Annotated in this window: 39 protein-coding genes; 21 read left to right on the forward strand and 18 right to left on the reverse strand. The window is 63.1% G+C overall.

Features of this window, described 5'->3' with window-relative positions; all coding sequences use genetic code 11:
- Nucleotides 1-200: 200 nt before the first annotated feature.
- From lnt to miaB, 5 genes are all read right to left on the reverse strand, one after another.
- Nucleotides 201-1,685: an apolipoprotein N-acyltransferase gene (gene lnt / locus KZO25_RS00785; protein WP_223135518.1), complete on the reverse strand. Its 1,485-nt coding sequence runs from the start codon at nt 1,683-1,685 to the stop codon at nt 201-203.
- 25 nt (nt 1,686-1,710) lie between these two features.
- On the reverse strand, nt 1,711-2,583 hold the full coding sequence (locus tag KZO25_RS00790) for an HlyC/CorC family transporter (RefSeq protein ID WP_223135519.1): 873 nt from the start codon (nt 2,581-2,583) through the stop codon (nt 1,711-1,713).
- A complete protein-coding gene (gene ybeY, locus KZO25_RS00795; protein ID WP_223135520.1) occupies nt 2,580-3,110 on the reverse strand; it encodes an rRNA maturation RNase YbeY in 531 nt (176 codons plus the stop codon). The genes KZO25_RS00790 and ybeY overlap by 4 nt, the downstream gene beginning before the upstream one ends.
- The gene (locus KZO25_RS00800) at nt 3,107-4,192 is read right to left on the reverse strand and encodes a PhoH family protein (RefSeq protein WP_223135521.1); all 1,086 of its coding nucleotides are present in this window, start codon (nt 4,190-4,192) and stop codon (nt 3,107-3,109) included. The genes ybeY and KZO25_RS00800 overlap by 4 nt, the downstream gene beginning before the upstream one ends.
- Before the next feature lie 75 nt (nt 4,193-4,267).
- Nucleotides 4,268-5,611, reverse strand: coding sequence for a tRNA (N6-isopentenyl adenosine(37)-C2)-methylthiotransferase MiaB (miaB, locus tag KZO25_RS00805; protein WP_066445535.1), 1,344 nt, complete (start codon nt 5,609-5,611; stop codon nt 4,268-4,270).
- 245 nt (nt 5,612-5,856) lie between these two features.
- On the opposite strand from miaB, the gene KZO25_RS00810 reads away from it, so the two are divergent.
- From KZO25_RS00810 to KZO25_RS00820, 3 genes are all read left to right on the forward strand, one after another.
- Nucleotides 5,857-6,186, forward strand: a complete 330-nt coding sequence (locus tag KZO25_RS00810) for a DUF1820 family protein (RefSeq protein WP_066445539.1) — start codon at nt 5,857-5,859, stop codon at nt 6,184-6,186.
- 291 nt (nt 6,187-6,477) lie between these two features.
- Nucleotides 6,478-7,056, forward strand: coding sequence for a TIGR04211 family SH3 domain-containing protein (locus tag KZO25_RS00815; protein WP_262488779.1), 579 nt, complete (start codon nt 6,478-6,480; stop codon nt 7,054-7,056).
- A 25-nt stretch (nt 7,057-7,081) separates the two neighbouring features.
- Nucleotides 7,082-7,723, forward strand: coding sequence for a thiopurine S-methyltransferase (locus tag KZO25_RS00820; RefSeq protein WP_223135523.1), 642 nt, complete (start codon nt 7,082-7,084; stop codon nt 7,721-7,723).
- Between the two features lie 105 nt (nt 7,724-7,828).
- On the opposite strand, the gene KZO25_RS00825 is transcribed toward KZO25_RS00820, so the two are convergent.
- Nucleotides 7,829-8,431, reverse strand: a complete 603-nt coding sequence (locus tag KZO25_RS00825; RefSeq protein ID WP_066445546.1) for a YajG family lipoprotein — start codon at nt 8,429-8,431, stop codon at nt 7,829-7,831.
- A gap of 191 nt (nt 8,432-8,622) precedes the next feature.
- On the opposite strand from KZO25_RS00825, the gene KZO25_RS00830 reads away from it, so the two are divergent.
- A complete protein-coding gene (locus tag KZO25_RS00830) occupies nt 8,623-9,063 on the forward strand; it encodes a GNAT family N-acetyltransferase (RefSeq protein ID WP_223135524.1) in 441 nt (146 codons plus the stop codon).
- Nucleotides 9,064-9,085: 22 nt separating this feature from the next.
- On the opposite strand, the gene KZO25_RS00835 is transcribed toward KZO25_RS00830, so the two are convergent.
- From KZO25_RS00835 to cysP, 4 genes are read right to left on the reverse strand one after another with little or no spacing between them, the layout of a single operon-like run.
- The gene (locus KZO25_RS00835; protein WP_223135525.1) at nt 9,086-10,180 is read right to left on the reverse strand and encodes a sulfate/molybdate ABC transporter ATP-binding protein; all 1,095 of its coding nucleotides are present in this window, start codon (nt 10,178-10,180) and stop codon (nt 9,086-9,088) included.
- On the reverse strand, nt 10,177-11,004 hold the full coding sequence (gene cysW, locus KZO25_RS00840; RefSeq protein ID WP_223135526.1) for a sulfate ABC transporter permease subunit CysW: 828 nt from the start codon (nt 11,002-11,004) through the stop codon (nt 10,177-10,179). The genes KZO25_RS00835 and cysW overlap by 4 nt, the downstream gene beginning before the upstream one ends.
- Nucleotides 11,004-11,861 (reverse strand): sulfate ABC transporter permease subunit CysT, encoded by an 858-nt coding sequence (gene cysT / locus KZO25_RS00845; protein WP_223135527.1) that lies wholly within the window; start codon nt 11,859-11,861, stop codon nt 11,004-11,006. The genes cysW and cysT overlap by 1 nt, the downstream gene beginning before the upstream one ends.
- Complete coding sequence (gene cysP / locus KZO25_RS00850) at nt 11,858-12,871, reverse strand: thiosulfate ABC transporter substrate-binding protein CysP (RefSeq protein ID WP_223135528.1); 1,014 nt, start codon at nt 12,869-12,871, stop codon at nt 11,858-11,860. Before cysP ends, cysT begins: the two co-directional genes overlap by 4 nt.
- Nucleotides 12,872-13,062: 191 nt before the next feature.
- Here cysP and rpe point away from each other — a divergent pair, with 191 nt between their 5' ends.
- The 4 genes from rpe to trpE are packed head-to-tail and all read left to right on the forward strand — an operon-like array spanning nt 13,063 to nt 16,250.
- Nucleotides 13,063-13,770 carry a ribulose-phosphate 3-epimerase gene (gene rpe, locus KZO25_RS00855; protein ID WP_223135529.1) on the forward strand — a complete coding sequence of 236 codons (708 nt, stop codon included), beginning with the start codon at nt 13,063-13,065 and terminating at the stop codon, nt 13,768-13,770.
- Nucleotides 13,767-14,066, forward strand: coding sequence for a GIY-YIG nuclease family protein (locus KZO25_RS00860; protein ID WP_316935326.1), 300 nt, complete (start codon nt 13,767-13,769; stop codon nt 14,064-14,066). The genes rpe and KZO25_RS00860 overlap by 4 nt, the downstream gene beginning before the upstream one ends.
- Nucleotides 14,051-14,716, forward strand: coding sequence for a phosphoglycolate phosphatase (locus KZO25_RS00865; RefSeq protein WP_223135530.1), 666 nt, complete (start codon nt 14,051-14,053; stop codon nt 14,714-14,716). The genes KZO25_RS00860 and KZO25_RS00865 overlap by 16 nt, the downstream gene beginning before the upstream one ends.
- A gap of 40 nt (nt 14,717-14,756) precedes the next feature.
- Nucleotides 14,757-16,250 carry an anthranilate synthase component I gene (trpE, locus tag KZO25_RS00870; RefSeq protein ID WP_066452218.1) on the forward strand — a complete coding sequence of 498 codons (1,494 nt, stop codon included), beginning with the start codon at nt 14,757-14,759 and terminating at the stop codon, nt 16,248-16,250.
- Between the two features lie 100 nt (nt 16,251-16,350).
- Here the strand turns inward: trpE and KZO25_RS00875 are convergent, their stop codons facing one another.
- Complete coding sequence (locus KZO25_RS00875; RefSeq protein WP_223135531.1) at nt 16,351-17,346, reverse strand: metal ABC transporter solute-binding protein, Zn/Mn family; 996 nt, start codon at nt 17,344-17,346, stop codon at nt 16,351-16,353.
- A gap of 366 nt (nt 17,347-17,712) precedes the next feature.
- On the opposite strand from KZO25_RS00875, the gene KZO25_RS00880 reads away from it, so the two are divergent.
- Together KZO25_RS00880 and trpD are read left to right on the forward strand one after the other, a co-directional pair.
- Entirely contained in the window at nt 17,713-18,297 is a 585-nt protein-coding gene (locus tag KZO25_RS00880) for an anthranilate synthase component II (RefSeq protein WP_066445587.1), read from the forward strand.
- Between the two features lie 33 nt (nt 18,298-18,330).
- Nucleotides 18,331-19,350: an anthranilate phosphoribosyltransferase gene (gene trpD, locus KZO25_RS00885; protein ID WP_066445590.1), complete on the forward strand. Its 1,020-nt coding sequence runs from the start codon at nt 18,331-18,333 to the stop codon at nt 19,348-19,350.
- Nucleotides 19,351-19,400: 50 nt separating this feature from the next.
- Here trpD and KZO25_RS00890 read toward each other — a convergent pair whose 3' ends face one another.
- Nucleotides 19,401-20,168, reverse strand: coding sequence for a 4'-phosphopantetheinyl transferase (locus KZO25_RS00890; RefSeq protein WP_223135532.1), 768 nt, complete (start codon nt 20,166-20,168; stop codon nt 19,401-19,403).
- A gap of 210 nt (nt 20,169-20,378) precedes the next feature.
- On the opposite strand from KZO25_RS00890, the gene trpC reads away from it, so the two are divergent.
- Together trpC and KZO25_RS00900 are read left to right on the forward strand one after the other, a co-directional pair.
- Nucleotides 20,379-21,188: an indole-3-glycerol phosphate synthase TrpC gene (gene trpC, locus KZO25_RS00895; RefSeq protein WP_223135533.1), complete on the forward strand. Its 810-nt coding sequence runs from the start codon at nt 20,379-20,381 to the stop codon at nt 21,186-21,188.
- 181 nt (nt 21,189-21,369) lie between these two features.
- Complete coding sequence (locus KZO25_RS00900) at nt 21,370-21,876, forward strand: hypothetical protein (protein WP_223135534.1); 507 nt, start codon at nt 21,370-21,372, stop codon at nt 21,874-21,876.
- Between the two features lie 56 nt (nt 21,877-21,932).
- Here the strand turns inward: KZO25_RS00900 and KZO25_RS00905 are convergent, their stop codons facing one another.
- Together KZO25_RS00905 and KZO25_RS00910 are read right to left on the reverse strand one after the other, a co-directional pair.
- Nucleotides 21,933-22,133 (reverse strand): DUF2905 domain-containing protein, encoded by a 201-nt coding sequence (locus KZO25_RS00905; RefSeq protein WP_223135535.1) that lies wholly within the window; start codon nt 22,131-22,133, stop codon nt 21,933-21,935.
- A gap of 88 nt (nt 22,134-22,221) precedes the next feature.
- On the reverse strand, nt 22,222-25,479 hold the full coding sequence (locus KZO25_RS00910) for an FAD-binding and (Fe-S)-binding domain-containing protein (RefSeq protein ID WP_223135536.1): 3,258 nt from the start codon (nt 25,477-25,479) through the stop codon (nt 22,222-22,224).
- Between the two features lie 179 nt (nt 25,480-25,658).
- Here KZO25_RS00910 and serS point away from each other — a divergent pair, with 179 nt between their 5' ends.
- Nucleotides 25,659-26,936 carry a serine--tRNA ligase gene (serS, locus tag KZO25_RS00915; RefSeq protein WP_223135537.1) on the forward strand — a complete coding sequence of 426 codons (1,278 nt, stop codon included), beginning with the start codon at nt 25,659-25,661 and terminating at the stop codon, nt 26,934-26,936.
- 163 nt (nt 26,937-27,099) lie between these two features.
- On the opposite strand, the gene KZO25_RS00920 is transcribed toward serS, so the two are convergent.
- The gene (locus tag KZO25_RS00920; RefSeq protein ID WP_223135538.1) at nt 27,100-27,873 is read right to left on the reverse strand and encodes an SIMPL domain-containing protein; all 774 of its coding nucleotides are present in this window, start codon (nt 27,871-27,873) and stop codon (nt 27,100-27,102) included.
- A 215-nt stretch (nt 27,874-28,088) separates the two neighbouring features.
- On the opposite strand from KZO25_RS00920, the gene KZO25_RS00925 reads away from it, so the two are divergent.
- The gene (locus KZO25_RS00925) at nt 28,089-29,198 is read left to right on the forward strand and encodes an AI-2E family transporter (RefSeq protein WP_066445624.1); all 1,110 of its coding nucleotides are present in this window, start codon (nt 28,089-28,091) and stop codon (nt 29,196-29,198) included.
- 115 nt (nt 29,199-29,313) lie between these two features.
- Here the strand turns inward: KZO25_RS00925 and trxA are convergent, their stop codons facing one another.
- The gene (gene trxA, locus KZO25_RS00930) at nt 29,314-29,637 is read right to left on the reverse strand and encodes a thioredoxin (protein ID WP_043515801.1); all 324 of its coding nucleotides are present in this window, start codon (nt 29,635-29,637) and stop codon (nt 29,314-29,316) included.
- A 205-nt stretch (nt 29,638-29,842) separates the two neighbouring features.
- Between trxA and cysB the strand changes: the two genes are divergently transcribed.
- Nucleotides 29,843-30,814, forward strand: a complete 972-nt coding sequence (cysB, locus tag KZO25_RS00935; protein ID WP_066446143.1) for an HTH-type transcriptional regulator CysB — start codon at nt 29,843-29,845, stop codon at nt 30,812-30,814.
- Between the two features lie 42 nt (nt 30,815-30,856).
- Here cysB and KZO25_RS00940 read toward each other — a convergent pair whose 3' ends face one another.
- Together KZO25_RS00940 and pabB are read right to left on the reverse strand one after the other, a co-directional pair.
- Complete coding sequence (locus tag KZO25_RS00940; protein ID WP_223135539.1) at nt 30,857-31,477, reverse strand: phosphoadenosine phosphosulfate reductase family protein; 621 nt, start codon at nt 31,475-31,477, stop codon at nt 30,857-30,859.
- 115 nt (nt 31,478-31,592) lie between these two features.
- Complete coding sequence (gene pabB, locus KZO25_RS00945; RefSeq protein ID WP_223135540.1) at nt 31,593-32,963, reverse strand: aminodeoxychorismate synthase component I; 1,371 nt, start codon at nt 32,961-32,963, stop codon at nt 31,593-31,595.
- A gap of 237 nt (nt 32,964-33,200) precedes the next feature.
- Between pabB and KZO25_RS00950 the strand changes: the two genes are divergently transcribed.
- The 6 genes from KZO25_RS00950 (at nt 33,201) to prpD (ending at nt 41,726) form a co-directional block, all read left to right on the forward strand.
- Nucleotides 33,201-33,911, forward strand: coding sequence for a GntR family transcriptional regulator (locus KZO25_RS00950; RefSeq protein WP_066450693.1), 711 nt, complete (start codon nt 33,201-33,203; stop codon nt 33,909-33,911).
- A 55-nt stretch (nt 33,912-33,966) separates the two neighbouring features.
- The gene (gene prpB / locus KZO25_RS00955; protein WP_066450697.1) at nt 33,967-34,851 is read left to right on the forward strand and encodes a methylisocitrate lyase; all 885 of its coding nucleotides are present in this window, start codon (nt 33,967-33,969) and stop codon (nt 34,849-34,851) included.
- 125 nt (nt 34,852-34,976) lie between these two features.
- Nucleotides 34,977-36,104 (forward strand): 2-methylcitrate synthase, encoded by a 1,128-nt coding sequence (gene prpC / locus KZO25_RS00960; protein ID WP_066450703.1) that lies wholly within the window; start codon nt 34,977-34,979, stop codon nt 36,102-36,104.
- A gap of 111 nt (nt 36,105-36,215) precedes the next feature.
- The gene (acnD, locus tag KZO25_RS00965) at nt 36,216-38,831 is read left to right on the forward strand and encodes a Fe/S-dependent 2-methylisocitrate dehydratase AcnD (RefSeq protein ID WP_223135541.1); all 2,616 of its coding nucleotides are present in this window, start codon (nt 36,216-36,218) and stop codon (nt 38,829-38,831) included.
- A 93-nt stretch (nt 38,832-38,924) separates the two neighbouring features.
- Nucleotides 38,925-40,130, forward strand: coding sequence for a 2-methylaconitate cis-trans isomerase PrpF (prpF, locus tag KZO25_RS00970; protein WP_223135542.1), 1,206 nt, complete (start codon nt 38,925-38,927; stop codon nt 40,128-40,130).
- 111 nt (nt 40,131-40,241) lie between these two features.
- Entirely contained in the window at nt 40,242-41,726 is a 1,485-nt protein-coding gene (gene prpD, locus KZO25_RS00975) for a 2-methylcitrate dehydratase (RefSeq protein ID WP_223135543.1), read from the forward strand.
- Nucleotides 41,727-42,001: the final 275 nt, after the last annotated feature.

Here is a 42,001-nt window from a genome sequence, read left to right on the forward strand (position 1 = left end):
CCACAGCGGAGTAGCGCCGTTGGCGGAGAGGAGCGCTGTTGGAGCGCTGCTCCGCATCGCGACCGGCGCCGACAGGCGCCTCGGCGGAGGCTGCAAGGGCAGTGGCTATCGCCAGCGTTGGCAACACCGCGGTCGCGAGCTAAAGCTACCTCCGACAGGGTGGTGATTGCCTGCTATGGCAGGACTTGACGTCACCACCCTCAGGCTTTGGCAGTCACATAGGCACGACGTTTCAGCCAAAGCCCCGGCAATACCAGCAAGATGGCGAGCAGCCAGACTGGCCAACTGCCGGTGCGGGTGAATGGCGTGAGGCCCTGCATCGGCGTGGCTTCCCCGGTGAGGTAGGTGGTCTCGAACTGGGGGGCTCGGGCGGTGATGCGGCCCTGGGGGTCGACGATCACGGTGACGCCATTGCTGGTGGCGCGCACCACATAGCGGCCATTCTCGAGGGCGCGCAGGCGGGCCATCTGCAGATGCTGCAGCGGACCGATCGACTCGCCGAACCAGGTGTCATTGGATACCGTCAGCAGCAGCTCGGAATCACGGGCCCGATCGGCCACAAGGTCGGCGTAGATGATCTCGTAGCAGATCGCATTGCCGATGGTGGTGCCCACGGCCTTGATTGGAGGCTGTCTATCGGGACCTTGGGTCATGGCCGGCATCGGCAGGTCGAAGAAGGCGATGGTTCCACGCAGCCAGCGCTCCAGCGGCAGATACTCGCCGAAGGGCACCAGATGCGCCTTGCGGTACTCGCCTTCCGTATTGCCGACGCCGATCACGCTGTTGTAGTAGAGCCCACGCTGTTCGCGTTGCAGGATGCCTGTCAGCAGGGCGCTGCCTGGCGGCATGGTGGACTGCGCGCGCGCCAGAATCTGCATTGCTTCGTCTTCGAACATCGGCAAGGCCGCTTCCGGCCAGATGATCAGGTCGATATCGTCGGCCTGTTCCCGAGTCATCTCCAGATAGGTACTGGCTGCGATGCGCTGACCTTCTGGCGTCCATTTGATCAGCTGGTCCAGGTTACCCTGCAACAGGGCGATGCGCAGGGGTTCGCCGGCGGGTGATGTCCATTGAGTCGGCAGGATCAACGGGGCCAACCAGAACACAGCCACGGGTGCTGCGGCCCACCAGCGGCGACGCAGGAATTCGACCCCGAGGGTGCCGGTGAGCACCGTCAGCAGCGAGAGCAGGTAGACGCCGCCTATCGGTGCCCAGGGGGCCAGCGGGGAGTCCACATGGGCGCTGCCGAGAAGCAGCCAGGGGAAGCCGGTGAACAGCCAGGTGCGCAGCCACTCACCGAGCACCCAGGCGCCGGCAAAGGTGAGGAAAGCGAGGCGAGGGCCTGTCAGCCGGCGATAGAGCCAGAGGGTGGCGGCAAAGAACAACGCCATGGAGCAGACGAACAGGGTGGTCAGGAACAGCGCCAACGGCATCCCGGTGTAGCCGTAGTCGTGAATCGACACATAGACCCAGGAAGCGCCGGAGCCGAACAGCCCAACCCCATAGCACCAGCCCTTCAACGCGGCCTGGAGGGGTGACAGGTAATGAATGCCCACGACCATCAGCCCAGCGGCGACCGGGCCTAGCCACCAGAGTTCGAACGGGGAGGCGGTCAGTGTGGTGAGCACGCCGGCGATCACCGCCAGCAGATAGGCGGCTACCGGGGAAAGGCGAAGTTCCGTCATGGTTAGTCGTGGCATCCTGGCTTGCCTATTCTTCCGTGATTGCGTCACTGTTTTGAGCTGCCTCCAGCAGGCGGATGCGACGATTGTCGGCGTTGAGTACGGTGAAACGCCAGCCGCCCAGCTCGGCATGTTCACCGCGCCCGGGCAGGTGGCCGAAGCGCTGCATGACCAGGCCGCCGACGGTATCGAACTCGTCGTCGGAAAAGTCGGTGCCGAAGCGCTCGTTGAAATCCTCGATCGGCGTCAGGGCGCGAATGGCATAGCGACCTTCGCCCAGCTCGCGGATATCGTCTTCCTCGTCGGTATCGTGCTCGTCTTCGATATCGCCGACGATCTGCTCGAGAATGTCCTCGATGGTCACGATGCCGGCAGTACCGCCATATTCGTCGACTACCACCGCCATGTGATTGTGGGTGTCGCGAAACTCCTTGAGCAGGCTGTTGAGTCGCTTGGACTCCGGTACGAACATGGCGGGCCGCAGGATATCCTCGATACGGAAGTTATCGCGCTCCTCGTCCGGGCAGTTGAGCAAGCGCAGCAGGTCCTTGACCAGCAGCAGCCCCTTGATTTCATCAAGGTTCTCGCCGATGACCGGGTAACGGGAGTGTCCCGTCTCGTCGATCAGCGCCAGGTACTCGTCCGGCGGCTGGTCGGCGGCAATGGCCGCGACCTGGGAGCGGGGTATCAGCACTTCGCGCACCTGCTGGTCGCTGATGTTCAGGGCCCCCTCGATGATCATCATCGCGTCCTGCTCCAACTTCAGACGAGTGCCGGCCTGGCGCAGGAACTCCATCAGCTCTTCCCGTGAACTGGGACCATCATTGTCACCCGAGAGGGCGCCGAGTAGTTTCTCTAGCCAGGACTTTCCGCCCTGGCCGTTCGATCGGTCTTCACTCATGGGTCGAGTCTCTCGTCCTCGCTATCGAAGTGTCGCTCGCCATTGCCACCACTCATGACCTGAACCGGTAGATACGGGTCGGCAATGGAAAAGGTCGCCAGGATATCGCGCTCCAGCTGCTCCATGGTGTCGGCTTCCGACTCGTCAATATGGTCATGCCCGAGCAGATGCAGTGTGCCATGGACCACCAGATGAGCGTAGTGATCTTCCAGCCGCTTGTCCTGCTCGAGGGCTTCCTGTTGAACCACCGGGTGACAAATCACCAGGTCGCCGAGCAGCGGCAATTCGATGCCGGGGGGCGCTTCGAAAGGGAAGGAGAGCACGTTGGTGGGCCGGTCGCGGCCGCGATAGTCCCGGTTGAGCGCCTGACCTTCGTCGGCATCGACGATGCGGATAGTGACCTCGGTGCGACGCTCTCCCGGGAAGTGAGCCAGTACGGCATCGACCCAGGCCTGTAGCGCCGACTGCACCGGCAAGCCGCTGCCCGTGGAGGCGATCTGACGGTCGACTACCGCATGGGGACTCATGTCTCGCCGTAGTCCTTGCTGCCCCTGTAGCGCTCGCGCTCCTGACGCAGCGACTCGCGCTCACGGGTGCGGGCCTCGGCTCGGGCACGCTCCTGCACCTCCTGCTCGGCCTCGAAGCCCTCGTAGGCCTCGATGATGCGCTGTACCAGCGGATGGCGCACCACATCCTTGGCCGCGAAGTGAGTGACTCCAATACCGGGCGTTCCCCGCAACACTTCCAGCACCTGGATCAAGCCGGAGCTCGACCCTCGGGGCAGGTCCACCTGGGTGACGTCCCCGGTGATCACGGCGGTTGAACCGAAACCGATACGGGTCAGGAACATCTTCATCTGCTCGCGAGTGGTGTTCTGGCTTTCGTCGAGAATGATGAAGGCGTTGTTCAGGGTGCGCCCACGCATGTAGGCCAGTGGGGCAATTTCGATCACCTGCCGCTCGATGAGCTTGCCGACCTGTTCAAAGCCAAGCATCTCGTAGAGAGCGTCATAGAGCGGGCGCAGGTAGGGATCGATTTTCTGGGCCAGATCGCCGGGCAGGAAGCCGAGCTTTTCACCAGCCTCCACGGCCGGGCGCACCAGCAGGATGCGGCGCACCTCCTGATGATTCAAGGCTTCAACCGCTGCAGCCACGGCCAGGTAGGTCTTGCCGGTGCCGGCTGGACCGATGCCGAAGTTGATGTCATGGGCGCGAATGCTCGAAACGTAGCTCTGCTGGTTCTGGCCGCGGGGCTTGATCAGCACCTTGGGCGTGCGCAGCAGGACGTCGCCGTCTTCGTGTCCCTCTTCTTCATCCAGCGCCTCGAGGCCGGACTCCTGAAGGAAGAGATGTACGGTGTCTGGTGCCAGGTCACTGGCTTCGGCTTCGCGATAGAGGTGTTCCAGTACGTTGGCGGCCGCCTTGACTCGATGGCCGGGCCCTGCCAGCTGAAACACGTTGCCACGATTGCGAAGGGTGACGCCGAGTCGTTCCTCGACCAGTTTGAGGTGCTCATCGCGCTGACCGCAGAGATTGGCCAGACGCTGGGGGTCATTGGGTTCGAGACTCAATGTGATGATGCGGTTCGCCTGAGAAGTTGGCTGGCTCAAGACAAGGGGATCCATGCGTTGCGAATGTGGGCTCAGCTTACTGCCCCGGCGAAGGCCGGGGCAATGACAGAATGCTCAGTGTAGTGCCGGTGAGTGCAGCTCGCCACGTAACGAGTTGGGTAGCGCTTCGGTGATGGTCACGTCGACGAAGTGGCCGATCAGCTCGGTGGGGTTGGCGGCACGGAAATTGACCACCCGATTGTTCTCGGTACGCCCCGAGAGCTGGCCTGGATCCCTCGGCGAGAAACCGGTGACCAGAATCCGCTGGGTCGACCCCACCATGCGCCGGCTGATCTGCATGGCCTGCTGGATGATACGCTCCTGAAGAATCGCCAGGCGCTGCTTCTTGACGCTCTCGGGAGTATCGTCGGCGAGGCTTGCCGCCGGCGTGCCGGGGCGTGCCGAATAGACGAAGCTGAAGGAGTGGTCGAAGCCGATGCGATGGATCAGGTCCATGGTCGCTTCGAAATCCGCTTCGGTCTCGCCGGGGAAACCGATGATGAAGTCCGACGAGAAGCTGATGTCGGGGCGCAACTTGCGGATGCGCTCCAGCTTCTCCACGTACTCCTCGACGGTGTGGCCGCGCTTCATCGCTGCCAGAATACGGTCGGAGCCGGCCTGTACAGGCAGGTGCAGGTGGCTGACCAGTTCCGGTATCTCGCCATAGGCCTCGATCAGGCTGTCGGTGAACTCCACCGGGTGAGACGTGGTGAAGCGGACGCGATCGATGCCTTCCACCGCCGCCACGCAGGCGATCAGCTCGGCGAGGTCGATCTCGTCACCGAGCTGGTTCTCCCCGCGGTAGGCATTGACGTTCTGTCCCAGCAGGTTGATCTCGCGTACCCCCTGATCGGCCAGGTGGATGACCTCGTCCATGACCGACTCGAAGGGGCGTGAGACTTCCTCGCCGCGGGTATAGGGCACGACACAGAAGGTGCAGTACTTGGAGCAGCCTTCCATGACCGAGACGAAGGCGGTGGCCCCGTCCGAGCTGGGGCTGGGCAGGTGATCGAACTTCTCGATCTCCGGGAAGGTGACGTCGACCACGGAAATCTGGTCGTTGCGCCGGGAGTCGAGCATGGCGGGAACACGGTGCAGGGTCTGGGGGCCGAAGACCATGTCGACATGGGGGGCGCGCTTGCGCAGAGCCTCCCCTTCCTGACTGGCCACGCAGCCCCCCACGCCGATCACCAGGTCGGGATTGGCCTCCTTGAGTTTCTTCCAGCGGCCGAGCTGGTGGAAGACCTTCTCCTGGGCCTTCTCGCGAATCGAGCAGGTATTGAGAAGGATGACGTCGGCGTCGCCTTCGTCGTCGGTCAGTTCCAACTGATGGGATTCGCCGAGCAGATCCGCCATGCGAGCGGAGTCGTACTCGTTCATCTGGCAGCCGTGGGTCTTGATGAAGAGTTTCTTCGCCATAAGAATAGGATCGCGATCGGTTGCCCGACGCTTGCGTCACCGGTGAGTGGAGTGTCGCGGGAATGCGGCTCGGCCAGCGTGCCGGGCCGTTCTCGAAGATGGGAGCATTATACGGAACCAGGGGCAGTGGGGCCAGCGTGGTGGTCTCGTCGTCCATCGACTGTGTTACGCTTGCGAGTCTGCAGGCGTGCGCCTCGAAACTCGGGCGCACAACGGTCAATCGAACGGGAAGGAATGACGGCCTTATGGCGGCCAAGCCGATCTATCGGGTGGTTTTTCACCAACAAGGTGAAGTGTGGGAACTCTACGCCCGCGAGATATTCCAAAGCGACCTCTGGGGATTCATCGAGATCGAGGAATTCGTCTTCCAGGACCGCTCGAAGCTGGTGGTGGATCCCTCGGCCGACAAGCTGCGCCACACCTTCGATGGTGTGACCCGCAGCTACCTGCCGATCAACTCCATCGTCCGTATCGACGAGGTGGAGCGTGAGGGGCCGGCTCGGGCAGTCAAGAGCGAAGGACGTATCGCCGAGTTTCCCCGGGCGCCGATGCCGCCGCCCAGGGGGGAGAGTTAGAAGGGGGCTAACGGCTCCGGGTCGAACTGGTCATGAAGTGACCAGTTCGACCCGGGGCCATGTGGGGCAACAGGTAGCAGGGTCTTTCCCGCGTTTTTCCCGGGACTTATCCACAGAAGCTGTGGATAGCCCTCTTCGACAATGGTCTCATCGGCCGCAGTGCGAACGGGAGGTTCGACGGCGGCATACAGGTCGCGGCGCAGCAGCTGCCGCAGGAGCCTTCGATAGCAGGACAACGGCATGACAATGCATAGATTCAAGACCCTCATGGCGGGCGTCACACTGGGGCTGATGGCCCTGCCGCTGCACGCCCAGCAGAATACGGATGCTACCCATTGGGTATCCGAAGAACTCACCACCTATGTTCGCAGCGGACCGACCGATGGCTACCGCATTGTCGGCACCCTGACCTCCGGTGAGCCGGTGAGCGTGCTTGAAACCAGCGGGGACTACAGCCGGGTGCGCAACACCGAGGGCAACACCGTATGGGTGCTCAGCGGTGAATTGCAGGAGGAGCCGAGTGCGCGCCAGCAGTTGCCGGCGCTTGAAAGGCAGGTGGCCGAGCTGGAAGAGGAGCTTGGCGGCATCAACGAGACCTGGGAGGAGCGGGTCTCGGCGATGACCGAGACCCTGGAGGTCCGCGAGCAGCGCATTGCCGAGCTGGAGGCGAGCAATCGCCAGCTCGACAGCGAAGCCGACCGGTCACGCCAGACCATACGTCAATTGCAGGCTCGACTGGACACCCAGGAAGAGGACCTGCTGATCCGCTACTTCATGTATGGCGGCGGGGTGGCTGGCGCCGGCCTGTTGGTGGGACTGATCATTCCGCATCTGCCACGCAAGAAACGCAAGCGCGACCGCTGGTTCTGATGCCATTGAGCTTGAAGGAGAGGCTATGGCCCTGAATTGGCTAGAACGTTGGCGGGAAGGGCGCATCGGGTTTCATCGTCCACAGGTGCATCCGGCGCTTATTGAGCACTGGCCACTGCTCGGGGCGAAGCCAGGCACCAAGGTGCTGGTGCCTCTTTGCGGCAAGAGTCTCGACATGCGCTGGCTTGCCCAGCACGATCATCCGGTGCTGGGCATTGAGCTGGCCGAGGAAGCGGTCGAACAGTTTGTCGCCGAAGGTACCGGTGAGATTTCCCGCTATCGGCAGGAGCCCTTCGCGATCTGCCGCCAGGGCAGCGTCGAGCTGTGGTGTGGCGATTTCTTTCATTTCCACATCGAGCAGGCGGCCGAGATCGACGCCTTCTACGACCGGGCGGCGCTGATCGCATTGCCGCCGGCGACCCGCCAGCGCTATGCCTTTCACCTCGCCCAACTGATCCCGCCCGGCGCGCGTGGGTTGGTGATCAGCCTGATGCGCGCCCCAGGCGACGAGGGCAGCGGTCCGCCGTTCAGTGTCTGTGCCGACGAGGTGCGCGAACTCTTCGAGCCCAACTTCCTGGTTACTCACCTGGAGGATGGGGAGCCCGAAGAGGGGAGCGGTTTTCGTGAAAGTGTCTGGGCGATGGTGCGCCGGGGACCCGCCGTCTAGCGGGAGCGGGGACCTCTAGAGAGCAGGTTAAACCAGGCGGGCGCCCATTTGGGCGCCCGCTTCTGGTTTGGCAGGAAGAGATGCGAGGGAGATACAGTGGCTCGCTCAGCGTGCGAGCAGCTGGCCCAGCTCCGGGTCGCGGAAGGCGCGATCGAGGCCGTCGCTCAGCAGGTCGTTGAGCATGCGCGCATTGGTGTCGCGATCCGGACGAAGTGCATAGCTCTGGGTGCGGCGCGAGGTGTAGGTGCCGGTATAGGTGTTGCCACCGTTGACCGCCCTGGCTTCGAAGACTGCCTCCAGGCGGGCCTCGTCAATGACCGGCCGGCTCTCGCCCCGCTCATACCCCAGGTGAAGCAGGGTGAGGGTCAGGCTGGGCCGCCCCTCCGCAGGCTCCGTGGTGGGCGAGAAGCCCATCTCCCGCACCGCGCGCTCGGCTTCGCGCTGGAGACGCGGCACCAGCTCATGGGCGCTGACGGTGATGGTGGATGTCGCCATGGCACTTCCGCTCCGGGTGCCGATTACCTCTCCATCGCGGTCATCCACCGCCATTACCGTGATGGCCTGGCCGCTGCCGCTGGCCGGGACCGCGGCGGTGCGCTGTGGATCCAACTGCAGATAGTGTGGACTGGCACAGCCTGCCAGCAGGGCGCTAGCCAGCAGCAGGGCAGCTGTACGCAGCGTCGTAAGGCGAAAAGGTCGTCGAATCATCTAGGGTTCTCCTGAGTGATGATGGAGGAAGGCGACGGAAAATGGCTAGGTAAAGGGGCTCATAAAGATCGAGCGCATCGCCTTGAGCTGGCACAGATGGCGAGTATATCCGCGACGAGGCCAACCGCAACAGCGTTGAGCGCGACAATGGCAGAGCGGTTACAATAGGGTTCCACTCAGGGAGAGCGCTTATGATTCGACCCGCAGCCAAGGAGGACATGCCGCACCTCGTCGATATCTGGTTGCGCGCCTCGCAGCTGGCCCACGACTTCATTCCCGCCGAGTTCTGGCAGCGTCGCGCCCATGACATGGCCACGCGCTATCTGCCTGGCGCCGAGACGCACGTACTGGAACTGGGTGGCAGCATCATCGGCTTCGCGGCCCTCAATGGTGATCACCTCGAGGCGCTGTTCATCGACCCGGACTTCCAGCGCTTCGGCCACGGCACGCACTTGATGGCCCATGCCATGACGTGCCGTGAGCGAATCACCCTGTGCGTCTATTCGCGCAACGTGCGTGCCGTCTCGTTCTACCGCAGGCTCGGCTTTCAAGCGGTGGAGGATCGATTCGAACCGCTGAGCGGCGAGAGCGAAACCCTGATGGCCTGGTGCCGCCAGCCCAACGTCGAGTGAACCTGTCGGGCCACCGGCCGGTTCAGGCGGCCTCTAGGCGCTTGCGTTCAGGCGTGCTGCGCTCGTCGGGAAATCGGTGCCAGCGCCGCGGCACCGCGAACAGTCGCATGCCGCGGGTCAGCCGCAGGCGCTCGTAATCGGCATGGCGCACGGTCGCCAGCCAGGGCTCTCCCAGCCAGTCGGCCTCCAGCTCCACCCTGACTTCGGCACCCACCGGCGAGATCGCCGTCACGGTGACCGGCAGATGCGCCTTGGCCGTGGCGGTTTCCACCAGCTCCACCTCGTGGGGACGCAGCAGCAGCTCTTCCGCTCCGTCGGGCAGGTCCACGGCCAGTCGGGCATCGCCACAGGTCAGGACACCATCCCGTACCGAGCCTTCCAGGTGGTTCACATCTCCCAGGAACTCGAACACGAAGCGGTTGGTCGGCGTCCGATAGAGGGTGTCCGGGGTATCGATCTGCTCGATACGGCCATTGCTCATCACCACCACACGGTCGGATAGTTCCAGTGCCTCTTCCTGGTCGTGGGTAACGAAGACGCTGGTGAAGTTGAGTTCATCGTGCAGGTGGCGTAGCCAGCGGCGCAGCTCCTGACGCACCTTGGCATCCAGCGCACCGAAGGGCTCGTCGAGCAGCAGCACCTCGGGACGCAGGGCAAGCGCCCTGGCCAGCGAGACGCGCTGTTGCTGGCCGCCGGAGAGCTGTGCAGGGTAACGGTTCGCCAGCTCCTCGAGCTTGACCATTTCCAGCAGTCGATGCACCCGTGCGCGGATCTCGCCGCTGGTGGGCCGACTCTTGCGCGGCATCACGGTAAGACCGAAAGCCACGTTGTCGAACACGGTCATGTGGCGAAACAGCGCATAGTGCTGAAAGACGAAGCCGATGCGCCGGTCGCGCACGTGCAGGTTGGTGACATCGCGATTGCCGAACAGGATGCGGCCGGCGGGTTCGCGATCGGCGCTCTCCAGGCCGGCAATGATACGCAGCAGGGTGGTCTTGCCGGAGCCGGAGGGTCCCAGCAGGCCGATCAGCTCACCGTCGCGGATGTCCAGGTTCACTGGCTCCAGGGCGCGGCTCGTGCCGAAGTGCTTGGCGATATTCTGAAGGCGGATGCTCATGCGTGAACCTCCCGGCGCGCAGCGCGCCATTCCAGGCTGGCCTTGGCAACCAGCGTGAGCAGGGCGATGAAGGCCAGCAGCGATGCGCTGGCGAAGGCGCCCACGGTGTTGTAGTCCTGGTAGAGCTGCTCGAGGTGCAGCGGCAGGGTGTTGGTCTGGCCGCGGATGGCCCCGGAGACCACCGATACGGCGCCGAATTCTCCCACCGCACGGGCATTGGTCAGTATCACGCCGTAGAGCAGTGCCCAGCGGATGTTGGGCAGCGTCACCCGGCGAAAGACGGTCCAGCCCGGTGCCCCGAGAGTCACGGCGGCTTCCTCTTCCCGGGAGCCCTGGGCCTGCATCAGCGGTATCAGCTCCCGGGCCACGAAGGGGCAGGTGACGAAGATGGTCACCATCAGGATGCCGGGCCAGGCGAACATCAGCTGGATGTCGTAGCCGTCGAGCCAGCTGCCGAGCCAGCCGGTACGGCCATAGAGCAGCAGGTAGATCAGGCCGGCGACCACCGGCGAGACCGCAAAGGGGATATCGATCAGGGTCTGCAGGATCCGCCGGCCGGGAAAGCGAAAGCGGGTGACCAGCCATGCCAGCGCCACGCCGAACACCAGGCAGACGGGAATCGTCAGCAGGGCGATGAACAGGGTAAGGCCGATGGCCGCTACGGTGTATTCATTGCTGACGTTGGTCCAGAACACCCCCACTCCCTGGGCGAAGGCCTGGGCGAAGATGGCTACCAGCGGCAGCAGCAGGAACAGCCCCGAAAGGGCCACGGCCAGGAAAACGAGCAGGCGCCGGACCCGGGGCGCATCACCGATCCGTTGCATCAGCCCGCCCCCCCATGCAGTCGCTTGATGAAGCGGCCCTGCCAGATATTGATCACCAGCAGCAGGGCCAGCGAGACGAACAGCACCACCGAGGCGATGGCCGAGGCGCCGACATAGTCGTACTCCTGCAGCTTCACGAAGATCATCAGCGCGGTGATCTCGGTCTCGTAGGGCATGTTGCCGGCGATGAAGATGATGGCGCCGAACTCACCCAGCGAGCGCACGAAGGCGAGCCCGGTGCCGGTGACCAGGGCCGGCCACAGGTGCGGCAGGATCACGCGGCGAAAGGCCGTGCCGTCCGAGGCGCCGAGGGTCAAGGCGGCCTCATCCACCTCATGGGGCAGGTCCTCCAGGACCGGCTGTACCGTGCGCACCACGAAGGGAATGCTGGTGAAGGCCATGGCCAGGGCGATACCCACCCAGGTGTAGGCGACCTGGAAGCCCAGCGGCTCCAGCAGCCGCCCCATCCAGCCGTTGCTGGAGTAGAGCGTTGCCAGGGTGATGCCGGCGACGGCGGTAGGCAGGGCGAAGGGCAGATCCATCAGCGCGTCGAGCAGGCGCTTGCCGGGGAATTCGTAGCGCACCAGCACCCAGGCGAGCAGCAGCCCGAAGGCGCCGTTGACCAGGGCGGCCACCGCAGCCGCGCCGATGGTGACCATGTAGCTGGCCACCACCCGGCCTTCGGTGATGATCGCCCAGTACTCGGCCAGGCTGAGCCCTGCCAGCTGACCGAACAGCCCGGTCAGCGGCAGCAGCAGCACCAGCGAGATGAACATCAGGCTGATGCCGAGCGAAAGACCGAAGCCCGGCAGCACCCGCTTGGGGGCACTGCCGGCGCGATTCGCGAGTGTGATCATCTGCGGCGCTGTAGCTGATCCAGCAGGGCGCCGCCAGCGAAGTGCTCGTCCATGGCCTGCTCCCAGCTACCGACGATGTCCTCGACCCGAAGCAGCTCGGTCTCGGGGAACTGATCGGCGAACGCCTCCACGACCGCCTCGTGATGGACGCGATAGTTGAAGCCGGCCAGCATGCGCTGGGCCTCTTCGCTGTAGAGGTACTCGACATAGGCCTGGGCCAGGTCCTGGGTGCCGTTGCGCTCGGCATTGGGCTCGACTACCGCCACCGGGAATTCGGCCAGGATGCTGACCGGCGGCACGATCACCTCGTAGTCGTCACGACCGTACTCGCCGCGGATGTTGTTCACCTCGGATTCAAAGCTGATCAGCACGTCGCCGATGCCGCGCTCGATGAAGGTGGTGGTGGCGCCGCGGCCGCCGGTGTCGAAGACTGCCACGTTGCGCAGGAAGGTGCGCATGAAATCGTGGATCTGTTCCTCGTCGCCATCGAAGTGCTGCTGGGCAAAGCCCCAGGCGGCCAGGTAGGTGTAGCGGCCATTACCTGAGGTCTTGGGGTTGGGGAAGACCATCTTGACGTCTTCACGCACCAGGTCGTCCCAGCTCTCGATGCCCTTGGGGTTGTCCTTGCGCACCAGGAAAGCCGTGGTGGAGTAGTAGGGCGAGGCATTGTTGGGCAGCAGCTCCTGCCAGTCCTCGGCCACCAGTCCGGCATCGGCGAGCACCTGGACGTCGGTCACCTGATTGTAGGTCACCACGTCGGCGCGCAGCCCCTGCAGGATGGCACGGGCCTGGGCGGAGGAGCCCCCGTGGGACTGCTGGATGGCGATTTCCTCGCCCTGCTCGGCCTGCCACCAGTCGCGGAATTCCGGATTGATGGCGGAGAAGAGCTCGCGGGCGATGTCATAGGAGGAGTTGAGAATCTCGCGCTCGGCGGCCAGGGCCGGGGTGGCAAGGCTGACACCCAGGGCAACGGCTAGTGCGGTGCGGCGAACGGTGGACAGCAGATGCATGCGAGACACTCCAGTAAGGGAACAGTGGGCTAAGGTTAATTCTGACAATGAGGAATTACAATAAGGTTTTTTATTCGTTTTTGAAATATGACTGTGGCGGTTTTCTCCGCCCGCTGCGCCGCATTCCCCCGTCCCTGGCGGTTCCTGCTAGAATGCGGACCTCTCTTTCCGAGCGATAGCCTGGACTTGCCATGACCGACGCGACCCGCGATTTTCTCATTGCCCCCTCCATACTCTCCGCCGACTTCGCCCGCCTGGGCGAAGAAGTGGATAACGTATTGGCCTCGGGGGCCGATATCGTCCATTTCGATGTCATGGACAACCACTACGTACCCAACCTGACCATTGGGCCCATGGTCTGCGAGGCACTGCGCAAGCATGGCGTCACGGCTCCCATTGACGCTCACCTGATGGTCAAGCCGGTGGATCGGCTGATCGGCGACTTCATCGACGCCGGTGCCACCTACATCACCTTCCACCCGGAGGCCTCGGACCATATCGATCGCTCGCTGCAGCTGATTCGCGATGGCGGCTGCAAGGCGGGGCTGGTGTTCAATCCAGCCACACCGCTCTCCTTCCTCGACCACGTGATGGACAAGGTCGACATGATCCTGCTGATGAGCGTCAACCCGGGCTTCGGCGGCCAGGCCTTCCTGCCGGGCACCCTGGACAAGCTGCGCGCGGCGCGCCAACGCATCGACGCCTCGGGGCGGGCGATTCGCCTCGAGATCGACGGTGGGGTCAAGGTCGACAACATCGCCGAGATCGCAGCGGCCGGTGCCGACACCTTCGTGGCCGGCTCCGCGATCTTCAAGGCCGCCAACGCTGCCGACCCGCATCGCTACGACAGCGTGCTCCGCGACTTCCGCGAGCAGCTGGCCGGAGCCGCTCTCAGGTGAACGAAGGTTCCCAGGCCCCGCTGTGGTACCTCTATATGCTCGAGACACCTCAAGGCGCGCTCTATACCGGGATCACCACCGACGTTACCCGACGCGTGGCTCAACATGAGGCAGGGCGGGGCGCCAAGGCCCTGCGCGGGCGAGGGCCGCTTGCGCTGGTGCATCAGGAGCCGGTGGGCAGCCACGGCGATGCGCTGCGGCTCGAGGCACAGGTCAAGCGACTCTCGGCGGTGGGCAAGCGCAGCTGGATCAAGCACCGGCAGGTCAGTGAGGTAGCGCCATGCACCCCATTCTGAATGACATTCGGCTGATCAGCTTCGATCTGGATGGCACCCTGATCGACTCCGTGCCCGACCTGGCCGCTGCCGTCGACAAGGTGCTGGAAGAGCTCGACCTTCCAGCGGCCGGCGAGGCGAAGGTAACGACGTGGGTTGGCAACGGGTCGCAAAAGCTGCTGGAGCGAGCGCTGACCGATGCCTTGGGCGAGCCGCCCGAGGTCGAATCACTCGAAGCCGGGCACCGGCGCTTTCTGTATCACTACGGCCGGGACCCAGGGTCGCGTACTCGGCTCTATCCCGGGGTGTGCGAAGCGCTGGACGCCCTGCAGGCAGGCGGCTGGATTCTGACGCTGGTCACCAACAAGCCCTACGCCTTTATCGAGCCGATCCTGGCTCAGTTCGGCCTCGAGCGGCATTTTGCGCTCTGCCTGGGCGGCGACAGCCTGCCGCAGAAGAAACCGGATCCAGCCCCGCTGCTTCACGTGGCCGCTCACTTCGACCTGCCTCCTTCGACCTGCCTGATGGTAGGTGATTCCCGTCATGACATCGCCGCCGGTCGCGCGGCCGGTTTTCGCACCCTGGCGGTTCCCTACGGTTACAATCATGGCGAACCGGTGCAGAATAGTCTTCCTGACGCCCTGATCGAAACGCTGAAAGAACTCGTTTAGTCACCACCAGCTAGTCACCACCACCAAGGACCCGGGCATGATGACTCTCGAACGTTTCCGCGAGCTGGCGGCTGCCGGCTACAACCGCATTCCGGTAACCCGCGAGGTGCTGGCCGATCTCGACACGCCGCTCTCCACCTACCTGAAGCTGGCCGACGAGCCCTGGACCTTCCTGCTGGAGTCCGTGCAGGGTGGTGAGAAGTGGGGCCGCTACTCCATCATCGGGCTGCCCTGCCAGGAGCGAATCGAGGTTCGCGGATTTACCGTAAGCCATATCATCAACGGCGAGCAGCAGGGCATGGCCGAGGTGGAGGACCCGCTCGACTGGATCGAGCAGTTTCATGCCGGCTTCAAGGTGCCTCGGCTGGACGATCAGCCCCGCTTCGATGGTGGCCTGGTGGGCTACTTCGGCTACGACACCATCCGCTATATCGAACCGCGGCTGCGTGGGCCCCATGTGGCTGCCAAGGCCGATCCGCTGGGTGTCCCTGACATCCTGCTGATGGTCTGTGATGATCTGGTGGTGTTCGACAATCTCTCGGGCCGGCTGACGCTCTGGACCCATGCCGACCCTGCGGCGTCGGACGCCTATGAGGCGGCGGTGGAGCGGTTGCAGCGGCTTGAGGTGCGCCTGCGCAGTGCCACGCTCAACACCATCAGCCCCGGCACTGGCCGCAGCGCGGTGGAGGAGGGGCACTTCACTTCCGGCTTCACCGAGGCGGGTTTCAAGGCAGCGGTGGAGACGATCAAGGAGTATGTGCTGGCCGGTGACGTCATGCAGTGCGTGCCGTCCCAGCGCATGTCGATTCCCTACCAGGCGTCGCCGCTTGACCTCTACCGTGCCCTGCGAAGCCTCAACCCTTCCCCCTACATGTTCTTTTTCAACCTCGATGACCACCACGTGGTGGGCTCCTCTCCGGAGATCCTCACTCGCCTGGAGGATGGAGAGGTGACGGTACGCCCGATTGCCGGCACCCGGGTTCGGGGCAGGACCGAAGAGGAGGACCGGGCGCTTGAGGCCGATTTGCTGGGTGACCCCAAGGAGGTCGCCGAGCACCTGATGCTCATCGACCTGGGGCGCAATGACGTGGGGCGCATCAGCGAGACCGGTTCGGTGGTGGTGACCGACCAGATGGCGGTGGAGCGCTACTCCCACGTGATGCACATCGTCTCCAATGTCACCGGGCGGCTGAAGCCGGGCCTGACGGCCATGGACGTGCTGCGTGCCACCTTCCCGGCGGGCACGCTTTCCGGTGCGCCCAAGATCCGCGCCATGGAGATCATCGACGAGCTGGAGCCGGTCAAGCGAGGCATCTACTCGGGAGCAGTAGGCTATCTCTCCTGGCATGGCAACATGGATACCGCGATTGCGATCCGCACGGCGGTGATCAAGGACGGCGAATTGCATGTACAGGCCGGGGCTGGGGTCGTCGCGGACTCGGTGCCCGAGATGGAGTGGCAGGAAACACTCAACAAGGGTCGGGCGATCTTCCGCGCCGTGGCCATGGCCGAGAAGGGGCTGGATAACCTGTGAGCGTCTAACGGGGCATGGCGCCTGGTGGCGCTTCCTACGAAGTGCGGCGGCCTCTGGGGCCGCCGCATACAATGACGCAGTGTGATGAGTCCGCTATAAGTTACGCTTCCGAATCCGACTTTTCGTCGCCCTTCTCTTCGTCCTCCTCATCGCGACTCTCATGGTCTTCTTCTTTGTCGTCCGCGATCTCCTCGTCGCCGAGCAGTGCAGTGCGGATCAGTGAGGCGTTGTGCTTCATGAGCGAAACGTAGTTGGCTGCCTCTCCGTCCGGTTCACTCAGTGAGTCGACGTAGAGCGGGCCGGACACGGCAAGGCCGGTATCGGAAGCGATACTGCTGACGTATCGATCGGAAATGGTGCTTTCCCAGAACAGTGAGGCAGGTTGCGCCTCGTTGACCAGATCGATGATTCGCATCATCTGCTGGGGGGAGCCTTCGGTCTCGGCATTGGTGCCCCAGATACCGTCATGACGGAACCCATAGGCATCGGCAAAGTAGACGAAGGCGGCCTCGCTCGTTATCAGTAGACGCTGCTCTTCGGGAATGTCGGCGAGGATTTTCGTAATTTCCTTATGCAGTGCAGCTAGAATATCGCGCGCCGTTTCGGCGCGGGCATGGAAATTGTCGGCGGCGTCGGGGTGCAGCTCGGCCAGCGTCTCGGCAATGACTTGTACATAGGCTGCTGCCGCACGTGGATCCATCCACAGGTGGGGGTCGGGTTCGCCGCTGTAGTCGCCGGTGACGATGGGCAGGGTGGGGTACTCCGACGCTTCCGCCAGTGGGACAAGAGGGGCCTGGTTGCCTACGGTAGCATGCACCTGGCGCATCCACTGTTCCAACTGGTAGCCGTTGTAGAAAACCAGCTTGGCGTCTTCCAGGGCGATGAAGTTATTGGGGGTCAGCTCCCACTCGTGGACTTCGGCTCCGGGCGGGGTGAGCGTCACCAGGCGAATGTCATCGCCCCCGACCTGGGCTACAAGATCGCCGAGGATCGAGAAGGTGGCTACCACCTTGGGGGATGCTACTGCCTGGCTGGTGCCTGCCATGGCAGCCAGGGGGAGAGCCAGCCAGAGCAGGGCATGGCGGGATGGGCGCATCGTAAATCTCCTTTTTGCGGCAGCGCATGGACTCGATAATAGAGACTGCGGACTGGGCTGGCTAGCCGCGCCGTGTAAACAGGCAGTCGTTGTGGCGGGGCGCGGGCGTGATTCGGTGGATTGACAGCCAGCCCGGCACAACGGCACTATTGCGGTATGACATCGCCAGATTACATTCATTCGAGCCGGACGTGGTGGCGCTCCTGAAGCGGGGCGGCATACCTGTGTCTTGAATGACCATGCCGCCGTCCGGGCGGCATTTTTGTGCCTGGTGGCTCTGCACGGCTGGCATGACCGACGCATTCGATCTGGGTAACCTCTGCCTGGCCACTGGTCAGCTGCAATAGAACAGGACTCTATACCGCCATGTCCGTGCTGATGATCGACAACTACGACAGCTTCACTTTCAATGTGGTGCAGTATCTGGGTGAACTGGGGGCCGACGTGGTCACCCATCGCAACGATGCCATCACCCTGGAAGAGATCGAGGCGCTTGCACCCAGCCACCTGGTCATTTCCCCCGGACCCTGCACGCCCAACGAGGCAGGCATTTCCATGGCGGCAATTCGCCATTTTGCCGGTCGCCTGCCGATTCTCGGTATCTGCCTGGGCCATCAGGCGATCGGCCAGGTCTATGGCGGCGAGGTCGTGCGGGCACCCCAGGTGATGCACGGCAAGACCTCCCGGATCCATCACCATGGCCAGGGTGTCTTCGAAGGGCTGGATGATCCGCTGGAGGTGACCCGCTATCACTCCCTCGTGGTGGCGGCCGACAGCCTGCCCGAGTGTATCGAGGTAACCGCCTGGACCGACGAGGACGACGTGACGCCGGGTTTGATCATGGGCCTGCGTCATCGCCAACTGGACATCGAAGGGGTGCAGTTCCACCCTGAGTCGATCCTTACCCGCCAGGGGCATGAGCTGCTGGCCAACTTCCTGAAGCGTCGCTGATCCGCGCCCGACAGAGACAGAGGAGTTTCCTCCATGCAGATGCGAGAGGCCATTGGCGCGGTGATGCGCCGCGAGAACCTGAGCTTCGACGAGACTCACTCGGTGATGCAGCAGATCATGACCGGCGAGGCTACCGATGCCCAGATAGGCGGCCTGCTGGTTGGTTTGGCCATGAAAGGTGAGACCGCCGAAGAGATCGGCGCGGCGGCCCAGGTCATGCGTGAGCTCATGAAGCGGGTCAGGGTCTCGGCCGAGAACGTTGTCGATATCGTCGGTACCGGCGGGGATGGCGCCAACCTGTTCAATGTGTCGACCGCCGCCAGTTTCGTGGCTGCCGCCGGTGGCGCCCATGTGGCCAAGCACGGCAATCGCAGCGTATCGTCCTCTTCCGGCAGCGCCGACCTCTTCGACGTGGCGGGTATCCACCTGGATCTGAAGCCGGACCAGGTAGGGCGCTGTATCGAACAGGTGGGCGTCGGTTTCATGTTTGCCCCCAACCATCATCCGGCCATGCGCTTTGCTGTCGGGCCGCGCCGGGAAATGGGCGTGCGCACCCTGTTCAATATCCTGGGGCCCCTCACCAACCCCGCCGGCGCTCCCAATCAGCTGCTGGGTGTCTACTCACCAGAGCTGGTTCCACTGATGGCCGAGGTACTGCAGTATCTCGGCAGCCGCCATGTCATGGTGGTACACGCCGAGGATGGGCTGGACGAGATCTCGCTGGCCGCACCGACCCAGGTGGCAGAGCTGAAGGATGGCGTGATCCGCCGCTACACGATCACCCCCGAGGAGCTGGGTATCGAGCGTCATGACATGACGTCGCTCAAGGTGGTCAGCGCCGAGGACAGCCTGCGCCTGGTCCGCGAGGCTCTGGTGGGTGAGGGGCTGGCGGCGGACATCGTCGCACTCAATGCCGGCGCTGCGCTCTACTGCGCGGATATTGCCGACACGCTGAAAGAGGGCGTGATGATGGCCCAGGATGCCCAGGCCTCCAAATTACCATTGGAGAAAATGAAGGAACTGGCCGATTTCACCCGTGTTCTGCTTCCCTGATGGCCCGGCGAAGCCCGGGGGAATGAGGCGTGTCAGAGGGTGAGATGTGCTCAAGTGCCGAATGAGTCGTGGACACGGGCGGGCAGTGATACCAGGCTGAGAAGGCGACCTTCATGCAGGCAGGCTTCGCCGACGACCTCGCGCCCGGCCGTCCAGCCAGAGCCCAGGTTGTTGAGCAAGCGCAGGCGAGCTGCGCCGACGCCGTGCCAAGACACCAGCTCGGCGGCTTGGAAGTGGAACATCTGGCCCACCACCGGATAGAGGGCCTTGAACAGGCTCTCCTTGAGGGAAAAGGTCGCGGTAACCATCAGGCCAGCCTCTGACTCGGGTAACCGCTCGAGGCGAGCAACCTCCTCTGGGGTAAGCACGCGCCTGGCCAGGCGAAGGGCCTGGGCTGCATCCAGCAGCCGCTCGGCGTCCAGGCCGAGCCCCAGATAGGCCTGCCTGGGGGCAACCAGCGCAGCGGCCCAGCCATCGTTATGGGTAATGGCGCCTACGCAGTCAACAGGCCAGCAGGGGGATCGGTCTTCGTTCATGCCTGGCGTCGCGTTCCGGCCGTCCAGGAGCCATAGAGCTCGCCTTGCGCACAGGCGCCCGGCAATGAACTCGGCGCGCCGCTTGGCGATGGCGCCTTGCAGAGGGGGAGGCAGGGCGATGCCCTCGTAGCTGGAGCCAGAATCGGAGAGATCGCGCCCGGCTCCCTGCTTGCCAATACGCGTGGGATCGAAGCGTGTGGCGACCAGGCGAACGCCCGGCAGCGGCGAGGCCCAGGGCCAAACGCTGGTGAAGGCCTCATGAAATGTCGGCGTGGTTTCCATCGGTGGATTCTGGCACGTGCCCCCCGTTGCCGCCAGCGCACACCGGTGACTGTGCTTGGATGGAGAAGAGGCCCGGGTGATGGGGGGGCAGAAGAGCGCGCAGGCAGCCGACTTGGGCAGTCTCTCTTTCAATGTCGCGTGGGTGATAGGTAAGATAGTCCGCCTACCGGCTTTATCCGCGGCCAGTGCCGCCCGCAATGAGACATCACCATGAGCCCGACGCAGGACGCACCCCCTACCATCCTGACCCGCATCCTGGCCCGCAAGGACGAGGAAGTCGCCGAGCGGCAGCGTGCCGTGCCGGAGGCCGAGCTATTGGCGCTGGCCGAGCGGCAGGAGGCCCCCCGCGGCTTCATTGCAGCGCTGACCCAGAACATCGATGAGGGCGACCCGGCAGTGATCGCCGAGATCAAGAAGGCCTCCCCCTCACGGGGTGTCATCCGTGAAGATTTCCAGCCCGGTGAGATCGCCAGACAATATGCCGTCGGTGGTGCCTCTTGCCTCTCGGTACTCACCGATGCCGACTTCTTCCAGGGCCATGAAGACTTCCTTGTCGAGGCACGCGAGGCTTGTGATCTGCCGGTGATTCGAAAGGACTTCATCATTCACGGCTATCAGGTCAGCGAAGCACGCGCTATTGGCGCGGACTGTATCCTGCTGATCGTTGCCGCCCTGGATGACGCTCGCATGGCCGATCTATACCAGCAGGCGGTGCTGCTGGGCATGGATGTGCTGGTGGAAGTGCATGACGTGCATGAGCTGGAGCGCGCGCTCAAGTTGGGAATCGACCTGGTGGGCATCAATAACCGCAATCTGCACACCTTCGAGACTCGCCTGGAAACCACGCTGGACATGCTGGGGCATATCCCGGCGGGCGTCACCGTGGTGACCGAGTCCGGCATCAATACCCGCAGTGACATGTTGCGCATGCGCGAGTACGACGTAAATGGTTTCCTCGTCGGCGAGGCCTTCATGCGCGAAGATGACCCCGGCGAAGCGCTGAGGCGACTTTTCTTCTAAGCCATTTTTATACCAACCATAAGGGCAGCCACCACGCTGCTCTATATGGTTGGTGAGCTACCACTCACTCGCTGATCCCCCTGACAACGCCAATTTGCCATGCTCGCCAATAGCGTTGATGAGCCAATGCTCGACAATTTTGCGGGCATCTCTCCCTGCGGATAATATGAAAGGGTCACTGATGAAGAAGTTAATTGCTGGCATCTTGGTGCTGTTGTTGCTGCCTAATCCAGCGTTATCAGCGGAGCTTTGGGGGCCTGCCAGTGCTGGGATGACGATTAAAGAGGTAATGCGTGTCATTGATGACGCTTACCGTTTAGACGAAGAAGAGGGAGGTCGCCTGGCGACCCGTGCGGTTGAAGCCGTGCGCCGAGATGACGTCGAGCTGGCGGACGAGACCTTCACACAGCGTTTTTTCTTTCTTAATGGTCAGCTTTCTCAAGTGACATTGAAGCTGAATAACACGCGTGATTTCGATTCCATGCTGGCGTTGGTTGATTCATTGACGGAAATAATGCGCGATCGATATGGACAAGAAGTCGATTCAGAAATGATACAGGCAGGTGCCATGCGACAAGCGAAAGTGGGCTGGATCGACGGCAATCGAAAGATAAGAATCTTCTTGATGTCCATGGGGGAGGACGATTCGCTGCTGAATGTGAATTACCAAGCATACTTTGGTGGTTGATTTTAGACTCACACAGGAGCTGCCTCTCACGGCGAATCAAGGCGTTGCAGGGCAGGTCACCTGCTCGATAGCCACATGATCAGCGAGAGCACCACGCTGATCAGGATCATTGTCGTAATGGGGAAATAGAACGAAAAGCTCTCTCGGCGAATCACAATGTCGCCGGGCAGTTGGCCGAGGGGTAGCTTGGAGAGCCAGGGCCAGAGCAGCCCTATGGCAACGCTGCAAAGGCCGATAATGATCAGGGTGCGGGACATACTGCCTCCTGTTCGTAACTGGCTGGTCGATGGAGGCCAGCGAGTCAGCCCGCCGACCTCTCTGTTTGCCTCTGCTTTACCTGTTGATTTACCAACTTAACTGGCGCAGCTGGTTCAGCAGCCCCTGGAGTGGGTGGGGCAAGCCGGTGTCTGAAAGTCGCTTCGCCTGGCTGCGACAGGAGTAGCCAGTAGCCAGCAGCCTGCCGGGGCTGGCTTCGTCTTCCACGACTGGCTGCCACGACTGGGCATAGATGGTCTTCGAGGTCTCCAGGTTGCGCGCTTCGTGCCCGTAGGTGCCGGACATGCCGCAGCAACCGGTACTGAGCAACTCTAGTTCGAAGCCAAAGGCGGCGAATACCTGCTGCCACGCCTTGGGACTGCCGGGGGCGTTGCTCTTCTCGGTGCAGTGGGACAGCAGCCGGTAACCGGGATCAGCCAGGGCTTCCAACTGCTGGCTCAGCCCCGGCGGCACCAGTCGCTGGCCCTGAGCCACCAGCCATTCCTGTAGCATCAGCACCTCGGGTACGCTATCGGGCGCGAGTGCCTTCACGTACTCCTGGCGGTAGGTCAGGGTCATGGCCGGGTCGATGCCCACCAGCGGCACGCCGAACTCGGCCAGTGCACGAAGCCGGCGGGCCTGTTTTTCGGCGGTGCGCGTGAAGGCGCCCATGAAGCCCTGCACATTCAGCGGCTTGCCGTTGGGCGAATAGGGGGCGACGAACACCCGGATGTCCAGGCGCGAGAGTAGCTCGACGATATCGAGCGCCACATCGGCCTCAAAGAAGCTGGTGAAGGCGTCCTGCACAATGACCACGCTTCGGGCCTTCTGCGCTTCGGTCAGAAGCCCTAGAGAAATCGGCGTGGCTTCGCTAATCCCCCAGGCTGCCAGCTGCTGCTTCAGTCTCGCCCGGGATAGCCGTGGGCTGTCGACCATGCCGATGGGGCCGGCCAATAGTCGCTCGACCAGGCGGGTGTTCAGTGCGGCGTTGTACAGCGGTGCGACCGATGCCAGTGCCGGCGCGAAGAACTCGAGGCCGCCAATCAGGTAGTCGCGCACAGGACGCAGGTAGCGACCGTGGTAGGCTTCGAGGAAGAGCGAGCGCGATTCGGGTACGTTGACCTTCACCGGACACTGGCCAGCGCAGGACTTGCACGCCAGGCAGCCGGCCATGGCGTCATAGACTTCATGGGAGAAGTCGGCCTCCTCACGGCGCTTGACGGTATTGCGTATTCGGGCCGGCAGGCGCTTGAGAAACCCCAGGGAGCCTTCGGCGCGCTGCTGGTGTGCCTGTTCCACCAGGTCGATGCCGGCGTTGCCCTGCAGGCGCAGCCACTCGCGGATCAGACTGGCACGGCCCTTGGGCGAATGGACGCGGTCGCGGGTGGCCTTCCACGAGGGGCACATGGCGTCATTGGGGTCGTAGTTGTAGCAGGCGCCGTTGCCGTTGCAGTACACCGTGGCGGCATGGGATTGCCACACACGTTCGTCGATCTGGCGATCGAGCTGGCCTCGGGTGGGCACACCATCGATTGCCAGCAGGCCCGGGTCGATCAGCTTGACCGGCTGCGCCTCGACCGCTTCGGGCGAGATATCAAATGCCTCCTCAGAGGGCTCGGCCGGGGTATCAAGCGCCTTTCCCGCGGGTTCGGGCGGGATCAACATAGGCGTGGCGATCTTGCCGGGATTGAGCTGATTGTGAGGGTCGAAAGCGGCCTTGACCCGCTGCAGGCTGGGGTAAAGCTCGCCGAAGAATTTTGGTGCGTACTCCGAGCGTACCCCCTTGCCGTGCTCGCCCCACAGCAGCCCGCCGTACTTGTGGGTCAGTTCGGCGACTTCATCGGAGATCTCTCGAATCAGTTGTTCCTGGACGGGGTCCTTCATGTCGATGGCCGGGCGCACGTGCAGCACGCCGGCGTCCACATGGCCGAACATGCCGTATGCCAGGCCGCGGGCATCGAGCAGGACGCGGAACTCGGCGATATAGTCCGCCAGCCTTTCCGGCGGCACCGCGGTATCCTCGACGAAGGGAATCGGGCGCTTCTCGCCCTTTTCATCGACCCTGGCATTGCCCAGCAGGCCTACGGCGCGCTTGCGCATGCCGTAGACTTTCTGGATCTGGGGGCGGCCCTCGGCCAGTGTGTAGCCCAGGCGCGGCACGCTTGCATCCGCTTCCAGATGGCGACAGAAGGCAGCGACACGCTCGGTGAGCCGCTTGGGGTCGTCGTCGTTGAACTCGACCAGGTTGATGCCACGAATGGCTGCGGCTTGCTGCGTTGTGGTGGCGGTGTTGCTGTCCTCGGCGCTATCCGCGCTGGGAAAGAACTCGGCCACGCTGTCCCAGACGAAGTCCTCCATGGCCAGCGTCAGCACCTTGTCGTCCACCGTCTCGATGGAGGTGGGCTTGGCTGCGGAAGCCATCAGTGCCTTGGCATCGCGCAGGGCGTCCATGAAGCCGGCGTAGCGCACGTTGACCAGGGTCGAGTGCTTCGGAATCGGTAGTACGTTGAGCACGGCCTCGTTGAGGAAACCCAGCGAACCTTCCGAGCCGCACAGCAGGCTGTTCATGTCGAGGCGACCTTCCGCATCTCTCAAGTGCGCCAGATCATAGCCCGTCAGGCAGCGGTTGAGTGGCGGGAACTTGGCAGCGATCAGCTTTACCTGGTCATCGATGATCTCCCGGGCGGTGCGGTAGGCGTTGCCGATCACCCCGCTGTGGTGGCACAGCGTCTCCAGTTCGGCCTCGGCGATGGGACGGCTTAGCAGGCGTTCACCGCCCAGCAGTACGGTGTCGAGCTCGAGTACGTGATCGCGTGTCTTGCCATACTCGCAGCTGCCCTGGCCGCTGGCGTCGGTGGAGATCATGCCGCCGATGGTGGCGCGGTTGGAGGTGGAGAGATCCGGTGCGAAAAACAGCCCGTGGGGTCTCAACGCGGCATTGAGCTGGTCCTTGACCACCCCGGCCTGGACCCTTGCCCGGCGGTTCTCGACGTCGATCTCCAGTATCTGGTTCATGTGTCGGGAGACATCCACCACCAGGCCGTCGGTGAGCGACTGGCCGTTGGTGCCGGTGCCGCCACCCCGGGGTGTCAGCACGACCTGGCGGTGCGCCGCTTCGCCGGCCAGGCGGGCGATCAGCTCGAGATCCGCGGCGTGGCGCGGAAACAGCACTGCCTGTGGCAGGCGCTGGTAGATCGAGTTATCGGTGGCCTGCACCGTGCGGCTGGCATAGTCCGGGGCGATGTCGCCCTCGAAGCCCCGCGCCTTGAGTACGTCGAGAAAGCGTAGGTAGCGGGCGTCGAGGCCGGCAAGGGTGCTCGATTGAGCGGTGTCCAGTCGTGAGATCATGGTGTCGTATTCGGTCGTTTTCGCTGTCGCGGCGTGGCCGGACAGGTAGAAGGGATGCCGCTACTTTACCCCGAGAGAGCGGTGGTGCGCATCCCGGCAAACGGCTGTTGCATGGCACACGGCCGCCCTTTTGCCTACAATGGGCGGCCGATTTCACCCAATGCGACGGACTGGATTCCATGCTCGATCCCAAACTGCTGCGCAGCGACCTCGAGATGGTCGCACAACGACTGGCCAAGCGTGGCTTCACGCTCGACACTACGCGACTCGAGGCGTTGGAGTCCCGGCGCCGTGAGATCCAGACCGAGACCGAGACCCTGCAAAACGAGCGCAACACCCGCTCCAAGTCGATCGGCCAGGCCAAGGCCCAGGGCGAGGATATCCAGCCGCTGCTGGCCGAGGTCAGCGACCTGGGCGATCGGCTCGATGCGGCCAAGGCTCGGCTTGCCGAGGTGCAGGCGGAATGGGACGAGCTGATCAGCGGCCTGCCCAATCTGCCCCACGAGAGCGTGCCGGAGGGTGAGAGCGAAGAGGAAAACGTCGAACTGCATCGCTGGGGCACACCCAAGACCTACGACTTCACGGTGAGGGATCACGTGGATCTGGGCGGCCTCCTGGGCAACCTCGACTTCGAGCTGGCAACCAAGCTGACCGGCGCCCGTTTCGCGGTGATGCGCGGCTCCATCGCCCGCCTGCATCGCGCCCTGACCCAGTTCATGCTCGACAAGCAGACCCTGGAGCATGGCTACGAGGAGTGCTACGTCCCCTTTATGGTCAACGAGGCGTCGCTGTACGGCACCGGCCAGCTGCCCAAGTTCGGCGAGGATCTCTTCCGGCTGGACGACGAGCGGGGCTATCACCTGATTCCCACCGCGGAAGTGCCGCTGACCAACTTCGCCCGAGACGAGATCCTGCCTCACAAGGCGCTGCCGGTGAAGCTCACCGCCCATACGCCGTGCTTCCGCAGCGAGGCGGGCTCCCATGGCCGCGACACCCGGGGCATGATTCGCCAGCACCAGTTCGACAAGGTCGAGATGGTGCAGATGGTCGAGCCCGAGCAGAGCTATGCGGCGCTGGAAGAGATGCGCGGCCATGCCGAAGCGATCCTGCAGGCACTCGAGCTGCCCTACCGGGTGGTGACCCTGTGCACCGGAGACATGGGTTTCGGTGCGGCCAAGACCTATGACCTGGAAGTATGGCTGCCCAGCCAGGAGACCTATCGCGAGATATCCTCGGTCTCCAACTGCGAGGACTTCCAGGCGCGGCGCATGCAGGCGCGCTTCCGCCACCCCGAGCAGAAGAAGCCGCAGCTGCTGCACACCCTCAACGGTTCCGGCCTGGCGGTGGGGCGCTGCCTGATCGCGGTGATGGAGAACCACCAGAACACCGACGGCTCGATCACCGTGCCCGAGGCGTTGCGGCCCTTCATGGGCGGCGTCGAGACAATTAACATCTAGAAACCTGTCGCACTTGACGCTGATCTACTGCGAGATCCGAAGTCAAATTCCTCGCGACGATCGGTCAAATCCGACAGGCGCCTAGGCATACGGCCGTATGCTTGGTGCGGCAAATGAAACACCCCACCGATTGGCATCGATGGGGTGTTTTCGTTTGGGCTTATTACTCCGGTTCGATCGTCCAGCTGACGCTGACCCCGGCGTCGATGGTGACGGTGCCGGGGCGATACTCCGCCTGGGGCGCACTTTCACGCATATCGGCACTCATGGCCATCATGCGCGGGGCGAAGATCGGCGACTGGGTCTCGCTCACAGTGATCACCGGCCCCAGCGTCACACCCAGGGTGGAGGCCATCAACTCGGCCTTGTGGCGCGCCTTCTCCAGCGCCATTACCAGCGCTTCATCGGTGGCGGCGTCGCGGTCGGCGAGGTCGTACATCATGCCGTCCAGGGCATTGACCCCGGCTTCGGTCAGTGCATCGAGCAACAGGGGCAGGCGCTCCAGGTCGGCCACCTTCACCTGGAAGGGGCGTTCGAGGCGCGTTCGTACCAGAGTTTCACGCTCGCCGTCACTGGTTCGGGCGCCGGGGAGGTATTCGGGCTGGACGTTCAGCGAACCGGCACTGATCGCATCACGCTCGACACCGGCCTCCTCCAGGGTGCGAATCAGCATGGCGGCGCGCTCCTCGAGTCGGTCACGTGCCTCTCGCAATGCGGCGGGATCAGAGGTGGATTCCTCGTCCCGGGCCACAGCCGGAGTTCGCTCCCATAGTCTGGCATTGAGCGTGGCGCGGTCAGGCACCACTTCCAGTTGGGCCTCGGCCTGGACATCGAGCCGCGAGCGAATGTCATCGGCGTGTACGGCCATGGCGCTGAAAGGAGTCATGGCGACCAGTGCGCCTGCCAACAGGCAGGTTGAGAGAAGTGAACGGGGCATGAAGCCTCCTTGCCGCGGTGCTGTAGGGATGAGCGTGCCAGGGTAATTGATGAGTGACGCTGTTCGATTCGAGATGCGGCGGCGAGTAAGGTTCCGTAGCAGCGCAGATTATGTCGAGTGTCCGCGTTCAGCGGGTACCCGCCTGGTGAACGGGCCATTTGTGTCGCCGCCCCACAGGCGCCATGATGACTACACACGCCAGACAGGGACAGGTCATGCTTCGCCGCAACAGTGACTCGAATTACAGCTATCCTCTCACGCTGACGCTGGCCTTGGCTGCACTGGTGATCATCATTGCCGGCATCAGGGCAGGAGCTGACTTGATCGTGCCTTTGCTATTGGCACTGTTCATTGCGGTGATCTGCACCGCTCCGGTGAACTGGTTGCATCGTTGGGGGGTGAGCCTGCGTCTGGCGGTCCTGATCACCCTGCTGGTGATCGGTGGCTTCCTCTCCCTGGTCGGGCTGCTGGTAGTCAATTCCTTCAGCACTTTCATTCAGGCGCTGCCCGGAATCGAGTCGCGGCTCTACGAGCGCTATCTGGATCTTCTCGACAGCATGGCTTCCATGGGTCTGGCCATCGACCCCGACCTGTTGGCGGGGTTGGTGGAAGTCGAGGACGGCAGCGCCTGGCTGCCTACCCTGCTGGGTGGGCTGGGAAACCTGTTCGTGCAGAGCGTCCTGATAGCGCTGCTGGTAATCTTCATGCTGTACGAGACGCTCAATTTTCGTGCCAAGGTTTCCCTGGCGCTGGATGATCCGGCTCCTAGCCTGCAGCGTTTCGAGGAGTTCAGCCAGACGCTCAAGCGCTACCTGGCGGTCAAGACGGTCATCAGCCTGGTGACCGGTGTGCTGGCCTGGCTGGCCTGCGTGGTAATGGGAGTGGACTTCCCGTTGCTTTGGGGGGTCTTGGCCTTTGCCCTCAACTATATCCCCAACATCGGCTCGGCGCTGGCCGCCTTCCCCCCCGTACTGCTGCTGCTGGTGTCACAGCACGGTGGGGTGGCGGATGCCTTCATGCTGGCGATGGCCTATCTGGTGATCAACTTCACACTCGGCAACCTGGTGGAGCCGCGAATGATGGGACGGGCATTGGGGTTGTCGACTCTTGTTGCCTTCCTGTCGCTGGTGGTGTGGGGGTGGATGCTGGGTGTGGTGGGCATGCTGCTGTCGGTGGTGCTGACCATGACGCTGAAGATAGCCCTGGACAGCCACCCCGAGACGCGCTGGATTGCTTATCTGCTGGGGCCTGGAAAAGAGCCGGTCGTCGCCGCGAAAGGCTTCGGGGAGGAGCCGAGCGTTTCCGAGCGCGACGAGATCACCTGACCGAAGTGATTCGTTTGAAGCCATTTGCTCGAAGCTATCTGACCGACGTTGTCTGAGCCGGACACGATTCGCCCCGGCCAGGCCGGGGCGAAGGGGAACGGGGCTCCGCCTGGAGTCAGGCGTTCTGATCGATGAACTGTGCCAGCTGTGACTTGGATTGGGCACCGACCAGCGAGGCGACCTTGGAGCCCGACTTGAACAGCATGACGGTGGGAACGCCACGAACGCCCTGTTCGGCGGCGATTTCCGGGGCGTCATCGACATTGATGCTGACTACCTTGAGATTGCCGGAACGCTCCTCGGCAACCTCGTCGATCACCGGTGCCATGACCTTGCAGGGGCCACACCAGGGGGCCCAGAACTTCAGCAGCACGGGTTGGTCTGCCTTCAGGACTTCCTGCTCGAAGTTGGCATTGGTGACATCGACGTTGTTGGCCATGTGATTCTCCAGTTACGTTGCGCTGCATCGAGCGGGTCGAAATGACACGCCAGGGCGTGTCCGGTCGGCTGATGTTAGCGGTCGACCGGGTCGCTGGCAAATGGGATCAGTGGCGGTTTTCTTTTATGCCATTTAGTGCTTACATGGTGCTGTTTTATTCTCGGCTGTGAAATGGCCCGCTGGGCGGTAGAGGGGGAGGCATAAGATGAAACTTCAGCAGCTGCGCTATGTATGGGAAGTGACCCGCCACAATCTCAATGTCTCGGCTACGGCACAGAGCCTCTATACCTCACAGCCGGGCATCTCCAAGCAGATCCGCCTGCTGGAGGATGAGCTGGGTGTCGAGATATTTGCCCGCAGCGGCAAGCATCTGACCCGAGTCACCCCGGCGGGGCAGGCCATCGTCGATCTGGCAGGCCAGGTGTTGCGGCTGGCCGAGAACATCAAGCAGGTGGCCCAGGAGCACAGCGATGAGCGGCGTGGAAGCCTCTCCATCGCCACGACTCATACCCAGGCACGCTATGCGCTGCCACCGGTCATTGGCGAGTTCACCCGCAAATATCCCGACGTGGCGCTGCACATGCAGCAGGGCACGCCCAAGCAGATCGCACAGATGGTCAGCGATGGCCAGGCCGACTTCGCCATCTGTACCGAGGCGCTGGAACTGTTCAACGATCTGGTGCTCCTGCCGTGCTATCGCTGGAATCGTTGTGTGCTGGTTCCACGTGGCCACCCGCTGGCAGAGTCCGGTGAGCTGACCCTGGAGCGCCTGGCCGAGCAGCCGTTGGTGACTTACGTCTTCGGCTTCACCGGTCGTTCCCAACTGGACGATGCCTTCCGGGCCAGAGGGCTTTCCCCCAATGTGGTACTGACGGCGGCCGATGCCGATGTGATCAAGACCTATGTCCGCCTGGGCCTGGGTGTGGGCATCGTGGCGCACATGGCGGTGGATCCCGAACTGGATGACGACCTGGTCGCAGTCGAGGCAGGGCACCTGTTCGAGAGCTCCGTCACCAAGATCGGTATTCGTCGCGGCACTTTCATGCGCGGCTACATGTATGAATTCGTCAAGGGCTTTGCCGGCCATCTCGAGCGTGACCTGGTCGATGCCGCCCTGGCGGCAGGACCACGCCACGAAGATGGCCTGTTCAAGGATATCGAGCTACCGGTTCGCTAGGCCGTGTTCAAAACCGATGCCCTCGGCTAGCGGTCAACGCACTCAATGTTGCAAGTGCAGGCCGCATTCGCGTTTCTCATCCACTTTGGTGGGGTCGAAATAGTCGAAGTTGTCGGGCAGGTCATGGTCCAGTAGATAGTTGTACATATCCTTGGCGCTCCAGTGCAGCAACGGCGATACCTTCAGCAGGCCATCGGCATTGCGGCTTACGGGTGCCATGAGAGCCCGTTCGGGGGTGTCTTCGGCACGCAGTGCCGTGAACCAGACATCCGGTGCCATTTCACTCAATGCACGTTCGAAAGGCTCCAGCTTCACCTCCCGGGTGAAGGCCTCGTGGCGCGGGTCTTCGATGCCCGGCATTGGGCCTTCCACGGCTTCGCGGTGTGCCCGGGAGCGTCGCGGCAGGTAGCTGACCAGATTGAGGTCGAGGCGCTTGACCAGTTCGTCGGCAAAGCGATAGGTGGCCTCTGTGTTGTAGCCGTTGTCCATCCAGACGATGGGAATCGATGGCATATGGCGCGTCACCATATGCAGGATGACGGCTTCGAAGGGGCGGAAGTTGGTGGTGCAGATGGGCCGCTTGCCCTGCTCCAGTGCCCAGCGAATGAGAGCATCGGGTTCATTGCCGTGTTCGGCATTGATCACGTCGAGGGGTGAGGCCATGGGAGACTCCAGTGTCTTTGAGTGTCGTTGGCCACACCCTACCAAAGCCTGCAGATTCGCCCCCAATACCATTTCATTGGATAGATATATCCAAAAGATCAAAAAAATGCACCTGTTATTCCAAGTTGTGCTGAGGCTCGGCAGTCAGCGCTGTCATCAGGTGCCGAATCTTGTCCAGCGTCTCGGTGTACTCGTCATTCACGTCGGAATCCGCCACCAGTCCACCACCGCCCCATAGATGCAGTCTGCCGGCATCGGCGACCGCGGTGCGAATGGCGATGGACGTGTCCATGCGCCCGCGAACATCCACATAGCCCAGGCTGCCGCAGTAGACACTGCGCCTGCTGGGCTCCAGCTCATCGATGATCTGCATGGCGCGGACCTTGGGTGCCCCGGTAATCGAGCCGCCGGGAAAAGCCGCTGCCAGCAGGTCGAGCGGGCGCTTTCCGGCGGCCAGCTCACCACACACGATGCTGACCAGGTGGTGAACGTTGGCGTAGCTTTCCAGCCCGCAGAGCTGGGGGACCCTGACGCTGCCCGGGCGGCATACCCGGCCCAGGTCGTTGCGCAGCAGGTCGACGATCATCACGTTCTCGGCGCGGTCCTTGAGGCTGATGGAGAGTGCCTCGGCCAGGCGGAGGTCCTCTTCCGGCGTCGCTCCGCGTGGGCGGGTGCCCTTGATCGGGCGGGTCTCGACGAGGCCCTCTTCATCGCACAGCAGGAAGCGCTCGGGCGAGAGCGAGAGGATGGCCTGCTCATCCCAGGCCAGATAGCCGGAAAAGGGGGTCGGTGTGGCAAGCCGAAGGCGCTGGTAGGCCGCCCACAGGTCGCCGGCGAAGGGCGCGCTGAAGCGCTGGGCCAGGTTGATCTGATAGCAGTCACCCGCGCGAATATAGTCCTGAACGGCGGAAAATCGCCGTGCATAGCCTTCGCGGTCGAGCTCGCCTTCGAAGGGGGCCAGTAGCCGGAACTGGCCTCCCGATACCGGCAGCGCATTGAGCCACTCCATGACCAGGCCCCGGCGCTGTGCACTGGCGACCAGCCAGGTTTCGCCGGCGTCATGATCCTGGATGAGCGCCCAGTCATAGAGGCCGACGCGGCTGGCTGGCAGGTCCACCACCTGCTGTGAACGGCCCCCGACGGGCTCCAGGCAGCGGCCCAGGTCATAGCCCCAGTAGCCTATCAATCCCCCGAGAAAGGGCAGATCGCTGTCGGGAAGCTCGAGCGCGAGGCTGTCCAGCAGGGCCTGCTGGGCGGAGAACGGGTCTTCCTCATCCATGCCTTCGACGCCGCCGCTCAGGTTGCCGTGGTCGTCGATCGACAGCACTGTCAGCGGGTCGCTGCTCATGATGTCATAGCGCCCGCCGGGCGCGATGGGGCGCCCGCTGTCCAGCAGTACGGCTCCCGGGCGCTGGCGCAGGGCGGAAAAATAACCCAGCGGATCGTCTCGGTAGGGAAGGGGGGTTATCTCGAGTCGTATGGTCATTGCCGGGGCCTTTCGGAACAGGCGACCCATTCTAGGGTTCAGGCGGCGTTTTGTCCCATGGCGTGATGCAACGCCTGCGGGTATTGCCATCAACGCTGGCATGGATTGTCGACAGCCGGCTTTGAAAAATCCATGTTGTCTACAACCAAAGACGTAGCTACTTGGCCTTGTCCCGTGGTTGACCGGGGCGCAGCCAATGTCTAAAGTCTCTTCATCATTTAATTGTCGACAATTGCTATGAACTCAATCGTACCAGAACAGACCGCTCCTGAGGTTCGCACCCTGGCCGAACGGGTTTTTCATGAGCTGCAGGATGCCATTGTTCGTGGCGAGCTGGCGCCGGGCAGCAAGATAACCGAGCCAGGCCTGTCCAAGGCCTATGGCATCTCCCGTGGTCCGCTGCGCGAGGCCATGCGACGGCTGGAAGCGCATCGCCTCATCGAACGGGTGCCCCATGTCGGTGCTCGCGTGGTCAAGCTGTCGATGAAGGAGCTGTTGGAGCTGTTCGATGTCCGGGAGGCGCTTGAAAGCATGGCGGCTCGCCTGGCCGCGGAACACATGAGCGCCGAGGAAATCGCCGGCCTTCGTGAAGTGCTGGCTCTTCATGAGCGTCAGGCCGATCTCAAGAGCGGGGAGGCCTACTATCAGCGCGAAGGCGATCTGGATTTTCATTACCGTATCGTCCTTGGCAGCCACAATCGCATGTTGATGACGATGCTGTGCGATGACCTCTATTACCTGGTGCGGCTATACCGTACCCAATTCAGCGCCAGCGGGACACGACCGCACCGAGCCTTCGTCGAACACCATCGTATTGTCGATGCCATCGAGGCCGGGGACGCCGAGCTGGCCGAGCTGCTGATGCGTCGTCACGTCAGCGCCTCGCGGGCCAATGTGGTTGACCGCTACGCCACGATTCTCACACAGCAAGCTGAGGCGACCAACTGAGGCCGGCTGGACCTATTCCGTACATTGATAGCCAGAAACATAGAGGAACCTTGTCATGACTCGATCCACACCCGGTGCGCGTTTTCGTGCCGCCCTGGAGGCCAACCGGCCTCTGCCGATCGTCGGCACCATCAATGCCTATACTGCCATGATGGCCGAGCGGGTGGGGCATCAGGCGATCTACCTCTCCGGTGGTGGCGTGGCTAACGCCTCTTTCGGTCTGCCCGACCTGGGCATGACCACCATGAACGACGTGGTGGCGGATGCCCACCGCATCTGCGGGGCCACGGACCTGCCGCTGCTGGTCGACATCGATACCGGCTGGGGGGGCGCCTTCAACATCGCCCGTACCGTCAAGGAGATGCAGCGTGCCGGTGTCGCCGCCGTGCATATCGAGGATCAGGTAGCCCAGAAACGCTGCGGCCACCGTCCCAACAAGGCGATCGTCTCCCAGGAGGAGATGGTGGACCGCGTCAAGGCGGCCGCCGACGCGAAGGTCGATCCGGATTTCTACCTGATAGCCCGCACCGACGCCTTCCAGAAGGATGGCCTGGATGCGGCCATCGAGCGGGCCAGCGCCTGTATCGAAGCCGGTGCCGATGCCATCTTCGCCGAAGCGGTGCATACCCTGGATGACTACCGTGCCTTCTGCGAGCGGGTCGATGCGCCGATCCTGGCCAACATCACCGAATTCGGCGCTACGCCGTTGTTCAGCCAGCAGGAGCTCGGCGAGGTGGGCTGTCGCATGGTGCTCTATCCTCTGTCGGCGTTCCGCGCCATGAACGCCGCTGCGCTGAAGGTCTACCAGAGCATCCACGACAACGGTCACCAGCGCGATGTGGTCGAGCTGATGCAGACCCGTGACGAACTCTACGACTTCCTCAATTATCACAGCTTCGAGCAGAAGCTGGACGCGCTGTTCGAGAAGGGCGGCGAGTGAAGGGAGCGCCATAACGCAAGGCGAAGCATCCCGGTGGCGTCACTCGGAGGCTCGGTTCCCGGCCTGGTGGCGTGGCGCCCATCACATATAAAAGACGCAAGACCGACTAATACAGGAGACGCGACATGTCAGATAAACCCGTCAGCAGTACCGGCCTGCGCGGCCAGAGCGCCGGCACCACGGCACTGTGCACCGTCGGCAAGACCGGCTCGGGCCTGACCTACCGTGGCTTTGACGTCAAGGAACTGGCCGAGAAGGCGCGCTTCGAGGAAGTGGCCTACCTGCTGCTCAAGGGCAAGCTGCCGAACCAGGCCGAACTCGATGCCTATATCACCAAGCTCAAGGGCCTGCGTGGCCTGCCTGAGGCGCTCAAGGCCGTACTCGAGCAGATTCCGGCCAATGCCCATCCCATGGATGTGATGCGTACCGGTGCCTCCATGCTGGGCAACCTCGAGACCGAGCAGAACTTTGACGAACAGCAGGATGTCTCCGACCGGCTGCTGGCGGTGCTGCCCTCGATCATCTGTTACTGGTATCGCTACTCCCACGACGGGGTACGCATCGAGACCGAAACCGACGACGAGTCGGTGGGCGCCCACTTCCTCCACCTGCTGCGTGGTGAAGCGCCTTCCGAACTGCACGCCCGCGTGATGAATGTCTCGCTGATCCTCTATGCGGAGCATGAGTTCAATGCTTCGACCTTCACCGCGCGCGTCTGTGCTTCGACCCTCTCCGACATGCACTCCTGCGTGACAGGTGCCATCGGCTCCCTGCGCGGTCCGCTGCATGGCGGTGCCAACGAGGCGGCCATGGACATGATCGAGAACTGGAAGTCGCCGGAAGAGGCCGAGCGCGAAATCATGGGCATGCTCGAGCGCAAGGAGAAGATCATGGGCTTCGGGCACGCGATCTACCGCGAGTCCGATCCGCGTAACGCCATCATCAAGGAGTGGTCGGAGAAGTTGGCCCAGGATGTGGGCGACACCGTGCTCTATCCAGTCTCCGTGCGGGTCGAGGACGTCATGTGGCGCGAGAAGAAGCTGTTCTGCAACGCGGATTTCTTCCACGCCAGCGCCTATCATTTCATGGACATCCCCACCAAGCTGTTCACACCGATTTTCGTCTGCTCGCGTGTGACTGGCTGGTGCGCCCATGTCTTTGAGCAGCGGGCCAACAATCGCATTATCCGACCCAGCGCTGACTATATCGGCCCCGAGAAGAGCGAGTGGGTGCCTATCGAACAGCGCGACTGATCTGCGCAAGTGGCGGCGGCCTCCCCACGGCCGTCGCCTTGTCCCTCTTAGCAGAGGTGGGCGAATGCCCATCCAGCGCCTCTGAGCCCGACTCGACGGATGCCCGACGCCATGAATACCGACTATCGCAAACCCCTGCCCGGCACTGACCTGGATTATTTTGACGTGCGCACCGCCGTCGATGCGATCCAGCCCGGTGCCTATGACACGCTGCCCTACACCTCGCGGGTGCTGGCCGAAAACCTGGTGCGCCGCTGCGACCCCGCGATGCTGACGGATTCGCTGAAGCAGCTGATCGAGCGCAAGCGCGATCTGGATTTTCCCTGGTATCCGGCTCGGGTGGTGTGCCATGACATCCTCGGCCAGACGGCGCTCGTCGACCTGGCCGGCCTGCGCGATGCCATTGCCGCCAAGGGTGGAGACCCGGCCAAGGTCAACCCGGTGGTGCCGACCCAGCTGATCGTCGACCACTCGCTGGCCGTGGAGCATGCCGGTTTCGAGAAGGATGCCTTCGAGAAGAACCGCGCCATCGAGGATCGGCGCAACGACGACCGCTTCCACTTCATCAACTGGACCAAGACCGCCTTCGAGAATGTGGATGTGATCCCCCCCGGCAACGGCATCATGCACCAGATCAACCTGGAGAAGATGTCGCCGGTGGTGCAGGTTCGCTCCGACGAGAAGGGAAGACGTGTCGCCTTCGTCGATACCTGTGTCGGTACCGACAGCCACACGCCAATGGTCGATGCCCTGGGCGTGATCTCCGTCGGTGTGGGTGGCCTGGAAGCCGAGAGCGTGATGCTGGGGCGTGCCTCCTACATGCGTCTACCGGATATCATCGGTGTCGAGCTGACCGGCAAGCTGCAGCCGGGCATCACCAGTACCGACATGGTGCTGGCGCTGACCGAGTTCCTGCGTCGCGAGCGGGTTGTGGGTGCCTACCTGGAGTTCTACGGTGAAGGGGCCTCGAGCCTGACCGTGGGCGACCGGGCCACCATCTCCAACATGACACCGGAATACGGCGCCACCGCCGCCATGTTCTATATCGATGAGCAGACCATCGACTACCTCAGGCTGACCGGTCGCGAGGACGACCAGGTCGCCCTGGTGGAGCGCTTCGCCAAGGAGACCGGCCTGTGGGCGGACAGCCTGGAAAAGGCCGAATATGAGCGGGTTTTGACCTTCGACCTCTCCTCGGTACCCCGTACCCTGGCCGGTCCCTCCAATCCCCATGCCCTGCTGCCCACCTCGGAACTGGCGTCCCGTGGCATCAGCGGCACGGTGGAAAACGAGGCGGGAAAGATGCCCGATGGGGCGGTGATCATCGCTGCCATCACCAGCTGCACCAACACCAGCAACCCGCGCAACATGGTGGCCGCGGGCCTGATCGCCCGTAACGCCAACAAGCTGGGACTGACCCGCAAGCCCTGGGTGAAGTCCTCCCTGGCGCCGGGCTCCAAGACGGTCAAGATGTACCTGGAAGAGGCCAGGCTGTTGCCCGAGCTGGAAGACCTCGGCTTCGGCGTGGTGGCCTTTGCCTGCACCACCTGCAACGGCATGAGCGGCGCCCTGGACCCGGTGATCCAGCAGGAGATCGTCGACCGCGACCTCTATGCCACGGCGGTGCTGTCGGGTAACCGCAACTTCGACGGCCGGATCCACCCCTACGCCAAGCAGGCCTTCCTGGCTTCGCCTCCGCTGGTGGTGGCCTATGCCATTGCAGGCACCATTCGCTTCGACATCGAGAAGGACGCGCTGGGCTTCGACCAGGATGGCAAGCCCATCACGCTGAAGGATATCTGGCCCAGCGATGAAGAGATCGATGCCATCGTCAAGGCCAGCGTGAAGCCCGAGCAGTTCCGCGAGACCTATATCCCGATGTTCGATGTGGACAAGGGCGCGCGGGCCCAGGTGAGCCCGCTCTACGACTGGCGGCCCCAGAGCACCTATATCCGCCGTCCGCCCTACTGGGAGGGTGCCCTGGCCGGCGAGCTTTCGCTCAAGGGCATGCGTCCCCTGGCGGTACTCGGCGACAACATCACCACCGATCACCTGTCACCGTCGAATGCCATCATGATGGACAGTGCGGCGGGTGAGTACCTGCACAAGATGGGCGTGCCGGAGGAGGACTTCAACTCCTACGCCACCCATCGGGGCGACCACCTCACGGCCCAGCGCGCCACCTTCGCCAATCCCAAGCTGCTCAACGAGATGGTGCAGGAGAACGGTGCGGTGAAGCAGGGGTCGCTGGCGCGGGTCGAGCCGGAAGGCAAGGTCACCCGCATGTGGGAGGCGATCGAGACCTACATGGAGCGCAAGCAGCCACTGATTATCATCGCCGGTGCCGACTACGGCCAGGGCTCTTCCCGTGACTGGGCGGCCAAGGGCGTGCGTCTGGCCGGGGTGGAGGCCATCGCCGCGGAAGGCTTCGAGCGTATTCACCGTACCAACCTGATCGGCATGGGGGTGCTGCCGCTGCAGTTCGAAGCGGGTACCACGCGCAAGACGCTGGCTATCGACGGCACCGAGACCTTCGATGTGGTGGGCGAACCGAGGCCCCGTGCCACCCTGACGCTGGTGATCAACCGCAGGAACGGCGAGCGCGTGGAAGTGCCGGTGACCTGCCGTCTCGATACCGCCGAGGAGCTCTCGATCTTCGAGGCCGGCGGCGTGCTGCAGCGCTTCGCCAAGGACTTCCTCGAGTCCGAGGTCGAAGCGGTCGGCTGAGCGTTGACAGTCTGACGGACCCTATCGACCCGGCCCCAAACAAGGTCCGGGTCGATCTGTCTCTACCCTCACTTTCTCAAGGAAGCGCTGTTCATGGCACATGCTCCCCAGGCTCATGTTTCACAGATCAGAATCCCCGCCACCTATATGCGTGGAGGTACCAGCAAGGGGGTGTTCTTTCGCCTGCAGGATCTCCCCGAAGCGGCCCAGGCCCCCGGCGCGGCGCGGGACAGGCTCTTGATGCGGGTGATCGGCAGCCCCGATCCCTACCAGAAGCAGATCGACGGCATGGGGGCGGCGACCTCCAGTACCAGCAAGACGGTGATCCTGTCGAAGAGCACCCAGCCGGACCACGATGTCGACTACCTGTTCGGCCAGGTATCCATCGACAAGGCTTTCGTCGACTGGAGCGGCAACTGCGGCAACCTGTCGGCGGCGGTGGGGCCCTTCGCCATCAGCAACGGCCTGGTGGACCCGGCACGGGTACCGCACAACGGCATCGCCACGGTGCGCATCTGGCAGGCCAATATTCGCAAGACCATCATCGCCGAGGTACCGATGACCGACGGCGCCGTGCAGGAGACCGGTGACTTCGAACTCGACGGCGTCACCTTTCCGGCGGCGGAAGTGCCGGTGGCGTTCATGGACCCGGCCGACGGTGAAGGCGCGATGTTCCCTACCGGCAACCTGGTGGACGATCTCGAGGTGCCGGCTGACGTGGTGAAAGGGGGCGTACTGAAGGCGACCCTGATCAACGCCGGCATCCCGACTATCTTCATCAACGCGGAGGCCATCGGCTACACTGGCAATGAGCTACAGGACGCCATCAACGGTGACCCCGATGCGCTGGCGATGTTCGAGACGATTCGCGCCCATGGTGCGGTGCGCATGGGGCTTATCCAGCATATCGACGAGGCTGCCAGCCGCCAGCACACACCGAAGGTGGCCTTCGTCGCCAAGCCGGTGGACTACATCGCCTCCAGCGGCAAGGCGGTCAAGGCCAGCGATGTGGATCTGCTGGTGCGTGCGCTCTCCATGGGCAAGCTGCACCACGCCATGATGGGCACGGCCGCCGTTGCTATCGGTGCCGCCGCGGCGATACCGGGAACGCTGGTCAACCTTGCGGCGGGCGGCGGGGATCGTACCTCGGTGCACTTCGGCCACCCCTCGGGCACCCTGCGGGTTGGCGCCGAAGCCACGCGCGTGGGTGACGACTGGGCGGTGACCAAGGCGATCATGAGCCGCAGCGCACGGGTGCTGATGGAAGGCCATATACGGGTGCCCGGCGACAGCTTCTAGAAAGCATGGACTTATTGCTGAAAGACTACATTGAAGAACGCCCCGGGTCGCAGGACCCGGGGCGTTTTCTATAGTGAAGGCATGGATTCAACGTCGAAACAGGAGACCATCATGAGCAGCACCGTGGAAGCCAATGTGCGCCCGGACTACGACATCGAGCTGCAGAAAATTGCCGACTATGTTCTCGACTACCGGGTCGATAGCGCCGAAGCCTGGGATACGGCCCGCAACTGCCTGATGGATACGCTGGGGTGCGGCCTGTTGGCCCTTCGTTTTCCTGAGTGCACCAAACACCTGGGCCCGCTCGTCGAAGGCACCATGGTGCCCCACGGCGCTCGGGTGCCGGGCACATCCTATCGCCTCGACCCGGTCAAGGCGGCCTGGGATATCGGCTGTATCGTGCGCTGGCTCGACTACAACGATACCTGGCTGGCCGCCGAGTGGGGGCACCCCTCCGACAACCTGGGGGGCATCCTGGCGGTGGCGGATCATCTCTCTCAGAAACGCGTTTCCATGGGTGAGGCGCCGCTCACCATGCGCGACGTACTCGAAGCCATGATCATGGCCCATGAGATCCAGGGTGTCCTTGCGCTGGACAACTCCTTCAATCGCGTCGGTCTCGATCATGTGGTGCTGGTGAAAGTGGCCTCTACTGCTGTGACAGCCAGGATGATGGGTGCCGATCGGGAGCAGATACTCTCTGCACTGTCCCACGCCTGGGTCGATGGCCAGAGCCTGCGTACCTATCGTCATGCCCCCAACGCCGGGTCGCGAAAAAGCTGGGCCGCCGGCGACGCCACCTCCCGCGGGGTGCGCCTTGCCGATATCGCCCTGCGCGGCGAGATGGGCGTGCCGGGAGCGCTGTCCGCCCCGCAGTGGGGTTTCTATGACGTGCTGTTCAGCCATACCAACAAGGACCTGGCGACCAAGCCGGAAGAGGAGCGCAAGTTCACCTTCCAGCGTGACTTCGGCAGCTATGTCATGGAAAACGTGCTGTTCAAGATCTCCTTTCCGGCCGAATTCCATGCCCAGACCGCCTGCGAAGCCGCCGTGACCCTGCATCCGCAGGTGAAGGATCGACTGGGTGAAATCGACAGGATCGTACTGACCACCCACGATTCGGCGATCCGCATCATCTCCAAGTCCGGCGCCCTGGCGAACCCGGCCGACCGTGACCACTGTCTGCAATACATGACCGCCGTGCCGCTCTCCTTCGGTAGTCTGGTGGCCGAGCATTATGAGGACGACTTCCACGCGGCGCATCCCATCATCGATGAGCTGCGCGCCAAGATGGAGGTGGTCGAGGACCCGCGCTATTCACGCGACTATCACGACCCCGAGAAGCGCTCGATAGCAAACGCCATCCAGGTCTTATTCAAGGATGGCAGTGCCACCGACAAGGTTGAGGTCGAGTACCCGATCGGGCACCGTCGGCGTCGCTCCGAAGGCATCACCGTGCTGGAGGAGAAGTTCAGGCGCAATCTGGCCACGCGGTTCCCTCCGGGGCGTACCGCTCGGATATTCGAGCTGTGTCGCGACCAGCCTCGGCTCGAAAAGACCGCGGTGCATCAGTTCGTCGACCTGTGGGTGATCTGACCGACAATGCTGCTGCGCTGCATTTCCACCGGGTCGTCGAAAGACTTGATGATGGTCATGGAAGGCTCCGGCAGAGTGGACTATAGTTTTTTGACGGCCAGGGGTTGTGCGCGGCTCCGGTAATGAGTAAAGTACGCATCCGCTACCGGCAACGGGCAAACGTTACCGGCGGTGGAAGTGGAGAAAGTGCTTGTTTCTGTTTGGTTTTTCGGATCGGCTGGTGAGGTTCGCGATTGACAGAAGCGCCGGAGACGGTAGAATGCACGCCACGCTGA

Source organism: Halomonas sp. ANAO-440, from assembly GCF_019915905.1.
GTDB lineage: Bacteria > Pseudomonadota > Gammaproteobacteria > Pseudomonadales > Halomonadaceae > Halomonas > Halomonas chromatireducens.

Excerpts from the sequence above, each read along its gene's own strand:
- lnt (WP_223135518.1), bottom strand. The coding sequence starts at position 1,685 with ATGACGGAACTTCGCCTTTCCCCGGTAGCCGCCTATCTGCTGGCGGTG.
- KZO25_RS00790 (WP_223135519.1), bottom strand. The coding sequence starts at position 2,583 with ATGAGTGAAGACCGATCGAACGGCCAGGGCGGAAAGTCCTGGCTAGAG.
- ybeY (WP_223135520.1), bottom strand. The coding sequence starts at position 3,110 with ATGAGTCCCCATGCGGTAGTCGACCGTCAGATCGCCTCCACGGGCAGC.
- miaB (WP_066445535.1), bottom strand. The coding sequence starts at position 5,611 with ATGGCGAAGAAACTCTTCATCAAGACCCACGGCTGCCAGATGAACGAG.
- KZO25_RS00810 (WP_066445539.1), top strand. The coding sequence starts at position 5,857 with ATGGCGGCCAAGCCGATCTATCGGGTGGTTTTTCACCAACAAGGTGAA.
- KZO25_RS00815 (WP_262488779.1), top strand. The coding sequence starts at position 6,478 with ATGGCCCTGCCGCTGCACGCCCAGCAGAATACGGATGCTACCCATTGG.
- KZO25_RS00820 (WP_223135523.1), top strand. The coding sequence starts at position 7,082 with ATGGCCCTGAATTGGCTAGAACGTTGGCGGGAAGGGCGCATCGGGTTT.
- KZO25_RS00825 (WP_066445546.1), bottom strand. The coding sequence starts at position 8,431 with ATGATTCGACGACCTTTTCGCCTTACGACGCTGCGTACAGCTGCCCTG.
- KZO25_RS00830 (WP_223135524.1), top strand. The coding sequence starts at position 8,623 with ATGATTCGACCCGCAGCCAAGGAGGACATGCCGCACCTCGTCGATATC.
- KZO25_RS00835 (WP_223135525.1), bottom strand. The coding sequence starts at position 10,180 with ATGAGCATCCGCCTTCAGAATATCGCCAAGCACTTCGGCACGAGCCGC.
- cysW (WP_223135526.1), bottom strand. The coding sequence starts at position 11,004 with ATGCAACGGATCGGTGATGCGCCCCGGGTCCGGCGCCTGCTCGTTTTC.
- cysT (WP_223135527.1), bottom strand. The coding sequence starts at position 11,861 with ATGATCACACTCGCGAATCGCGCCGGCAGTGCCCCCAAGCGGGTGCTG.
- cysP (WP_223135528.1), bottom strand. The coding sequence starts at position 12,871 with ATGCATCTGCTGTCCACCGTTCGCCGCACCGCACTAGCCGTTGCCCTG.
- rpe (WP_223135529.1), top strand. The coding sequence starts at position 13,063 with ATGACCGACGCGACCCGCGATTTTCTCATTGCCCCCTCCATACTCTCC.
- KZO25_RS00865 (WP_223135530.1), top strand. The coding sequence starts at position 14,051 with ATGCACCCCATTCTGAATGACATTCGGCTGATCAGCTTCGATCTGGAT.
- trpE (WP_066452218.1), top strand. The coding sequence starts at position 14,757 with ATGACTCTCGAACGTTTCCGCGAGCTGGCGGCTGCCGGCTACAACCGC.
- KZO25_RS00875 (WP_223135531.1), bottom strand. The coding sequence starts at position 17,346 with ATGCGCCCATCCCGCCATGCCCTGCTCTGGCTGGCTCTCCCCCTGGCT.
- KZO25_RS00880 (WP_066445587.1), top strand. The coding sequence starts at position 17,713 with ATGTCCGTGCTGATGATCGACAACTACGACAGCTTCACTTTCAATGTG.
- trpD (WP_066445590.1), top strand. The coding sequence starts at position 18,331 with ATGCAGATGCGAGAGGCCATTGGCGCGGTGATGCGCCGCGAGAACCTG.
- KZO25_RS00890 (WP_223135532.1), bottom strand. The coding sequence starts at position 20,168 with ATGGAAACCACGCCGACATTTCATGAGGCCTTCACCAGCGTTTGGCCC.
- trpC (WP_223135533.1), top strand. The coding sequence starts at position 20,379 with ATGAGCCCGACGCAGGACGCACCCCCTACCATCCTGACCCGCATCCTG.
- KZO25_RS00900 (WP_223135534.1), top strand. The coding sequence starts at position 21,370 with ATGAAGAAGTTAATTGCTGGCATCTTGGTGCTGTTGTTGCTGCCTAAT.
- KZO25_RS00905 (WP_223135535.1), bottom strand. The coding sequence starts at position 22,133 with ATGTCCCGCACCCTGATCATTATCGGCCTTTGCAGCGTTGCCATAGGG.
- KZO25_RS00910 (WP_223135536.1), bottom strand. The coding sequence starts at position 25,479 with ATGATCTCACGACTGGACACCGCTCAATCGAGCACCCTTGCCGGCCTC.
- serS (WP_223135537.1), top strand. The coding sequence starts at position 25,659 with ATGCTCGATCCCAAACTGCTGCGCAGCGACCTCGAGATGGTCGCACAA.
- KZO25_RS00920 (WP_223135538.1), bottom strand. The coding sequence starts at position 27,873 with ATGCCCCGTTCACTTCTCTCAACCTGCCTGTTGGCAGGCGCACTGGTC.
- KZO25_RS00925 (WP_066445624.1), top strand. The coding sequence starts at position 28,089 with ATGCTTCGCCGCAACAGTGACTCGAATTACAGCTATCCTCTCACGCTG.
- trxA (WP_043515801.1), bottom strand. The coding sequence starts at position 29,637 with ATGGCCAACAACGTCGATGTCACCAATGCCAACTTCGAGCAGGAAGTC.
- cysB (WP_066446143.1), top strand. The coding sequence starts at position 29,843 with ATGAAACTTCAGCAGCTGCGCTATGTATGGGAAGTGACCCGCCACAAT.
- KZO25_RS00940 (WP_223135539.1), bottom strand. The coding sequence starts at position 31,477 with ATGGCCTCACCCCTCGACGTGATCAATGCCGAACACGGCAATGAACCC.
- pabB (WP_223135540.1), bottom strand. The coding sequence starts at position 32,963 with ATGACCATACGACTCGAGATAACCCCCCTTCCCTACCGAGACGATCCG.
- KZO25_RS00950 (WP_066450693.1), top strand. The coding sequence starts at position 33,201 with ATGAACTCAATCGTACCAGAACAGACCGCTCCTGAGGTTCGCACCCTG.
- prpB (WP_066450697.1), top strand. The coding sequence starts at position 33,967 with ATGACTCGATCCACACCCGGTGCGCGTTTTCGTGCCGCCCTGGAGGCC.
- prpC (WP_066450703.1), top strand. The coding sequence starts at position 34,977 with ATGTCAGATAAACCCGTCAGCAGTACCGGCCTGCGCGGCCAGAGCGCC.
- acnD (WP_223135541.1), top strand. The coding sequence starts at position 36,216 with ATGAATACCGACTATCGCAAACCCCTGCCCGGCACTGACCTGGATTAT.
- prpF (WP_223135542.1), top strand. The coding sequence starts at position 38,925 with ATGGCACATGCTCCCCAGGCTCATGTTTCACAGATCAGAATCCCCGCC.
- prpD (WP_223135543.1), top strand. The coding sequence starts at position 40,242 with ATGAGCAGCACCGTGGAAGCCAATGTGCGCCCGGACTACGACATCGAG.